Origin of the sequence: Noviherbaspirillum suwonense (genome assembly GCF_900182955.1) — a bacterium.
In the GTDB taxonomy this organism is placed as follows: Bacteria; Pseudomonadota; Gammaproteobacteria; order Burkholderiales; family Burkholderiaceae_D; genus Noviherbaspirillum_A; species Noviherbaspirillum_A suwonense.
Genome location: NZ_FXUL01000001.1, coordinates 1 through 55,189, shown reverse-complemented (window position 1 = coordinate 55,189; position 55,189 = coordinate 1). Strand labels below are relative to the sequence as shown.

Below are 55,189 nucleotides of genomic sequence, written 5' to 3'. Positions count from 1 at the left end.
GCACCAGGGAGGGCAGAATCATGCGCCGTCGCTGGCGGAAATCGAAGACCGCTTCGAGCAGGCTTTCGGCTATCGCTTCTGATAGTCCTTCCGGCAAAACACCGCCATCCGCCCGCGATCGCGGCGGATGGCAAGGTCAGTACCAGGAGCCGAGCATGCGCAATCTTTTCTGCATCAGCCTTGCCCTTGCCGCCGTATCGGGCTGCGCCGGCGGCTCACCTCCGCAAGCCACTTCCAGCACGCAGGGCACGACCGTGGTGCGCACCGCGGTTGTCACCAGAGTGACCCCGCCAGGCAGCGCCGGCATGCCGACGCGCCTGGAACTGCGCTACGACAACGGCGCCAGCGCGGTCGTGGAGACAACGACCAGCGAAGTGTTCAAGGCGGGCGACAAGGTCAGGGTGACGCATGCGCGGGGCACCGAACGTATCGAACGCTTCGATGACCATTAGCATGGACGCGGCCGGCGCTGCCGCGCCATCTTTGGACAGGGGAGCCGCGGAACAGGAAGACTGCGGCGACGGAGGATGGGCGCAGCACGCCGATCCACGATCAGACACCGTCATGCGGCGCGTAAAGTGATGCGCTGCGCTATCCGTGGCGCAAGAACTTGCGCGACGGACGCGCCTGATCGGCGCCAGCGTCGGGCAGGTTCTTAAAACGCCAGCGGAAGCAGGATCGCGCTGGCCAGATAGAGCGCAATGCGCAGCAGCAGGAAGGCCAGGATGGGGCTGAGGTCGATGCCGCCCATCAGCGGGACGACGCGGCGCAGCGGCCGCATCACGGGTTCATTGAGCGCGCGCACCAGCGGCGCCAGCGGCGCATGCGGATTGACCCAGCTGAAGATGACTTCGATGATCAGCAGTCCCATCAGCCCGTACAGCACCCATTGCGCAAGCCTTAGCAGCGACAGCGCGAACAGCGCCTGCGGCGTGAAGCCGCCCGCCAGGAACAGGTCCACTGCAACCGCCACGAGCACTACCAGGAAGGCGCCGACGAAACTGGCCCAGTCATAACCGCCGACTCCCGGCAGCAGGCGCCGCAACGGCTTGACCAGCCAGTCGGTCGCCTGGAACATGAACTGCGCAAAGGCCATCGGGGGCCGCACCCGGACGACCTGCATCCAGAAGCGCAGCAGCAGGATGGCACCAAGGATGCCGGTGACGGTATCGACGATCAGACCCAGAATACTGTACAGCACGGCGTTATTCTCCCTCAAAAAAAACCCGCTGCATGACCCTCGGCCATACAGCGGGCATTGTGCCCGAACTTGCTCGGGCTACCAAGCAGCAGAAGCCTGCGCGCAGGTCGCGCGCGGGCTTCCTCGCCGTCTTAAGGACGGTTGGTGCCGGTTGGGAACGGCCATGCGGCCGCCGGGCTGAGCACGGTCTTGACGGCAGGCGCCGCTGCGGGCGCTGCGGTCTTGGCCGCGGTTTTGGCCGCAGTCTTCGCAGCCGATTTCTTGGCTGCCGCTTTTTTAGGCACTGCGGTTTTAGCCGCTGGCGCCGGGCTGCTTGCCGGAGCGGCCTTCCTGGCTGCGGTCTTCTTGGCCGCTGCCGGTTGCGGTGCCGCCTTCTTCGCTACCGCTTTCTTGGCTACCGCCTTCTTGGCGACGGCCTTCTTGGCTGGCGCCTTTTTGGCGACGGCCTTCTTCGCTACCGCCTTCTTGGCAACGGCCTTTTTGGCTACGGCCTTCTTGGCGACGGCTTTCTTCGCTACCGCCTTTTTGGCGACGGCTTTCTTCGCTGGCGCTTTCTTGGCGACGGCTTTCTTCGCTACCGCCTTCTTGGCGACGGCTTTCTTGGCTGGCGCCTTTTTGGCGACGGCCTTCTTCGCTACCGCCTTCTTGGCGACGGCTTTCTTTGCCACGGTTTTAGTCGCTGCCGCCTTCTTGGCGGTTGCGGCCTTCTTGGCTACCGGCTTGCTGGTAGCCGCCTTTTTTGCCGCGGTTTTCTTGGCCGCGGTTTTTTTTGCTGCTGTTGCCATTTGGTTCTCCTTCACGTGATAGGAAATCAAGCTAAAGATCGAACCCGCCGCGGGCATCGCGCTGCCCCCGGCGGATTATTCATCGGCACAAGCAGACTGCGCTTGCGCTAATGAATTCGGCACCAGCTGAACTGCTGCATCTCCTCGTCCATGCAGCACTTCAGCCATCCTTGGCGGGCCTGGCGCAACTGCGCGCGACGACTGCCAAAAAAAACGCCGGCAACAATGCCGGCGTCGGAAATCAGTTTCAAAAAATACAAACCGTTTTTCGAAGAAAACGCCGCCTTGCCCGACAGGATCGGGCGCAGCGGCGTTTGCAGTTCAGAGCAATCAGGTCTTCTACTGTCCATTCAGTTCGGTTATACCCTTTCTTGGCCCACCGTCTTTCTGGTTCCAGTTCGTATCGACTCGCACCTGGCGCTTAAGGCATCCCGCATGTTCCGCGGGGTGAGCGCTGCGTCGTCGTCTTCGCCTTAATGCACTCTTTACTTAATCCCAGTTGAGCGCGCCACCTGTCTGGTATTCGATGACACGCGTCTCAAAAAAGTTTCGCTCCTTCTTCAGGTCGATCATCTCGCTCATCCAGGGGAATGGGTTTTCCTCTTGTGCGAACATTGCGTCGAGACCGATCTGCTGCGCGCGGCGATTTGCGATGAAGCGAAGGTAGCCTTTGAACATGGGTGCGTTTAACCCTAACACACCACGCGGCATTGTATCCTCTGCGTAGCGATATTCCAACTCCACGGCCTTCAAAAACAACGCTTTGATTTCTTCCTTGAACTCGGGCGTCCACAGGTGCGGATTTTCCATCTTGATCGTGTTGATCAGGTCGATGCCGAAGTTGCAGTGCATGGACTCGTCACGCAGGATGTACTGGTACTGCTCGGCTGCGCCCATCATCTTGTTCTGGCGTCCCAGCGCTAGGATCTGCGTGAAGCCGACATAGAAGAACAGGCCTTCCATCAGGCATGCAAACACGATCAGCGACTTCAGCAGCTGCTGGTCGGTCTCGGTGGTGCCGGTCTTGAACGCAGGGTCGGTCAGCACGTCGATGAAGGGGATCAGAAACTCGTCCTTGTCGCGGATCGACGCGACTTCGTGATACGCGTTGAAGATCTCGCCTTCGTCCAGGCCCAGCGACTCGACGATGTACTGGTAGGCATGCGTGTGGATCGCTTCCTCGAACGCCTGGCGCAGCAGGTACTGGCGGCACTCGGGCGCGGTGATGTGGCGATAGGTGCCGAGCACGATGTTGTTGGCGGCCAGCGAGTCGGCGGTGACGAAGAAGCCGAGGTTGCGCTTGACCAGGCGGCGCTCGTCTTCGGTCAGGCCGTTCGGGTTCTTCCACAGCTCGATGTCGCGCTGCATGTTGATCTCTTGCGGCATCCAGTGGTTGGCGCAGCCGGCAAGGTACTTGTCCCATGCCCACTTGTACTTGAACGGCACGAGCTGGTTGACGTCGGTCTGGCCATTGATGATGCGCTTGTCTGCCGCATTGACGCGGCGCGCGGCGACGGCGGCCGCATCGACAGGAGGAACGGCCGGCGCGGCGAAAGCGGCATCCTGCGGCGAGGCTGGAGCGATCGCAGGCTGCGATTGAGGCGGCAACTCAGGTTGCAACTGAGGTTGCGGCTGGAACTGCGGTTGCGCTGCGCGCGGCGCAGGCGTCGAAGTGACTTCGTCATCCCAAGAAAGCATGGTTGATTCCTTTACGTGTCTTTTGTTTTGCAGCCGCGAAGCGCTACGCTGCGACGGCGCGATGGACCGCTGTGTCGTGTCTGCGGCCGCCTTCGGAGCTTACGTATCCAGTCTCACACACAATGCTGCCGTACAGCGTTTGGACGGCTGGAACATGCTCCAAATCATGCTTCCCATTTTACCCGACAAGGGCAAAAGGCACCACTACTAATAGGGAGCGATTCGTCAATAACACCATATATAGTATGTTCTGCGTAAATGGCATGATCATGATCCATCTCGACGCGATCGCCGTTGCAGCGCTGCTACGGCGACATCCAGGCCCGTCGCCACCACGCGCTTTCCAGCCAGCATTGCCCGCAGCCCCGGCTGATTGACCTGCTTTTGCGGCATTCGAAACCAGTCGCATAAATCCCGTCGATTTGCGGAACCACGGCCGCCTCCCTGCTTCTACAACCCATCAGGCGGCGCTGGCAGCGCCGACGTTTCAACCTTCTTAGACTGGGAATCTCAATGTGCGGCATAGCAGGTGAACTGCGTTTCGACAATCAATTTGCGGACGTCGCAACGGTGGTGCGCATGACCGAATCGCAGGCGCGCCGCGGGCCGGACGGCGAAGGCATTTTCAGCCTCGGCACACGCTGCTTCGGGCATCGCCGCCTGGCCATCATGGACCTGAGCCAGCGCGCGCACCAGCCTTTCATCGACAACCTGCTCGGCATGGGCATCGTCTTCAACGGCGCCATCTACAACCATCACGAGCTGCGCGCCGAACTGAGCGGCATGGGCTACCAGTTCGCGTCGACCGGCGACACCGAGGTCATCGTCAAGGCCTGGCATGCATGGGGACCGGCCTCGCTCGACCGGCTGTACGGCATGTTCGCGTTCGCGCTGTGGGAGCGCGACAGCGGCGTCACCTACCTGGTGCGCGACCGGCTCGGCATCAAGCCGCTGTACTACACGCAAGATGCGGCGCGGCTACGCTTCGCGTCCGCGCTGCCGGCGCTGCTCCAGGGCGACGGCGTCGACACGTCGCTCGACCCGCAGGCGCTGCATCACTACCTGTCCTGGCATGCGGTGGTGCCGGCGCCGCTGACCATCATCCGCGGCATACGCAAGCTCGCGCCGGCCACCTACATGAAGGTGCAGGCGGACGGCCGGTGCGAGACGGTGACCTGGTGGCGCCTGGACTTCCCGGACGCGGCCGCCGACGAGGAACGCAGCTTCGACGATTGGCGCGACCTGACGCTCGAGTCCCTCAGGCGCTCGGTGAAGCGGCGCATGGTGGCCGACGTGCCGGTCGGCGTGCTGCTGTCGGGCGGGCTTGATTCCAGCCTGATCACGGGCCTGCTGGCCGAGGCCGGCGCAAAGGACCTGCGCACCTACTCGATCGGCTTCGAGGCGGTCGACCAGGAGGCCGGCGACGAATACCAGTACTCGGACCTGATCGCCCGCCATTTCGGCACCGTGCACGAGAAGCTGCACATACCGGCCAACCAGCTGCTGGGCGCGCTGCCCGACGCGATCGCGGCAATGGCCGAACCCATGGTCAGCCATGATTGCGTCGCCTTCTACCTGCTGTCGCAGGCCGTCTCCAGGCACAGCCGCGTGGTGCAGAGCGGCCAGGGCGCGGACGAGGTGTTCGGCGGCTATCACTGGTATCCGCCGCTGGCCGATATCGATGACGACGCGGCCGGCGTCGACGCCTACCGCCGCGTGTTCTTCGACCGCAGCCATGCCGACCTGCTGGGCCTGCTGCAGCCGGGCATGGAGATGCCGGACTGGAGCGGCGACTTCCTGCGGGATCACTTCGCGATGCCGGGCGCGAGCCGCGCGATCGACCGCGCATTGCGCCTCGACACCACGGTGATGCTGGTCGACGACCCGGTCAAGCGGGTCGACAACATGACGATGGCCTTCGGGCTGGAAGCACGCGTGCCCTTCCTGGACCACGAGCTGGTCGAGCTGGCAGCGCGCATTCCGGCCCGCCACAAGATCGCCCAGGGCGGCAAGTATGTGCTGAAGGAGGCCGCGCGCAGCGTGGTTCCCGCCGCCGTGATCGACCGGCCCAAGGGTTACTTCCCGGTGCCGGCGCTCAAGTATCTGCGCGGCGACTTTCTCGACTACGTGCGCGGCATGCTGGAATCGCCGCGCGCGGAAGCGCGCGGCCTGTTTCGCCGCGACGCAGTGCAGCGCATGCTGGCCAATCCCGACAGCGCCATCACGCCGCTGCGCGGTTCCACGTTATGGCAGCTTGCGCTGCTGGAGGCATGGCTGCAGACCAACGGGCTGTGACATGCCGCATGTGACCGGCAGCCAGCGGCCCGCGGCGTGGAGCGGGCTGCAGGCCGGCCGGCAACGGCGGGCCGGACTGCATGCAGCCCGGCCCGCATGATTGATGAAAGAGTTCTATGAATACCCTGCAACAAGATACAGGCGTCCCGATGCACGACGCGCGCCCTGCTCTTGCCAACGCCATCCTCGACTGCGGCTGGGGCAGGCTGATGTATGCGCCATCGTTCGAGTCGACCCGCGCGCTGGCCGACGAGCTGATGAAGGAAGAAGCCGGCAAGCGCGATATCGCGCTGTACGTGCAGGCGCCGCAGCTGGTGCTGGCCGAAGCGCAGGCCAGCCTTTTCCTCGACCCGTCGGTGATGTTCCGGCGCAAGCTGGGCGCAGATGCGCCGGCTGCGCCGCCGGCGCCCGGCGTGGTGATACGGCGGCTGACCACCCGCGCCGACATTGCCGCGATGAACCGCCTCTACAGCATGCGCGGCATGGTGCCGCTGGCGCCCGGCACCGTCTGGGAGCAGCGCGACTCCGACGCGCTGGTCTACCTGATCGCGGAAGACGAGCGCACCGGCGAAGTGGTCGGCTCGGTGATGGGCGTGGACCATGCGCTGGCATTCGGCGACGTTGAGGGCGGATGCAGCTTCTGGTGCCTGGTGGTGGATCCGCAGACCGGGCTGGCCGGCGTCGGCACCTCGCTCGTCAACCAGCTGATCGACTTGTTTACGCGGCGCGATCGCCGTTTCCTCGACCTGTCGGTGCTGCATACCAACCAGAATGCGATCGGCCTGTACGAAAAGCTCGGCTTCCAGCAGGTCACCGGCTTTGCGGTCAAGCACAAGAACTCCATCAACGAGCGGCTGTTCATCGACACCGCGGAGGTGCAGGCGCTCAACCCGTATGCCCGCATCATCGTCGACGAGGCGCGGCGGCGCGGCATCGGCGTCGAGATCATCGATGCGCAGGCCGGCATCTTCAAGCTGCGCCAGGTTGGCCACGAGATGCTGTGCCGCGAGTCGCTGACCGAGCTGACCGGCGGCGTCGCAATGACCTGGTGCCAGGACAAGGTGCTGACCCTGCGCCGCCTGTCTTCGGTCGGCTTGCGCGTGCCGCGCCAGCAGACTGCCGGGGACATGGACGCGGACCTGGCTTTCCTGGCCGAATTCGGGTCCATCGTGGTCAAGCCGGCGCTCGGCGAACAGGGCCGCGGGATCAGCGTCGGCGTCGGCACCAGGGACGAACTCGAGCTGGCGCTGGCGCTGGCGCAGAAGGAAGGCGGCCATGTGGTGCTCGAGGAGCTGTGCGACGGCCAGGACCTGCGCATCGTCGTCATCGGCTACAAGGTGGTGGCGGCTGCCATCCGGCGCCCGGCCGAGGTCATTGGCGACGGCCAGTCCACGCTGGCCCAGCTGATAGAGCGGCAGAGCGCGCGCCGCGCCGCCGCCACTGGCGGCGAGAGCCGTATCCCGACCGACTCCGAAACCCTGCGCTGCCTGGCCGGCCAGGGACTGGACATGGACGCGGTGCCGGAAGACGGCCGGCGGGTACAGGTGCGCAAGACCGCCAACCTGCATACCGGCGGCACCATACACGATGTCACCGCCGACCTGCACCCGACGCTGCGGGCCGCCGCGGAAACCGCGGCCCGCGCGTTGCGCATTCCCGTGGTCGGCCTCGATTTCCTGGTGCCGGCGCCCGACCGGGAAGACTACGTCATCATCGAAGCCAACGAACGCCCGGGCCTGGCCAACCACGACCCGCAGCCGACCGCGCAGCGCTTCGTCGACCTTCTCTTTCCCTACTCTGCCTGATCACCCATGCAAAAACTGCCCATCGATGCCGACTACCTGAAGACCACGCTGCTGGAACTGCTGGCCATACCCAGCCCGACCGGCCTGACCGACGAGATCGTGCACTACACCGGCGCCAGGCTCAATGCGCTCGGCGTCTCGTATGAACTGACCAGGCGCGGCACCATACGCGCGGTACTGCGCCGCACCATGCCGGAACGGCGGCGTTACAACCCGGCCTGCGCCATCGTCGCCCATCTCGACACGCTGGGCGCGATGGTGCGCGAGATCAAGCCCAATGGCAGGCTGGGCCTGATGCCGGTGGGCACCTGGTCCAGCCGCTGGGCCGAGGGCGGCCGGGTCACCCTGTTCACCGATGCCGGCCGCGAGCGCGGTTCGGTGCTGCCGCTGATGGCCTCCGGCCATGTCTACAACGAGGCGATCGACACCCAGCCGGTGAACTGGGACCAGCTCGAGGTGCGCATCGACGCCGACATCTCGTCGGCCGGCGACGCTGCTGCGCGCGGCATACAGATCGGCGACTTCATCGCGTTCGACGCTGCGCCGGAGGTGCTGGAAAACGGCTACATCGTCTCGCGCCATCTCGATGACAAGGCCGGCGTGGCGGCCGTGCTGGCGGCGCTCAAGGCCGTGGTGGACTCGGGGGCCGAGGTGCCGATGGACTGCCACCTGGTTTTCACGCTGACCGAGGAAGTGGGTTCGGGCGCGCGGGCCGTGATCGGCAGCGATGTCAGCGAAGTCATCGGCGTCGACATCGGCCCGGTGGCGCCCGGCCAGGGCGCCCATGAACTCGGCGTGACCATCCCGCTGATGGACTCGGCCGGGCCGCATGACTACCACCTGACGCGCCGCCTGCTGCGTCTCTGCGAGGACCATGGCATCCAGGGCCATCGCGACGTGTTCCGCTACTACCATTCCGACGCGAGCGCCGCGGTCAATGCCGGCCATGATGTGCGCACTGCGCTGCTCTGCTTTGGCGCCGACGCGTCCCACGGCTATGAACGCACCCACCTGTCCGGGCTGGTCAACCTGGCCGAACTGCTGACCCTCTATATACAAAGCGGGCCGACGGTGGCCGGCGACCGGGAGCCGTGGCTGGAGTCGGTCGAAGGCTTCTCGCACCAGCTCGATGCGGAACAGCTGGCGCGGACCGACACGCCATTGCCCGATGCAAACGAGCTGGTCAGGCCAGGCGAGAACCCCGCAAATGAAAACGGGACGGCCGAAGCCGCCCCGGATGATGTGCTGCGCTAGGCGCAGGCGTGCCGGCGCTGCCAGGAGGCAGCTGCCGGCGCGCTAGCTGGAAGCCATGCCGGCCGCGCCTTCGTCCGGCGTGCCGCGCACGCTGTCGCGCATGCGCTGGCCGAAGACCTCGATCATTTCGCGGTTGAAGGCCGGGATATCGTCAGGCTTGCGGCTGCTGACCCAGTTGCCATCCACGACCACTTCGCGGTCGACCCAGTTGCCGCCGGCATCGCGGATATCCTGCTCCAGCGTCGGGTAGCTGGTCAGCGTCTTCCCCTGCACCAGCCCCGCCGACACCAGCAGCCAGGCGCCGTGGCAGATCACCGCGAGCGGCTTTCCTTCGGCAACGATGTCCTTGACGATCTTCTGCGCCTCGGGGATTGCGCGGATGCGCGCCGAGTTCACCTCGCCGCCCGGCAGCAGGATCGCATCGAAGTCCTGCGAAGACACTTCATCGAAATACAGGTCGACAGGAAACTGGTCCGCAGGGGCATCGTGATTCATGCCCTGCACCGTGTCCTGGCGCCGGGAAATAATCTTGGTAATGGCGCCCTCGCCCTCCAGCGCTTCCTTGGGTTGCGTCATTTCAACCTGCTCGAAACCGTCGGTGACGAGAATGCCGATATGCAGTCCGTTCAGTGCAGAATCCATCGCGTTCTCCGTTTGTTTGAATAACAATGAGTCGGGCGACCCTGAAAAGTTCGGGGATGCCGTCGAAGGATAGCGAAACTCCTTGTCCGGACCGGCGCTTTGCCGAAACAGGCGCGGTGGCTGTTGACGCAACAGGCAGACGACCGCGAGGGCTGCCATAGCAGCGCCTGGCGACGGCCCCAAAAAACGGCCCGGACGAGCGTCCGGGCCGTTTTCACTGCGGTGTCACGACGGGCAGGCGCAGCTTTGCGCGCCTACCTGCCGACAAGCCTTACTGACAGGCTTCGCATTCCTCGAAGCCGTCATCGCCGGGGCGCAGCATGCACGCCGGACCATCTGCTTCCTGGGTGGCCAGCGCCGCCGCCGCGGCTGCGGCTGCATGCGACATCAGGCCGCCGCTTGCGCCGCCATCGCTGTTGACCGCATTCAATGCGCCGGTGCGCGTGGTCGACTTCTCGGTATGCGTTGCTCCGATCGTGCGCAGGTAGTAGGTGGTCTTCAAGCCGCGCAGCCAGGCCAGCTTGTAGGTCTCGTCCAGCTTCTTGCCCGATGCGCCCGCCATGTAGATATTGAGCGACTGCGCCTGGTCGATCCATTTCTGCCGGCGCGACGCCGCTTCCACCAGCCATTTCGGCTCGACTTCGAAGGCCGTCGCATACAGGTCGCGCAGGTCTTGCGGGATGCGGTCGATGCGCGACAGGCTGCCGTCGAAATACTTGAGGTCGGACACCATCACTTCGTCCCACAGTCCGCGAGCCTTCAGGTCGCGCACCAGGTACTCGTTGATCTCGGTAAACTCGCCCGACAGGTTTGATTTAACATACAGGTTCTGGTAGGTCGGCTCGATGCAGGCCGACACGCCGATGATGTTGGAAATCGTCGCGGTCGGCGCGATTGCCACGCAATTGGAATTGCGCATGCCGAACTGGCTGATACGGTTGCGCAGCCCGCTCCAGTCCATGCTCACCGAGCTGTCGACTTCCAGATAGCCGCCGCGCTCTTCCGCCAGCAGTTTCACCGAGTCCTGCGGCAGGATGCCACGGTCCCACAATGAACCCTGGTAGCTGCTGTAGCGGCCGCGTTCCTCGGCCAGTTCGGTCGATGCGTAGTAGGCGTAGTAGCACACCGCTTCCATCGAACGGTCGGCGAAATCGACGGCGGCGTCGGTCGCGTACGGCACACGCATCATGTGCAGGCAGTCCTGGAAGCCCATGATGCCCAGACCAACCGGACGGTGGCGCAGGTTGGAGTCGCGCGCCTTGTCGACCGCGTAGTAATTGATGTCGATCACGTTATCCAGCATGCGCATCGCGGTGCGGATGGTCTGCTGCAGCTTCACATGGTCGAGCTGGCCATTCTTCAGGTGGGCCGGCAGGTTGACCGAACCCAGGTTGCAGACGGCGATCTCGGACTCGTTGGTGTTGAGCGTGATCTCGGTGCAGAGGTTGGAGCTGTGCACGACGCCGACGTGCTGCTGCGGCGAGCGGATGTTGCATGGATCCTTGAACGTGATCCAAGGATGGCCGGTTTCAAACAGCATGGACAGCATCTTGCGCCACAGGTCCATTGCCTGGACCTTCTTGAACAGCTTCAGCTCGCCGCTGGCGGCGCGGGCTTCGTAGCCCAGGTAAGCCTGCTCGAACGCGCGGCCGACCTTGTCATGCAGGTCGGGCACGTCGCTCGGCGAGAACAGCGTCCATTCGCCTTTTTCCATCACGCGCTTCATGAACATGTCGGGAATCCAGTTGGCCGTGTTCATGTCGTGGGTGCGGCGGCGGTCGTCGCCGGTGTTCTTGCGCAGGTCGAGGAATTCCTCGATGTCCATGTGCCAGGTTTCCAGGTAGGCGCAGACCGCGCCCTTGCGCTTGCCGCCCTGGTTGACCGCGACCGCGGTGTCGTTGACCACTTTCAGGAACGGCACCACGCCCTGGCTCTTGCCGTTGGTGCCCTTGATGTGGGCGCCGAGCGCGCGCACCGGCGTCCAGTCGTTGCCCAGGCCGCCGGCGAACTTGGCCAGCAGCGCATTGTCCTTGATCGCGTCGTAGATGCCTTCGAGGTCGTCCGACACCGTGGTCAGATAGCAGGAGGACAGCTGCGAGCGCAGCGTGCCGGAATTGAACAGCGTCGGCGTGGAGCTCATGAAGTCGAAGCTCGACAGCAGGTTGTAGAACTCGATCGCGCGCTCTTCGCGCCGGGCTTCATTGAGCGACAGGCCCATCGCCACGCGCATGTAGAACGCCTGCGGCATTTCGATGCGGGTTTCGCGGATATGCAGGAAATAACGGTCGTACAGGGTTTGCAGGCCGATATAGCCGAACTGCAGGTCGCGTTCCGGCTTCAGCGCGGCGGCCAGGCGGGCCAGGTCGAACTCGGCCAGCTTGGTGTCAAGCAGCTCGGCTTCGATGCCCTTCTGGATGTAGCGCGGAAAGTATTGCAGGTAATGGGCGGCGGCATCGGCCTGCGCCACTTCCTGGCCGAACACTTCGCGGCGTATCGAGTGCATCAGCAGGCGCGCGGTGACCAGGCTGTAGGCGGGGTCGGTTTCCATCAGCGCGCGGGCGGCCAGGATGGCGGACTTGTGCAGTTCCTCGACCGGCACGCCGTCGTACAGGTTCTTGACGGTCTCGGCCAGGATGGCTTCCGCATCCACGTGCTTTTCCAGGCCGATGCAGGCCGCGGTGATCAGGGTGCGCACCTGCTCCATGTCGAGGACGCGGCGCTGGCCGTTTTCCATCACATGCAGCTGCGGCGCGCTTGACGCCGGCGCACGTGCGGCCTGCTGCTGCGCACGCTCTTCCATGCGCTTGGCGCGGTACAGCACGTAGGCGCGGGCGACATCGTGTTCGCCGGAGCGCATCAGCGCCAGCTCCACCTGGTCCTGCACGTCCTCGATATGGAAGGTGCCGCCGGCCGGCTGGCGGCGCATCAGGGCGCCGACCACGCTGTCGGTCAGCTGCTCGACCAGCTCGCGCACGCGCGCCGAGGCTGCGCCCTGGCCGCCATTGACCGCGAGGAAAGCCTTGGTCATCGCAATGGAAATCTTGGACGGCTCGAATCCCACGACCGAACCGTTGCGTCGCAGGATGCGGTAATCAGACGAAGAATTGCTGGCCGGCATGTTACCGGAGATGGTAGACAGCGCGGGATTGACGGCGTGTTCTGCGCCTGATTTGACAGAAATTTCCTGGGATGAGTGCACTTGGCCTCCTGATTCGGTGTGATTGACTGGTGTCCGGCGGGACTTTCGACGGTGGCTGGCCTTGACTGGCGTGCCACGTCGGCATCTTGCTTTTCGTACACCCTGAAAGTCTTGTCCTGTCGTCGGCCTGACATGTTCCAGCGCATCCCGGCAACGTTGCCATGGAGCGCCATACCGACGAATAGATACTACATCTAGTGATTGGTATCGTAGTAGGCACTAATTCTAGTGCCTGGCACAGTGACATGCAATAGCGTTTTCCCAACGTTTCGCGTGAAAAACCGATTGACTTTCACGCCAGATTTGGGAAGGAAAGCGCCCTGCCCTGGTCCTCTGCGGTGCAGCATTTGCGGTAGCCGAACCAGTCAAAAAAAGGCCCGGGGTCGGTCTTCCGGCCCGGGGCGATATGTTCATGCCCAGTCACCGCAACCAGCGGGTAGCGGCGCAGCAATGCCTGCGTCAGCGCCGCCAGGCAGCGGTACTGCGCCGGCTCGAAAGGCACGAAGTCGCTGCCTTCCAGTTCCACGCCGATCGAAAAATCATTGCAGCGCTCGCGGCCCTCGAACAGCGACACGCCGGCATGCCAGGCACGGGCGTCGGCCGACACGAACTGCACCAGTTCGCCGGTCCGCAGGATCAGGAAATGGGCTGAAACCCGCAGCGGCCGCAACTGTTCGAAATACGGATGCAGTTCATGCTGCAGCGTATTGGTGAAGAGCCCGGCAATATGGGGACCGCCGAACTGGCCTGGCGGCAGGCTGATGTTATGGATGACCAGCAGGTCGATCGCCGTGCCCGGTGGGCGGGGATCGAAATTGGGCGATGGCAGCCGGCGGGCGCCATCGCACCAGCCCTCCGCGTCGATCGCGTAATCGGGCAAGGCGCCCACGCCGTCCGGTTCAGTCGGCGTCATGGATCTGCAGCCTTTGCATCCGGTAGCGCAGCTGCCGCAGGGTCAGGCCCAGCAGGTCGGCCGCCTGGGTGCGGTTGTAACGGGTCCGGGCCAGCGCTTCCTCGATGAGCTTGCGCTCGACCTTGTCGAGCTGTTGCGGCAGCGAACCCGGGGTTCCCGCGCCGGCCGGCTGCGCGTCGGCGATGGCGGGCGCCGGTTCCGACGCCGTCAGGAACGGCTCGCCGCGGGGCGTGGGCGGCGAATGGGATGGCGATGGCGATGAAACCGGCGCTCCCGCCATGGCGGCCGGCCTCAGCGCCAGGTCCTGCGCATCGATCGTGTCGCCGCTGGCAAAGGCCAATGCGCGTTCCAGGATATTTTCGAGTTCGCGCACATTGCCCGGGAAGCTGTGCTCGCACAGCGTCTGCAGCGCTTGCGGCGACAGCCGCATCCGCGACGCGCCCGACAGCCGCTGCAGCACCGCGCTGGCGAGCAGGCCGATGTCGTCCTTGCGCTCGCGCAGCGGCGGCAGGCCGAGTTCGATCACATTGAGCCGATAGTAGAGGTCCTGGCGGAATTTTCCGGCCTCGACGCAGGCGGCCAGGTTCTGGTGCGTCGCGCTGATCAGCCGCACGTCCACCGGTTCCTCGACGGTCGAACCGACCTTGCGCACGCGCCGCTCCTGGATCGCGCGCAGCAGCTTGACCTGCATCGGCAGCGGCAGGTCGGCCACTTCGTCGAGCATCAGCGTGCCGCCGCTGGCCGCCTGGAAAAAGCCGTCGCGATCGTCTGCCGCGCCGGTGAATGCGCCCTTCCGGTAGCCAAAGAATTCGGCTTCCATCAGCGCCTCGGGGATGGCGCCGCAGTTGACCGCGATAAAGGGCTTGTCGGCCCTTGCGCTCTGCGCATGGATGTCGCGCGCGGCCAGTTCCTTGCCGGTGCCGGATTCGCCGGTGATGGCTACCGGCGCCATGCTGCGCGCCAGCCGCACGATCTGCGCGCGCACGTGGCGCAGCGCGTCCGATTCGCCCAGCAGCCGCAGCGCCGGCCCGGCCGTGGGCGCCGGCGCCGCCGCGCTGGCCGCCGGCGTCAGCTTGAGCGCCGACTGCACCATCAGGCGCAACTGGTCGAGCGCGACCGGCTTGGACAGGTAGTCGAAGGCGCCCGCCTTCAGCGCGGCGACTGCATTGTCGGCGCTGCCGAACGCGGTGATGACCGCGATCGGCGTGTTGCGATAGGCGGCGGCGACTTCGCGCACCAGTTCTATGCCGAGGCCGTCGGGCAGGCGCATGTCGGTCAGCACCATCGCGTAGGCGTTTTTGGCCAGCAGCGCGCGCGCCTCGCCCAGGTTGGCGGCGCAGTCGCTGTCCAGGCCCATCTTGATAAAGGTGATGTCCAGCAGTTCGCGCAGGTCTGCTTCATCGTCGACGATCAATATCCGGGGTGCGGGCATGGGCGGTCAGGTTTCCGGGGTGGCAAGGGTGATCACAAAGCGGCCGCTCGCTTCAGCGGGTGTCTGGTTCCAGGCGTCGCTGCGGTATTCGTAATCGAGCATCGCGCCATTGTTCATGCACAGCTCCCGCGCCAGATACAGCCCCAGCCCGGTGCCCTTGCTCGACGTGGTGTAGAACGGCTCGAACAGGTGCGCCCTGACCTCGGGCGTGATCGCCGCGCCGTCGTCCTGCACATGGAGTTCGCGCCGGTGCGCGGCGTCGGTCACCACGAAAAGCCGGATCGATGCATCGCGGCCGCTTGCGTAGCGCATCGCATTCGACAGCAGGTTCACAATGACTTCCCGCAAGTGCAGCGGATCGAACAGCACCTGCCCGGCATCGAGCGTGCCGAGATGGATCAGGCCCGGGCGCAGCGCATGCATGTCGCGGAATTCCTCGACGATCTCGGGCAGCACGGCGTCCAGCCCGAGCGGCGCACTGCCCGGTTGCGCCTTGCGGGACAGCCGCAATATGTCTTCGATCATCCGGTTCAGCCGGCCGACATTCTCATTGATGATGTGCACCAGCCGCAGCTGCACCGGGTCGGTCGCATCCTCGCCGAGCAGGGAACCGGCATGGCCGATGGCCGACAGCGGATTGCGCACCTCATGGGCAATGCTGGCGGTCAGCCGGCCCATCGACGCCAGTTTCAATTCCTGCGCCCTGTCCTCGATCTCGCTGACATTCTGCAGGAAGACGACCACCCGTTCATTGGCGTCGCCGGCGGTGCCTATGCTGGCGAAACGCAGCCGCAGGTGGACCGTGGCGCCCTCGGCCGGTTTCAGCACGACGAAGGCCGGCGCGGCGCCGGCGGCATTGCGCCGCCATGAAAAATAGGCTTCCGCGATCGGCGCGAGCCACGCGACATTATCGAGACGGTCGCGGTGCGCGCCTTCCGCGCCGGCCAGCCCGAGCATGCGCTCGGCCGCCGGATTGACCGTGAAGATGGTGGTGTCGCGCCCGGCCACCAGCACGCCGTCGCCCATGTCGGCAATCACCAGCTGGTTGATCGCCTGCTGCACCTGCAGGCCGGCGCGGTGCTCGGTGGCCAGCTGCTCCTGCCGTATCAGCCGCGCGGCGAGCCGGTTGAGCACATAGACCGCCGCGAAGAAGGCGGCGCCATACAGCCCGGCCTGCGAAATGGTCGAATCCGATGGGAAATTGAGCAGCTGGTAAGCGCTTTCGAGCAGCATCGCCAGCGCCACCAGCGCGGTGAAAAACAGCGCCAGCATCATCGGCGCCAGCACCGCGCTGCCCGCCAGCGGGAACAGGTAAAGGATGGCCAGCCCGCTCCTGGCGCCGCCGGCGGCGACGTAGAGTATCGTGATCAGCATGAGATCGGCGACGATGCCGGCCGAAAGCTGCAGCAGCAGCTGGCGCTTGTGCCACGCGCTGGTGATGGCGAAGCCGAGCGCCAGCATCAGGTAGGCGGCGCAGGTCTCGCGGTACAGGAAGCCTTCATACAGCCAGAAGCCCTGGCGCGCGTTAATGCTGAGGTAAGCCAGCAGCACGACCGCGATGGCGATCCGGGTGATATTGAAGGTCTGCAATGTGCGCCACAGGGTTTCCCGGCTGCGCACCTGCGGCATGGCTGCGGCGAGACTCATCGTTCAGTGCGATGCATGCAGCCGCCGGTGCTGGTCGCAGCAGAACACTGCGCCGTCGGCGGCGGTCTGCGCCTCGGACGCGGGGAAGTAGGTATGGCATTCGGCGCATTCCAGCATCGCCTCGGTTGCGCCGACGGCCGGCCGCGGTTTCGCGCCGGACGAGCGCAGCGACTTCGGCCGCAGCACCCAGAGGACGACCAGCGCGACGATGACGCCCCAGATAAAGAATTTCATGCCAGCCCCCGGTGCAGCACCACTTCCAGCACGAAGCGGCTGCCGACATAGGCCAGCAGCAGCGTCGCGAAACCGCTCAGCGTGAAGCTGAGCGCGGTCCTGCCGCGCCAGCCGCGCCACCGGCGTCCGGCGAGCAGCAGGCCGAACAGCACCCACGAAAGCATGGTGAAGATGGTCTTGTGATCCCATTTCATCGCGCGGCCGAACAATTCCTCGGAAAAGACGATGCCGGACAATACGGTCAGGGTCAGCAGCGCGAAGCCGAATGCAATCATGCGAAACAGCAGCCTTTCCATCGTCAGCAGGGCCGGCAGGCGCTCGATCATTGCCGCGAACCAGCCCAGCCGGCCGCCCGGCGGCGTGTGGAGGCTGGCTTCCTGCACGGCCATCAGCACCGCGTGGAAGGCGGCGATGGTCAGCGAACTGTAGGCCATGATGGCTACCGCGATGTGCCAGCCGTAGAGGCCCGGCTTGCCCTGCAGCGCAACCAGGCTGCCGGGAAACAGCGCCGGCAGGATGACCGCGACAGCCGCGCAGGGCAGCACCAGCACGCGCAGGCTGTCTAGCGAAAAATTGCGGTTTTCCAGCCAGTAGGCGGCGACCGATATCCAGAGCGTGGCCGACAGCACCACCGCGAATCCCAGCCGCAGCGAGCCCGGCAGCACCATGTCGGCCCACAGCACGCCGCCATGCAACAGCCATCCCAGCAGCGTGCCGGCAGAAATCGCGGTGCGATAGCCGGCCGGCAGGAAGGCGCAGATCGCGTAGATCAGCGCGGCCAGGTAGAAAAGAGAGTTTTGCATCGCGCAAGTTTACACCATGTCACCGGCACCGCCGACCGCGCCGAAGTGTCAATCCGGACGCCTGCATCGGGTAAAATGACGGTCTCCCGCCGCTTGCCGGCCCGCCCTTCCCCATTCGATACAGAACCGATTCCATGCTTGACAACCTGACTCAACGTCTTGCCAAAGTGGTCAAGACCATGCGCGGCGAAGCCCGCCTGACGGAAGCCAACACGGCCGACATGCTCCGCGAAGTGCGCCTCGCGCTGCTGGAGGCCGACGTCGCCCTCCCCGCCGTGCGCGAATTCATTGCCCGCGTCAAGGAAAAGGCGATGGGCGAGGAAGTCATCGGTTCCCTCACGCCGGGCCAGGCGCTGGTCGGCGTGGTGCAGAACCAGCTTGCCGTGCTGATGGGCGCCGACCTCGGCGTCGAAGCCAGCCAGCTCAATTTCGCGACGCAGCCGCCTGCCATCATCCTGATGGCAGGCCTGCAGGGCGCCGGCAAGACCACTACGGTCGGCAAGCTGGCCAAGTACCTGCGCGAGCAAAAGAAGAAGAAAGTGCTGACGGTGTCGACCGACGTCTACCGGCCGGCCGCGATCGGCCAGCTGCAGACGGTCACGGCGCAGGTCGGCGCGGACTTCTTCGCGTCCCAGCCGACCGACAAGCCGGTCGACATCGCCCGCGCCGCGCTCGACTATGCACGGCGCCATTTCCATGATGTGCTGATCATCGACACCGCCGGCCGGCTCGGCATCGACGAGGCGATGATGCAGGAGATCAGCGCGCTGCATGCGGCGGTGAAGCCGATCGAGACGCTGTTCGTGGTCGACGCGATGCTGGGCCAGGATGCGATCAACACCGCCCGCGCATTCAACGAGGCGCTGCCGCTTACCGGCATCATCCTGACCAAGCTCGACGGCGACGCCCGCGGCGGCGCGGCGCTGTCGGTGCGGCATATCACCGGCAAGCCGATCAAGTTCGCCGGCGTCGGCGAGAAGCTCGACGGCCTGGAAGCCTTCGATGCGCAGCGCATGGCCAACCGCATCCTCGGCATGGGCGACATCCTGGCGCTGGTGGAAGAGGCGCGCAAGGGCGTCGACGTCGAGGCGGCGCAGGATCTCGCGCAGAAGATCAAGGGCGGCGGCAAGTTCGACCTCAACGACTTCAAGGCGCAGCTCGGCCAGATGAAGAAGATGGGCGGCCTGTCCAACCTGATGGACAAGCTGCCGGCCCAGTTCCAGCAGGCCGCCAGCGGCGCCAACATGGACCAGGCCGAAACCCAGGTCCGGCGGATGGAAGGCATCATCAATTCAATGACGGCGCAGGAACGCGCCAAGCCTGAACTGATCAAGGCGTCGCGCAAGCGGCGCATCGCCGCCGGCGCCGGCGTGCCGGTCCAGGACGTCAACCGGATGCTTGCCCAGTTCGATCAGATGCAGTCGATGATGAAAAAACTGAAGGGCGGCGGCATGATGAAAATGATGCGCAGCATGAAAGGCATGATGCCCGGCATGCGCTGAAAGGGCTGGCCGCGACCCCTGTTTTCCCTATGAAGACAGGGTGTTTGCGACAACGCGCTTTTCCTCCAAAATACTTGCAAAAAAGACTTGCATACCTTGCAAAACGCAACCACTATTAGCGATGCGTGACATGGCGCAATTTTCCAATGCGATAGTGAGGAGGTTCGAAGATGGCAACAGCCAAGAAATCAGCAGCCACTAAAACGGCCGCCAAGAAGCCAGCTGCAAAAAGCGCAGCTGCAAGCAAGAGCCCGGCAGCGAAATCAGCACCTGCAAAAAAAGCGTCCAGCGCTCCCGTAGCAAAGAAAGCCGCTGGCAAGACCGCCGTCAAGGCAGCAAAGTCGGCAACGCCGCGTGCTCCGAATGCGGCATTCATGAAGCCCCTGACGCCGTCCGACACCCTCGCTGCAGTGGTAGGCGCCGCGCCCCTGCCGCGCACCGAAGTCACCAAGAAAGTCTGGGACTACATCAAGAAGAACAAGCTGCAGGATGAAGCCAACAAGCGCAACATCAATGCCGACGACAAACTGAAAGCGGTCTTTGGCGGCAAGAAGCAAGTATCGATGTTCGAGATGACGAAACTCATTTCCGGCCACCTGAAGTAAGCGTCCAGGAGCCAAACAAAAACGCCCGCGCAAGCGGGCGTTTTTGTTTGGACGAAGCGCCGGCCTTCACCGGCTGAATTCCCACCGCCTCCACGCGTCCAGCACCGCATTCGGATACTCGGGCCGGCCGCGGCTGCCGTTGTAGCGGCCCAGCGCCAGGAACAGGTCTCCGCGTTCCATGTCGATGTAAAGCCGGAGTATCGAGCAGCCATAGCGCAGATTGGTCTGCATCTGGAACAGCTTGTTCGGATCGCCGTCGCCTATCACCCGGGTCCAGAACGGCATCACCTGCATGTAGCCGCGGGCGCCTACCGGCGAGACCGCGTACTTGCGAAACGCCGACTCGACCTGCACCAGGCCCAGCACCAGGTCGGGCGCGAGCCCCGCGCGCTTGGCTTCATACCAGAGGGTTTCGAGGAGTTCGATGCGAACCTGCCGGTCCGGCAGCCGCTTGGACAGCCGCGACGACATCTCGCCCAGCCAGTGCAGATACTTGATGCGCTGGTCGATGTCGTCGATCCGCACCTTGGGCGGCGCCGAATCGGTGACCGCGCGCGACAGCGCGAGCCGCACCGAATCGGCCAGGGCCTCTTCCTTCTGGTTGCCGGCATGCGCAGCGGGTATCAGGCCGACGCCGGCGGCCATGCCGGCTGCCGCCAGCAAACGCCGGCCCAGCATCCGGCGACCGTGCGCAAAGCCGCTCACGCCTGCAGTTTGCCCCGGATGAATTCCGCCATGTCCGCCAGCGCGACCGGCGTGGCTGCGGCATCCCGGCGGCCCTGGTATTCCAGGCTGCCGTCCTTCAGTCCGCGCTCGCCGATGACGACCCGGTGCGGCACGCCGATCAGCTCCCAGTCGGCGAACATCACGCCGGGACGCTCGCCGCGATCGTCGACGATCACGTCCACGCCCGCTGCCTGCAGCGCCGCATACAAGCGGTCGGTCTCCTCCTTCACCATCGCGCTGCGGTCATAGCCCATCGGGCACAGCACCACTTCGAATGGCGCGATCGACGCCGGCCAGACGATGCCCTTGTCGTCGAAGTTCTGCTCGATCGCCGCGCCCAGGATGCGGGTGATGCCGATGCCGTAGCAGCCCATCTGCATCAGCGCCGGCTTGCCGTTCACATCGAGGAACGTCGCCTTCATGTCCGCCGAATAGCGGGTGCCGAGCTGGAACACGTGGCCGACCTCGATGCCGCGCTGTATCGCCAGCACGCCCTTGCCGTCCGGCGACGCATCGCCTTCGACGACGTTGCGCAGGTCGCAGACAACAGGCTCGGGTATGTCCCGCCCCCAGTTGGCGCCGGTGTAATGGAAGCCGGCCTCGTTGGCGCCGCAGACGAAGTCGTTCATGTTGGCGACCGTGCGGTCGGCCACGATCTTCACCGGCCTGGCGGTGCCGATCGGCCCGAGATAGCCCGGCGTCGTGCCGAACGCCTCGACGATCTCGGTTTCGGACGCGAAGCGGAACTGGCCCAGCCCGGGCACCTTGGATGCCTTGACTTCGTTGAGCTCATGGTCGCCGCGCAGCAGCAGCAGCCATAGCTGTTTCTCGCCCCCCTCCTCGGCGGCATCGGCCATCAGCACCACGGACTTCACCGTCTGCGACAGCGGCAGCCCGAGCAGTTCGGCCACGTCCTCGCACCGGGTCTTGCCCGGCGTCGGCGTCTTGGTCAGCGGCTGCGACGGCGGCTGCCGTTGCGCCAGCAGTCCCGGCGCTTCAGCCGCTTCCATGTTGGCGGCAAAGTCCGAGCCGGAGCAATACACCAGCGCATCTTCGCCGGTGTCGGCAATCACGTGGAACTCGTGCGAGCCGGAGCCGCCGATCGCGCCGTTGTCGGCCGCCACCGCCCGGAACTGCAGGCCGAAGCGATTGAAGATGGCGACATAGGCGTCGTACATCAGCTGGTAGGAGCGCTGCATGCCCTCGACGTCGCGGTCGAACGAGTACGCGTCCTTCATCGTGAATTCACGGCCGCGCATCAGGCCGAAACGCGGCCGGCGCTCGTCGCGGAACTTGGTCTGGATATGGTAGAAGTTGACCGGCAACTGGCGGTAGGACTTGATCTCGGTGCGGACCACGTCGGTGATCACTTCCTCGGACGTCGGCTGGATCGCGTAGTCGCGTCCATGGCGGTCCTTGACCCGCATCAGTTCCGGCCCCATCTTGTCCCAGCGCCCGGTCTCCTGCCATAACTCCGCCGGCTGCACGACCGGCATCAGCATTTCGATCGCGCCGGCGCGGTTCATTTCCTCCCGAACGATCGCCTCGACCTTGCGTATCACCCGCAGACCCATGGGCATGTAACTGTAGATGCCCGAGCCTAGGCGCTTGATCATGCCGGCGCGCATCATGAGCTTGTGGCTCACGATCTCCGCATCCGACGGGGCTTCCTTCAGGGTTGAAACAAAAAAACGTGAGGCGCGCATAACGGTGAATTCTTTTTAAAAAGAGAGGGTTATAATCATCTCAATTTTAAAGTATTAGCTGGCTGCATGCGCCGACTCTTTGCGCAATTGCCCCGTTGCCGTGCGCACCTCGCCCGGCACAAACGGCAATGCAGACAATTCGCATCAGGACGGATGCTTGCAGCCGCAGAAAAACCGAGGTGCAACATGCTGGACCGTGAAGGCTTTCGCCCGAACGTCGGCATCATTCTTCTCAACACGCAAAACGAAGTGTGGTGGGGAAAGCGGGTGCGCGAACATTCGTGGCAGTTTCCGCAAGGCGGGATAAAATTTGGAGAAACACCCGAGCAGGCAATGTACCGTGAGCTCGAAGAAGAAGTCGGATTGCAGTCAAGGCACGTGAAGATCATCGGCCGCACGCGCGACTGGCTGCGCTATGAGGTTCCGGACCATTTCATCAAGCGTGAAATCCGCGGCCATTACCGCGGGCAGAAGCAGATCTGGTTCCTGCTGCGCATGACCGGCCGCGATTGCGACGTCAACCTGCGCCTGACCGAGCATCCTGAATTCGATGCATGGCGCTGGCACAGCTATTGGGTGCCGCTGGACGTCGTCATCGAGTTCAAGCGCGACGTCTACCAGCGGGCATTGCAGGAACTGTCGCGCTTCCTTCATCGCCCCGGCCAGGGCGCGCATCGGCAGCCGGCGCGCTACCTGCGTCAACAGCATGACGCGGCGATGCAGCCACGCGACTCGCATGAACTGGCCGAGTTGCGGGAGACGCGCGAACAGACGACGCTGATCATCACCGGAACCAACAACAAGTGAGTTTTCCATGTCCCTGAATTATCGTGGCGCGGCTTTTCTGACCGCCGCCGTGCTGGCGGCTTTTTTTTGCGCGCCGCCAGCGCTTGCGCAATCCCAGTTCGAAGAGGACTTTGACGACACTGGCAAGACCTGGCAGGAAATTGCCGTGCAACTGCCGGCCACGCCCGGCGCCGACAACCTGATTCCATTCTATGTAAGCCCTACCGCCACGCAAAACTTCGCGATCGACGAAAAGTCCCTGAGCATCGGAAAGGACGGCGTGATCCGCTACACCATGGTCGCCACCAGTCCGGCCGGCGCGAAAAACATCAGTTACGAAGGCATACGCTGCGAGACTTTCGAAAGGAAGTCCTATGCATTCGCCCGCGCCGACGGCACCTGGGCGCGGTCGCGCCGCGACCAGTGGGAACCGATCGTGCGCAATGCGGCAAACCGCCAGCACGGCGTGCTGGCGCTCGATTTCTTTTGCGAAAGTAAAAGCGTTTCCGGCACCCGGGAAACGATACTGCAGCGCCTGCGTGGCAACCAGCCGATCAATACCCGCTCGGACCGTTGAGCGCGGCTTAGAGCAGCACCATGTTGTCGCGATGGATCAGCTCGGGTTCCTCGACGAACCCCAGTATGGATTCGATTTCCGACGATGGCCGGCGCACGATGCGCCGCGCTTCCGAGCTTGAATAATTCGTAATGCCGCGTGCGACCGCCCGGCCTTCGCCGTCGAGGCAGGTGATCACGTCGCCGCGGCCGAATTCGCCGCTGACCTCCACCACGCCGATCGGCAGCAGCGACTTGCCGTGGGAAGTCAGCTTGGCGACCGCCCCGGCATCCAGGATCACGCTGCCGGCAGTCTGCAGGTGATCGGCCATCCACTGCTTGCGGGCGGTGAGCTGGGCCGTCTGCGCGGTCAGCTGCGTGCCGATCGCCTCCCCGGCCGCCAGTCGCGACAGCACGCGATCTTCACGTCCCCATGCAATGACGGTATGCGCGCCGGACGTGGCCGCGCGCTTCGCCGCCAGGATCTTGGTCAGCATGCCGCCGCGGCCGATGCCGGAACCTGCGCCGCCGGCCATCGCCTCCAGCGCCGGGTCGCCGGCCTTGGCTTCGTCGACGAAGCACGCCTGCGGGTCGCGGCGCGGGTCGGCGGTATAAAGGCCGCGCTGGTCGGTCAGGATGATCAGCGCGTCGCCCTCGATCAGGTTGGCGACCAGCGCGCCCAGCGTGTCATTGTCGCCAAACTTGATTTCATCGGTGACCACCGTGTCGTTCTCGTTGATGATCGGGACGACGCCGAACTTCAGCAGCGTAAACAGGGTCGAGCGCGCGTTCAGGTAGCGTTCGCGGTCGGCCAGGTCCGCATGCGTCAGCAGCACCTGGGCCGTGCCGAGCTGGTGCGCCCGGAAGCTGGTCTCGTAGATCTGCGCCAGCCCCATCTGGCCGACGGCTGCGCAGGCCTGCAGTTCATGGATGCCGGTCGGCCGCTTCTCGAAGCCGAGGCGCTGCATCCCTTCCGCGATTGCGCCGGAACTCACCAGCACCACTTCCTTGCCCAGCGTGCGCAGGTGCGCGATCTGCTCGGCCCACCGGGCAATGGCGACATGGTCCAGGCCCTTGCCTTCGTTGGTGACGAGGGAGGAACCGACCTTGACGATCAGGCGTTTTGCTTGCTGGATGACGGAATTCATGGACGTGTGGGAAGTGGCTGCGTTGGAATTATAAAGGGCGCCCTGGGCGCCCTGTGTCGGATGTCGATGCAGCCTAGTCGATGATCTTGAAACGGGGATCGTCAGGGTCGATCGAATTGATGCCGCGCGCCGCCTCTTCCATCTGCGGCGCCGCCTCGACGCGCTGCTCCATCTGCTTCTGCTCGGCCAGGTAGTTGTAGATATCCTGCACCAGTTCCTCGCAGCCTTCGCGCGTCAGCGCCGAGATTTCATACGCCGGGCCTTTCCAGCCGAACTTCTTGACGAAGTCCTTGACGCGTTTCTTGCGCTCGCCTTCCGGCACCATGTCCAGCTTGTTCAGCACCAGCCAGCGCGGCTTGTCGTACAGCGACTCGTCGTACTTCTGCAGCTCCTTGACGATGGCCTTGGCTTCCTTGACCGGGTCGACATTGTCGAACGGCGCCAGGTCCACGATGTGCAGCAGCAGCCGGGTGCGCTGCAGATGCCGCAGGAACTGTATGCCCAGTCCCGCGCCTTCCGCCGCGCCTTCGATCAGCCCCGGAATATCGGCGATCACGAAGCTCTTCTCGTGGCTGACGCGAACCATGCCCAGGTTGGGATGCAGCGTGGTGAACGGGTAATCGGCAATCTTCGGGCGCGCATTCGACACCGCGCTGATGAAGGTCGACTTGCCCGCGTTCGGCATGCCCAGCAGGCCAACGTCGGCCAGCACCTTCAGCTCCAGGCGCAGTTCGCGCCGCTCGCCTTCCTTGCCCTCGGTCTTTTGCCGCGGCGCGCGGTTGGTCGAGGTCTTGAAATGGATGTTGCCCCAGCCGCCCTCGCCGCCCTTGGCCAGCAGCACCTGCTGGCCATGCTCGGTCAGGTCGGCGACGATCTCGCCGTCGTTCTGGTCGATGATCAGGGTGCCGACCGGCATGCGCAGCATGATGTCGTCCGCGCCCTTGCCGTAGCAGTCGGAGCCGCGGCCATTCTCGCCGTTCCGCGCCTTGTGCAGCTTGGAAAAGCGGTAGTCCACCAGCGTGTTGATGTTGCGGTCCGCCACGGCCCAGATGCTGCCGCCCTTGCCGCCGTCGCCGCCGTCAGGCCCGCCGAAAGGACGGAATTTTTCGCGGCAAAAAGAGGCCACGCCATTGCCGCCATCGCCCGCGATGACCTCGATTTTTGCTTCGTCTATGAACTTCATGTTTTGTGCCGCCCAAAAACTAAAAAGGCCCTACCGGAGGCAGAGCCTTTTTGATGAAGGCTTGCGCCTCATTGTTGCGTGATCTTTCGATTACGCAGGTACTACGATGACCGTATGACGCTGCAGCGCGCCTTTGGTTGCAAACTTCACGTGACCGTCGACCAGGGCGAACAGGGTGTGATCCTTGCCCATGCCGACGTTTTCGCCCGCATGCACCTTGGTGCCGCGTTGACGGATGATGATGCCGCCGGCGTTGATCGCCTGGCCACCGTAGACCTTGACGCCCAGTCGCTTTGACTCGGAATCGCGACCGTTACGCGTAGTGCCGCCGCCTTTTTTGTGTGCCATTTCAAACTCCTTGGTATCTGGTTAGCCCGCTCAACGATTAACCGTTGATCGAGACGATTTGCAATTCGGTGTAATTTTGACGATGGCCCTGGTGCTTCTGGTAGTGCTTGCGGCGCCGCATCTTGAAAATCTTCACCTTATCGTGGCGACCATGCGCCAAAACCGTAGCCAGGACCGTAGCACCTTCGACCAGCGGCGCACCAAACTTGATGGTGTCGCCTGCCCCAACTGCGAGGACTTGATCTAACGTGACTTCGGATCCAATGTCTGCCGGTATCTGTTCTACTTTGAATTTTTCGCCAGCGACAACTTTATATTGCTTGCCACCGGTTTTTATGACCGCGTACATGTGAAACCTCATCGATTGATTAAAGGACTTTTCCCCTGGCAGACGCCTTTTTCAGCGTTTTGGAACACCTGCGGAATCGGGAAAACCGCAAATTATACATGGGCTTAGCTGTTGGGTCAAAATTGTGCAGGGTATGGCTACTCTGTCCACATTAGGCTGGCCCTGCCATGGCGGGTATGGCCGCGCATCGTATAATTCGCTCACCCGAAGATTTCTAGCAGGTTTAACTTGTCAGCCACGCCAACCACCGTTCCGTTCCGCTCGCTGATCGATGCCATCGCCGCCGATACCCAGGAAGTCAATCTGGTGATCCGCCGCGAATTGCATTCAGACGTTCCTCTGGTCAACCAGATTGCGGACTACATCATCAGCGCCGGCGGCAAGCGTATACGGCCGACGCTGGTGCTGCTGTTTGCGAACGCCTGGGGTTACCGCGGCGCGGATCATCACGCGCTGGCTGCGATCGTGGAGTTCATCCACACCGCGACGCTGCTGCATGACGATGTCGTGGACGAGTCGTCGCTGCGGCGCGGGCGCAAGACGGCCAATGCGCTGTTCGGCAATGCGGCGTCGGTGCTGGTGGGCGATTTCCTTTATTCCCGCGCATTCCAGATGATGGTCACGATCGGGAACATGCGCGTGATGCAGATCCTGGCGGATGCGACCAACGTCATTGCCGAAGGCGAAGTGCTGCAGCTGCTCAACATGCACGATCCGGATGTCTCGGAAGAACGTTACCTGCAGGTGATCCGCTCGAAGACGGCCAAGCTGTTCGAGGCAGCGGCCCAGCTTGGCGCGGTCATTGCCGGCGCCGACGACGAGCAGATCGAAGCCGCCGCCGAATACGGGCGTTCGCTGGGAACGGCATTCCAGCTGATCGACGACCTGCTCGACTATTCGGGCAACGCGGTGGATATCGGCAAGAATGTCGGCGACGACCTGCGCGAAGGCAAGCCCACGCTGCCGCTGATCTATGTAATGCAGCATGGCACGCCGGAACAAAGAGAGCTGGTGCGCAACTGCATAGAGACCGGCGACGAGCTGCATTTCGACGCGGTTTTGAAAGCGGTGACCGACTCCGGCGCATTGCAATACACCCGGCAGCAGGCGGTGGCCGCCGCGGCAAAAGCCAGGGCGACAATTGTCGGGTTGCCGGCTGGCGATTTCAAAAATTCTTTGGTAAACTTATGCGCCTTTGCAGTCGACCGCAATCACTAGCAGCGGTTGGCATCGCAAGCATCATCATATTGGTCATCGGGGTGTAGCTTAGCCTGGTAGAGCGCTACGTTCGGGACGTAGAGGCCGGAGGTTCGAATCCTCTCACCCCGACCAACCATTTCAATTTCCGGGCTATCGCCCTGTTTCGTTTTCCTTATTTCTCCCCTTTAAGTATTTCAGGCGTCCTTGGCATCGCACGTCCGCCTGTCCGATGGACGCTTGCATGGCTTTTCTAAGGTCATGCATGAAGAATCCCCCAGCCTTTCCAGACGCAGATCTGTCGAATTTCTTTACAGAAAGCGATGGGGAGCAATCGGCACTTTTGCTAAGTAATTGATTAAATGAACATGTTTCTCTATGGCATAGTTCCTGCTAAGCAATGATAGCAAGAAACTTATTGATGTCATCCCAGGGAGCCCAATCATGAAAAATACAATTCGCAAAACTTTGTTGGCATGTGCAGTAATCGCCACGCTGGGCTTCAGCGCCAGTGCTTCGGCAGATCAGCTTTTCCCGGATTTCACGGTCGACGCAAATATCGGCGGTAAGAACGTCGTCTTCACTGCAGATAAAATTACCGGCAATTACGTTGAAATAATCAACTTCAGCAATGCCGGTACTTTTCACGTCGATCTTTATTGGAAAGCAGCAGCATTCGTCAGCAATGACGGTGTGAAGTCATACGATGCTGGCTACACTGGCCTCACTGTAAATTATGGCCTGTATGCGATATACAGCGCAGATGGCATCTATTCAGTAAATGGTAATAAAACGACATTTACCTTTAATCCTAGTACTACCGGATTGCTGTCCGTATTTTTGGATCCAAACCTCAACACATCGTACGATGCAAATGACCAAGGCACGTTCACCGCTACTGGAACTGCAGGGGACATCCAGCTTGCTACAGGCAAGCCGGTTGCAGGTGCTGGCGAACTCGACAAAGGCTTGTCAACATGCAAATCAGGTGGTGGCTCGGGCATCAATTGCGGTAGCTTCGGCTCCACAACGACTTTCGAGTTGACCGCTGCAGGAGAAAAATTCTTCACTTCGCCAACACCGTTCTATCCGCTTTCTTTCCAATCGGGCCAATTGAACAATTTCAATGCAGGCGGACGCCAAGTAATCAATGGCTCTCTCGACGTGGTGTTCGATGTTCCGGAACCTGCAAGCGTGGTGCTGCTGGGCCTTGGGCTGGTGGCCTTGGGTCTGAATCGTCGCCGCAGCAAAACGATCTAAGATTTCGGCCTCGGGTCCAGGCATTAGTGAACTGAGGCCGATTAAAACCCTTAAAAATCCATAGTCCCCAGACTATGGATTTTTTTCATTTCTCCCTCCGGCAGCGATCTACCGCCTGCCTGCTGTACGGGGCAAAAACCATAAGCCCGTCTTCACCGCGTACACCACCAGCAGCGTCCCATTCAAATCCCCGACGAACATCACCACGAAGCCGTCCAGCAAAGGCTGCGGATCGCCATGCAGCGCAAACCACAAGTGGTGCAGCAGCGGGCTGGCGAACGAGCAGCCGACGATGCAGATCAGCAGGCGCCTGGGCGTCAGGTTCGCCAGCGATGCATGCAGGCCGAAAGCGTACTGGGCAAGCTTGTAGACGCCATATGGCGCAATCGTCGCGACGATGCCGCCGACAAAAGCGCGCATGAAATCATTGGGGAAGAAGTAGAAGAACGAGACCAGCCAGGACACGATCAGCAATCCTATCGCGCCGGCGCCGCCGAATAGCAGCGTCGACAGCAGCCTTATTCCAGCCGGCAGGTAGATCCAGTTGATGCCCGGGACGAATTCGGCATGCTTGAACAGCCACTCATTTATTGCGAGCATCAGGAGAAACAACGCGATGGTGGCCAGAACCATCGCAAACTGCAGGCGGAGTCGGGAAATGGGCAAGGCGTGTTCTGGATAAGATAGAATAAGTTGATGGAAACAGCAATAAACGCAGACTCAGTACGATCGACTTGCTTTTACGCTCTGGCATGATACCTTCACCATCGCCATGTACATGAAAACACCCACCCGCCCTGCCGACATCTACCTGCGGTTCCTGCAGCTCGCGGATGCAATACGCGGCTTGCCGGCCCTGCCAGCGCTGGATCCGCTCGAGGAACGCATCCTTGCGCTCGTGGCGCGGATGGGCCAGGAACATGAACGCCTGTCGGTACGCGACATGATGGCGAAAGAGGAATTCGGCTCGCCGGCTACCGTCCATAACCGGCTGAAATCGATGCGCAAAAAGGGATGGATCATGCTGAGCGACACCGAGGACAGCCGGCGCAAGCAGATCGAACTGACACAGGCGGCGCTGCAGCATTTCGACAAGCTATCGAAATGCCTGGTGGAAGCAGCAAAAGGCGGCTGACACGTATAACCCCCTCAGGCTGCCACGCCCGTTCCTAAGCAGCTTGCCAGGCAATGACGCGTGGCAAGCGAAGGCTGTCCTCCCGGGCGATCGCCTTTTAACAAATACCACCTACCTTCACCCCTTAATTTTTCGGTCTTCGCGCCGAAAACGACTAAGGGCAAGCGTTCAGCGATTCTGAATTAATGACAATTTCTCATCGCTAATGTATCTCAAGTTGCGAAATAGCGATAGTTGGACGCCTTCCTGCACCGCCACGCCTGCTGGATTAATGATTTACAGCAACAAATAAATTTCTTCTGGTAAAGTATGGTGCGGTTGGCGACTATTGCTGTTTGGCCGTGTACAGGCAAATACAGATCCGGCACATTTCCTTTACAGATCAATCACCTGCAGGCATCATCTGAGCGATTTTTGTCCGGCTGAAACACTATTCGATCTCATCCTATGGCGGCAATTTCCCCAAATACCGTTTCAAGCATGCCCCTGTCAGGCTTGGCCCGGTCCCTGTTGCAGGCCGGGCGCATCACGGCTGCGCAGGCGGAAAGCTGCAGCAAGAAAGCGGTCGGCGAAAAGATAGCGCTGATCGACGCGTTGTTGCGCGACAAGGCGATCGATTCGCGCGCGCTGGCCATATTCTGCTCGGACACCTTCGGCTACCCGCTGCTGGACTTTTCGGCATTCAAGCTGGCAAATCTGCCGGAAAAGGCAATCGACGCCAAGCTGATGCAGAGCCAGCGGGTGCTGGCGCTTGCCAAGCGCGGCAACCGGCTGATGGTGGCCTTGTCCGACCCGACCAATACGCAGGCGCTGGAGCAGATCAAGTTCCAGACCGAAATGATGGTCGAACCGGTCATCGTCGATCACCAGCAACTGGTTTCCATCATCGAGAAGCTCGGCCAGAGCGACGAGCAGAACCTGAACGAGTTGATCGGCGACGAGCTGGACAATATCGATTTCGTCGACGAGGAAGCGGCCGGGGCAGCTGCCGAGGGCCTGTCGACCGACATCGACGACGCGCCGGTCGTGCGCTTCCTGCAAAAAATCCTGATCGACGCGATCAATATGGGCGCGTCCGACCTGCATTTCGAACCGTTCGAAAAGTATTACCAGATCCGCTTCCGCGTCGACGGCGTGCTGCGGGAGGTGGCGCAGCCGCCGCTGGCGATCAAGGAAAAGCTTGCGTCGCGCATCAAGGTCATTTCCAAGCTCGACATTTCGGAAAAGCGCGTGCCGCAGGACGGCCGCATGAAGCTGGTGCTGTCGAAGGCGCGGTCGATCGACTTCCGCGTCAGCACGCTGCCGACGCTGTTCGGCGAAAAGATCGTCATGCGTATTCTCGACGCGACGCAGGCGCAGATGGGCATCGAGTCGCTGGGTTACGAGCCCTACCAGAAAGAGCTGCTGATGGATGCGATCCAGCGCCCTTACGGCATGGTGCTGGTGACCGGCCCGACCGGCTCGGGCAAGACCGTGTCGCTGTACACCTGCCTGAACATCCTGAACCAGCCCGGCATCAATATTTCCACCGCCGAGGACCCGGCCGAGATCAACCTGCCCGGCGTCAACCAGGTCAATGTAAACGACCGCGCCGGGCTGACCTTTCCGGTCGCGCTCAAGGCTTTCCTGCGCCAGGACCCGGACATCATCATGGTCGGCGAGATCCGCGACCTGGAAACCGCCGACATCGCGATCAAGGCGGCGCAGACCGGCCACATGGTGTTCTCGACGCTGCATACGAATGACGCGCCTTCCACACTGACGCGCCTGATGAACATGGGCGTGGCGCCGTTCAACATCGCATCGTCGGTCATCATGATCACCGCGCAGCGCCTGGCGCGGCGGCTCTGCACCTGCAAGCAGGCGACGTCGATACCGGACGAGGCGCTGCTGGAAGCCGGCTTCACCGACGACGAGATCGACGGCAGCTGGACGTCGTACAAGGCGGTCGGCTGCGAACGCTGCAGCGGCAGCGGCTACAAGGGACGGGTCGGCATCTACCAGATCATGCCGATCTCGGAAGCGATCGAAAGAATCATCCTGTCACACGGCACCGCGCTGGAAATCGAGGCGCAGGCCAGGCTGGACGGCGTGAAGACGCTGCGCGAGGCCGGCCTGTCCAAAGTGAAGGCTGGGCTCACCAGCCTGGAAGAAGTACTCGGCTGCACCAACGTATAAAGGAATCACCATGGCTATTGCCGCCAGCGCCAGTCATATAAAGGAATCGCTCTACACCTGGGAAGGCCGCGACCGCAGCGGCAAGCAGGTGCGCGGGGAACTGCGGGCCAGCGGCGAAAACGTCGTCAGCGCCACGCTGCGCCGCCAGGGCATCCTGGTCACCAAGGTCAAGAAACGGTCGCTGCGCAGCGGCAAGAAGGTGACCGACAAGGACATTACGCTGTTTACCCGGCAGCTGGCGACGATGATGAAAGCCGGCGTGCCGCTGCTGCAGTCCTTCGATATCGTCGCCAAGGGACACTCGAACCCGTCGGTGTCCAAGCTGATCCAGGAAATCCGCGGCGATGTCGAGACCGGCACCAGCCTGAACCAGGCCTTCCGCAAATTCCCGCTGTATTTCGACCCGCTGTTCTGCAACCTGGTCGGCGCCGGCGAACAGGCCGGCATCCTGGAAGACCTGCTGACCCGGCTCGCGATCTACAAGGAAAAGACACTGGCGATCAAGGCCCAGATCAAGTCGGCGCTGTTCTACCCGGTGTCCATCCTGGGCGTGGCGTTCATCGTCACGGCGGTCATCATGATCTGGGTGGTGCCGGCCTTCAAGAGCGTATTCAGCAGTTTCGGGGCCGACCTGCCCGCCCCGACCCTGTTCGTGATGTCGCTCTCGGACTTTTTCGTGGCCAACTGGTATTTCATCTTCGGCGGCCTGTTCGGCGGCTTCTACCTGTTTTTCCAGGCATGGCGGCGCTCGGTGCCGATGCAGCGCAAGATGGACGCCATCCTGCTCAAGGTGCCCATCTTCGGCGAAGTGGTGAAGAAAGCCACGATCGCCCGCTGGACCCGGACCCTGGCAACCATGTTCGCCGCTGGCGTACCGCTGGTGGAGTCGCTGGACTCGGTCGGCGGCGCTTCCGGCAATGCGGTCTACCAGGATGCGACGCGCAAGATACAGACCGAGGTCAGCACCGGCACCAGCCTGACCATCGCGATGCAGAATGCCGATGTGTTCCCGAACATGGTGACCCAGATGGTCGCGATCGGCGAGGAGTCCGGCGCGCTGGACCAGATGCTGGGCAAGGTCGCCGACTTCTATGAAGATGAAGTCGATGAGGCGGTGAAGTCGCTGTCGAGCCTGATGGAGCCGCTGATCATGGTCATCCTCGGCGTGCTGATCGGCGGCCTGGTGGTGGCGATGTACCTTCCGATCTTCAAGCTGGGGTCGGTGGTGTAAGGCAGCGATGGCTGGCGGCTGAAAGCCGCAGCCAGCGGCGAAGCGGCGCAGTTGACGCTGCGCCGCCGAATGGGAGTGCCCGGATATGTTCGTCATCCGGGCATTTTTGATTTTTGGTAACAAATATATTTAGCGGCGACGCTGTAGCAGCCCGTCCCGGTGCGCCGGGTCCCGGTACGGCGAGGCTGCTTCGAACGCCCTGGATGCTTTGCCACTACGTAAAATGACAATGTTTAGTCCAAAGTTATTGGACGAAATCGAGCTTTCCACCCGAGAACAGGCCATGCGAACCATGATGGCGTTGACAAGAAACTACAGAAGATGATGGCCCGAGAAGAAGCATTGCGGATTTCGATACACGCAATGTTTCCACAAGGAAAATACGTTATGATGCTTTAACTGAAAGTCGCCGGGCGGCGCATCAGTGTTTTGTTTCCCCGACATAGCATTTAACGTATCTACAACTAAAAATGAACAACACTCGTTCACGCCTGCACGCCAATTACAGGCAGGCAGACCGGCTCATGCTGGGCGTCCTCGTCGCACTTTCCATCATGTCGTTTGCCCTCTCCGGCCTGCACGACACGTTGAAATGGGCAATCGCGATCGGCCTGCCGACCGTGCTGGTGCCGGCCGGCTTTGTGCTGATGCTTCCCGGCGCGCGCCTGACGCGCTGCATCGTCTCGGCGGCGCTGATGATTTTCGCGGCGCTGCATATCCACCAGGCCGGCGGCATGACGGAAGTCCATTTCGGCATTTTCGCGCTGCTGGCCTTCCTGCTTTTCTATCGCGACTGGGCCACTATCCTGACTGCGGCGGCGGTGATCGCCGTCCACCACCTGAGCTTCAACTATCTGCAGGAATGGGGTTATGGCGTCGTCTGCTTTACCCGCACCGGCCTGGGCATGGTTCTCGTGCATGCCAGCTATGTGGTCGCGGAGGCCGCGCTGCTCGGCTATCTGTCGGTCGTCATGCATCGGCAGGCGCTGCAGGAAGCCGAGCTGACCACCCGGGTTGGCGCGCTGGGCAGTGCGGGGCCGGACGTGATCGACCTGGCGCAGCAGGAGCGCGGCTACATGACCGATGCCGGGCGCAACCTCGACAAGATGATGCAGACGCTGCATGCGGCCATCGTCAGCGTCAGGCACGGCACCGAGACCATGCAGGTCGCCGCGCGGGAAATCGCCGCCGGCAATGCCGACCTGTCGCAACGCACCGAGATGCAGGCGGCCAACCTGGAAAAGACCGCGTCGGCCATGGGACAATACACGCGCTCGGTCGAGGAGAACCATCAGAATGCGCAGCAGGCCAACGACCTTGCCGCGCAGGCGGAAAAGGTGGCGCGGGAAGGCGGTGCGGTGGTGAACGACGTGGTGGACGTGATGAGCAGCATCCATCACAAGTCGCGCCAGATCGTGGAAATCATCGGCGTCATCGACGGCATCGCGTTCCAGACCAACCTGCTGGCGCTGAATGCGGCGGTGGAAGCCGCGCGCGCCGGGGAATCCGGCCGCGGCTTCGCTGTCGTGGCGAGCGAAGTGCGGGCGCTGGCGCAGCGTTCCGCAACCGCCGCCCGCGAAATTTCCGGCCTGATCAACGATACCGTCGCGACCATCGCCAACGGCAGCAGGCTGGCCGGCCAGGCCGGGGGGACGATGACGGATATCGTCGAGTCCACCAACAAGGTTGGTGAAATCATGACGCACATCGTCTCGGCCAGCGAGCGGCAGCGGCAGAGCATCGGCGAAGTCCATCGCGCAATGGAGGCGATCGACCAGTCGACGCAGCAGAATTCCGCGCTGGTCGAGCAGGCCGCGGCCGCTACCGCAAGCATGCATGCGCAGGCATCGCAACTGCTGGGCGCGGTCGGCGTGTTCCGGCTCGATGCACGCGTGACGCTGCTGCCTGCCGCATGATAAAACCGTCGCCGGGCCGGGCAACGGCCTGTCATGCAAGACCGGCAAGACACACTGGACACACAAGACTTTCAACTGCAAATCGATGCAAAAACAGATCAGCACTACGCAACTCCGTGTCGGCATGTACCTGGAGAAACTGCCAGGGTCATGGCTGAGCAATCCTTTCTGGAAGACGTCGCGACTCCTGGAGAGCGCCGAGGAAATCGAGCTGGTGCGCAAGAGCGGCGTCAGGCATGCAGTGATCGACACCGCCAAGGGGCTGGATGTCGCGCCGGAAGCCAGCGCTGCGCCGCCCGTGACGGCAGCCGTGCAGCCGCCCGCGGCGCCGACGCCCCGGCCACCCGCGCCCCGGCCGCCGCCGGTCAAGGTATCGGCGGAGCAGGAGATGAAGGTGGCCGCGCAGGTCATCGCACGCTCGAAGGCCGCCGTCACCGCCATGTTCACCGACGTGCGGATGGGCAAGGCGGTCGACCTTTCCGCCACCGACATGGTGATCGACGACATCTCGGAGTCGATCGCCCGGAACGCGACCGCGCTGGTCAGCCTGGCGCGCCTGAAGAACCAGGACGACTATACCTATATGCACAGCATCGCGGTCTGTGCGCTGATGATTGCGCTGGCCCGGCAGATAAACCTCGACCCGGAAGCCGTGAGGGAAGCGGGCGCGGCCGGGCTGCTGCATGACATCGGCAAGATGGCGGTGCCGCAGGCCATACTCAACAAGCCGGGCAAGCTGTCGGACGATGAATTCACCGCCGTGCGGCAGCATCCTCAGGCCGGCTACGACATGCTGGTGCAGGCCGGCCAGATCGGCGAGATCGCAATGGATGTCTGCCTGCACCATCACGAGAAGATGGATGGAAGCGGCTATCCGCACGGCCTGAAAGGCGAGCAGATCAGCCTCTATGCGCGGATGGGCGCCATCTGCGACGTCTACGATGCGATCACGTCCGACCGGGCCTACAAGCAGGGCTGGCCCGCTGCCGAGTCGATCAAGAAAATGGCGTCGTGGTGCGACACCCACTTCGATGCGCAGCTGTACCGGGCCTTCGTGAAATCGGTAGGCATCTACCCGATGGGCACGCTGGTGCGGCTGACCTCGGGACGCCTGGGCGTGGTCATCGAGCAAAGCGAGACATCGCTGCTGACGCCGCGCGTCCGGGTCTTTTTCTCCACCAAGTCGAACACCCATCTGACGCCTGTCGTCATCGACCTGGGCCTGCCCGGCGAGCGCGAGCAGATCGCGAAAAGCGAAGATCCGGCGCAGTGGAACTTCATCGACCTCAAGCGTTATTGGGCCGCCTAGCGACAGCCGGGCCTGCGCATTGCGCCCAGGCCCGGCCCGGTGTCCTTTTATACTGTGCCTGAAAGCGACGAATGCCGCTGCGGCCATTCGTTCCCTTCCAACCGTCATTGAAGGAGCACGGCCCATGGAACGCTGGATTGTCTACGCATTCATCTCGATGGCGTTTGCCGGCTTCACCTCCGTCATCGCCAAGCTCGGCCTGTCCGGCATTTCAGGCGACCTGGGCCTGGCGGTGCGGACCTGTTTCGTCTTCGTGTTCGTGCTGATGTTCGCCGCCGCGGTGGTGCCGGCCTCGGAGCTGGCGTCGCTCGACGCGCGCAACATCCTGTGGCTGGCCGCGTCGGCGGTCACCACCGCAGGCTCGTGGATCTTCTATTACAAGGCGATCAAGCTCGGCGACGTTTCCACCGTGGCGCTGATCGACAAGGGCAGCGTCGTCATCGCGGTGCTGCTGTCATTCTGGGTGCTGCATGAAACGGTGACCACGGCCAAGCTGGTCGGCGCAGGGCTGATCGTCGCCGGCCTGCTGGTGATGGCGCGCGGATGAGCGTCCTTGTGTCCGTTACGGCCTGGGCGCGCCGCATCAAGCGCGACGTGGTCATGCTCTGGTTTGCGCGCCGCCACCCCGATACGCCGCTGCTGGCCAAGGCGCTGTGCATCTTTGCCGCCGCCTATGCATTGAGCCCGATCGACCTGATTCCGGATTTCATCCCGGTGCTCGGTTATCTCGACGAGGCGCTGCTGCTGCCGGCGCTGATCTGGCTCGCGGTGCGGCTGCTTCCCGGCCATGTGATCGATGAATGCCGGATGCAGGCGCAGGCCTGGATGGAGAAGGAAAAAAGCCGGCCGGCAAGTTACGCCGGCGCGGCGGTGATCGTGGCGATCTGGCTGGGCATGCTGTACTGGGCCGCATCCAGCTACCTTGGCTGGGGGAGCTAGGCCGCCGGGCGGACCTGCCCGGCACGCATGGAGACCGCCTCCGTGATTGCCCGCCTAGCGCGGCGCCATCTCGATGCGGAACAGCGTCGTCTTCAGGCTGGCCGGGTTTTCCGGCTTGAACCAGTTCATGTCCATGATGCGCGAACTCGTCACGTACACCGCGCCATCCGGTCCCTGCGCGAAGGTGTCCGGCCAGCGCAGCTTTTCATCCTGAAGCAGCACCGACACCTTGTCGCCATCCCTGACCTTGACCGCGTTCTCCTCGACCGCGCTGATGTACATCCGGCCCTGCTTGTCGAACAGCAGGCCATCCGCAGGCCCGTTCTCGCCGACCTTTTCCACCTTGCCCTCGACCGACTTCGCCGGCAGCGCCGCATCGGCCAGCGTGCTGGTGGCGATCCGGTACAGCGTGCGGCCCTTGATCGCTTGCCAGTACAGGTATTTGCCGTCCGGCGACAGCGCAATGCCGTCCGCCGCGAACTCGACGCCGCGGCCGTCGGGCCGGCGCAGTTCCTTGCCGTCGGTCTTGATGACGACGCCCTTCTCCGGCTGCGTGCTGGGATGGCCGTCGAGCAGGCGCCGCGCCTTGCCGCTGGCCAGGTCCACCACCAGCAGCGCGCCCTTGGCGCCGGAGTCGGTGATGTAGGCGAGGCGGCCATCGGCGCTGAAGCGCACGTCGTTCAGGTAGCTTCCCTGCGGCGCTGCCTTCTCGTCGAAAGCGATGGTCTGCTTCACCTGGTTCGAGGCCAGGTCGATCTTCACCAGCTTGGGGCCGCCCGGCACCAGCGTGCCCTGCGCGGGCGCCGCCGGGTCCAGCACCCACAGGTTGCCGCGGTCGTCGGCCACCACGCTCTGGACGCAGACGAAATGCTGGCCGGGATTCATCTCGTCGCGCTTCGCATTGCGCCACGCATTCCAGTTCTGGTCGGGATAGGGACGGATGCTGCCGTCGCTGGCGACCTCGGCGACCGAGACCGGCGCATCCTCGGTCCAGCGCGGGAAGTTGACGAAGATGCGGCCATCCTTGGCCACGGTGACGCCGGTCACCTGGTGCTCGAATGCGGCCACCTGCTGCAGCCGCGCCTGGGCAGGCGGCTGGCCCGACGGGGGCTGCGCGGAAACCACGCTGCACATGCAGGCGCCGGCAAGCGCGGCGAACGTCGATTTGAGTATGCTCATTTGACCCTTCTCTTCCAGTGTAGCCGGGCGGGTCGCCCGTGCATTTCCTGGATTAGAGCCATCCGGTCGACAGAGTTCTTGCATGAGCAGGTCACGGCGCGGCTTTATCAGGGTTGTTTGTCCGAAGATAAGCCGGTCGACATGGCGCAACCGGTGCAACAGGTGCGACAGGCGCAACGCCTGTCGCCGGCCTGCGGCGTGTTTCCTCCGGCGGCCAGGGCCGACACCGGCCCCGGCAAGCCGCCCTACTTCACCCTGCCCTCCTTCCATGCCTGCACCAGCTTGTCGTAGGCAATGGTCTCGCCCTTGGGCTTTTCATTGGCGAGTTTCTTCCACGGCGCGCCGGTGTCCGACAGCCACTTGGCATTGTCGCTCTTCGCATTGAGCTTGGGTGCGCATGCCTTCATGCCGGCCCGCTGCAGCCTGCTCATCACCTGGTCCATTTCCTCGGCCAGGCTGTCCATCGCCGCCTGCGGCGTCTTCTCGCCGGTGACGGCCACCGCCACGTTCTTCCACCACAACTGCGCCAGCTTCGGATAGTCCGGAACGTTGTTGCCGGTAGGCGTCCATGCGACCCGCGCCGGGCTGCGGTAGAACTCGATCAGCCCGCCGTACTTGTCGGCATTCTTCGTGAAGTACTCATGCCGGATGTCGGAGTCGCGCACGAATGTGACGCCGGTAATGGACTTCTTGAGCGACGCCGTCTTCGAATTGATGAACTGCGCATACAGCCAGGCCGCGGCCTTGCGGTTGTCCGGCGTGGACTTGAAAAAGGTCCACGAGCCGACGTCCTGGTAGCCGTTCTGCATGCCGTCCTTCCAGTACGGGCCGTGCGGCCCCGGCGCCATCCGCCACTTCGGCGTGCCGTCGGCGTTGACCACCGGCAGGCCGGTCTTGGTCATGCCGGCGGTGAAGGCGGTGTACCAGAAGATCTGCTGTGCGATCTGGCCCTGGGCCGGCACCGGGCCGGCTTCGGAAAAGGTCATGCCCTGCGCCTCGGGCGGGGCATATTTCTTCATCCAGTCGACGTACTTGGTCAGCGCATAGACAGCCGCCGGCGAATTGGTCGCGCCGCCGCGGGACACCGAGGCGCCAACCGGCGTGCACTTGTCGTCGGCAACGCGGATGCCCCACTCGTCCACCGGCAGGCCGTTCGGTATGCCCTTGTCGGCGGAGCCGGCCATCGACAGCCAGGCGTCGGTGAAGCGCCAGCCCAGCGACGGGTCCTTCTTGCCGTAATCCATGTGGCCATAGATGCGCTTGCCGTCGATTTCCTTGACGTCATTGGTAAAGAATTCGGCGATGTCCTCGTAGGCCGACCAGTTCTGCGGCACGCCGAGCTCATAGCCGTACTTGGCCTTGAACTTGTCCTGCAGGTCCTTGCGCGCAAACAGGTCGGCGCGGAACCAGTAGAGGTTGGCAAACTGCTGGTCCGGCAGCTGGTACAGCTTGCCGTCCGGCGCTGTCGTGAAGCTGGTGCCGATGAAGTCCTTCAGGTCCAGCCCCGGGTTGGTGTAGTCCTTGCCCTTGCCCGACATGTAGTCCGACAGCGGCTCGATGACGCCGTAGCGGTAATGGGTGCCGATCAGGTCGGAGTCGGAGATCCAGCCGTCGTAGATGCTCTTGCCCGACTGCATCGAGGTCTGCAGCTTCTCGACCACGTCGCCTTCCTGTATCAGGTCGTGCTTGACCTTGATGCCTGTGATCTCCTCGAATGCGCGCGCCATGGTCTTCGATTCGTACACATGGGTGTCGATGGTTTCGGACACGACATTGATATCGTTCACGCCCGCGGCCTTGAGCTTGGCGGCGGCCTCAATGAACCATTTCATTTCATCGAGCTGCTGCTGGCGGTTGAGCGTGGAAGGCTGGAACTCCTGGTCGACCCATTTTTCGGCGGCCTTCATGTCGGCCCACGCTGCCACCGGGACCATCGTCGCGGCAATGGCCAATGCCATCAGTTTGCGTCTCATATCTCCACCTTTTTTGTATGCCTTCCCGGGTTCGGACGACAGCCGCACGGGAAGGTGTGCGCGGCTGCGGATACGCTGTCTAACCCCAGCGCATCACGATGAGCAGAACCACGAAGCTGACAGCGGCCCCCTGCCACTGCGGCAGGTTGGTCAGGCCGGTCCAGGCCAGGTTGATATAGGCGGCGGCCAGCAGGCTGATGAACAGGCGGTCGCCGCGGGTGGTGGCGATCGGCAGGAAGCCGCGCCGCATGATGGAAGGCGAGCGCAGCTCCCACACCGTCATGCCGATCAGCATCAGCACGATGGCGGTGAAGAAGATGGCCACCGGCATGGTCCATGCCATCCAGGAAAACAGGTTGTCCATGTCATACCCTCCCCATCGCGAAGCCCTTGGCGATGTAATGCCGGACGAACCAGATCACCAGCGCGCCCGGCACGATGGTCAGCACGCCGGCCGCCGCCAGCACGCCCCAGTCCATGCCGGCCGCCGACACCGTGCGCGTCATGGTGGCAGCGATCGGCTTGGCGTTGACCGAGGTGAGCGTGCGCGCCAGAAGCAGCTCGACCCAGCTGAACATGAAGCAGAAGAACAGCGTCACGCCGACGCCGGACTTGATCATCGGCAGGAAGATGCGGATAAAAAAGCGCGGGAAGCTGTAGCCGTCGATGTAGGCGGTCTCGTCGATCTCCTTGGGCACGCCGGACATGAAGCCTTCCAGTATCCAGACCGCCAGCGGCACGTTGAAGACCATGTGCGCCAGCGCCACCGCCAGGTGCGTGTCCATCAGCCCGACCGTCGAATAGAGCTGGAAGAACGGCAGCAGGAACACCGCCGGCGGCGTCATGCGGTTGGTCAGCAGCCAGAAGAACAGGTGCTTGTCGCCGACGAAGGTGTAGCGGGAGAACGCGTAGGCGGCCGGCAGCGCGATGCCCACCGACAGCACCATGTTGATGCCGACGTAGATGATGGAATTGATGTAGCCGCTGTACCAGGACGGGTCGGTAAAGATGGTCCTGAAATTGTCCAGCGTCAGGTCGTGCGGCCACATCGACAGCGTGCTCACAATCTCCTCGTTGGTCTTCAGGGACATGTTGATCATCCAGTAGATCGGCAGCAGCGACAGCAGCAGGTAGAGCGCCAGCAAGGGCGCGGTGATGCGCTTGTTCATCATTTGCTGTCTCCGGTGCCGACCCGTTGCATCCAGTTGTAGAGCAGGAAGCAGAACAGCAGGATGATCAGGAAATAGATCAGCGAAAAGGCCGCCGCCGGGCCGAGGTCGAACTGGCCGACCGCCTTCTGCGTCAGGTATTGCGACAGGAAGGTGGTCGCATTGCCGGGGCCGCCGCCGGTCAGCACGAAGGGCTCGGTATAGATCATGAAACTGTCCATGAAGCGCAGCAGCACCGCGATCATCAGCACGTTGCGCAGCTTGGGCAGCTGGATGAAGCGGAACACCGCCCAGCGCGACGCGCCGTCGATGCGGGCGGCCTGGTAGTAGGCGTCCGGTATCGCGCGCAGTCCGGCGTAGCACAGCAGCACCACCAGCGGCGTCCAGTGCCAGATGTCCATCACCAGCACCGTGGCCCAGGCGTCGAACGGGTCGCCGGTGTAGTTGTAGCCGATGCCCAGCGCATTGATCGAATAGCCCAGCAGGCCGATGTCGCCGCGTCCGAATATCTGCCAGATGGTGCCGACCACGTTCCAGGGGATCAGCAGCGGCAGCGCGATCAGCACCAGCGCCAGCGACGCGCGCCAGCCGTCGGCCGGCATGCACAGCGCGATCAGGATGCCCAGCGGGATCTGGATCGCCAGCACCGACAGCGAGAACAGCAGCTGCCGGTACAGCGCGCCGTGCAGCTCGGTATCCCGCATCACGGTCTGGAACCACTCGGTGCCGACGAACACCTTCTGCGTCGGGCTCAGGATGTCCTGCACCGAGTAATTGACGATGGTCATCAGCGGCAGGATGGCGGAGAACGCCACGGCGACGATGACCGGCAGGATCAGGAACCACGCTCGGTTGTTCTGGGTTTTCATTTCATGCCATCCGCCTGTCGTTGACGTAGTACAGCGTATGCGCCGCCGGGAAGCGCAGCCAGGCGCGCTCGCCGGCCGCGGCGCTCATCCGCCGCAGCTTGGCGGCCACCGGGCGCGCGCCGACCATGAACTCGGCCAGGTAATGGGTGCCGAGGTTGCGCACCGAGATCACGCTGGCCTCGATCGCGCCGGCCTCTCCGGCGCCTGCCACCTCGACATACTCCGGCCGTATGCCCAGCGTGGCCTGGTCCTGCCCGCGCAATGCCTCGGCCGCGTGCGCCGTCAGCGCGACGCTGCCGCCGGCGATCTGCGCCGCGCCGTCCTTCACCGTGCAGGGAATCAGGTTCATGCCGGGATTGCCGATGAAGTAGCCGACGAAGGTATGCGCCGGCTCCTCGAACAGGTCCTGCGCGCTGCCCGCCTGCACCACCTCGCCCTGCGTCATCACCACCACCTTGTCGGCAAAGGTAAGCGCTTCGACCTGGTCATGGGTGACGTAGATCAGGGACAGTTTGAGTTCATGGTGGATTTCCTTGAGCTTGCGGCGCAGCAGCCACTTCAGGTGCGGGTCGATCACGGTCAGCGGCTCGTCGAACAGCACGGCGGCCACGTCCGGGCGCACCAGGCCGCGGCCGAGCGAGATCTTTTGCTTCGCGTCCACGGCCAGCCCGCTGGCGCGGTGCCGCAGGTCGGCCGACAGCTCCAGCATGGCGGCGATCTGCTCGACCCGCATCCGTATGTCGGCCGGCTTCCAGCCGCGGTTGCGCAGCGGGAATGCGAGGTTGTCGTAGACGGTCATGGTGTCGTAGATCACCGGGAACTGGAACACCTGCGCGATGTTGCGCCGCTCCGGCGGCAGGTCGGTGACATCGACGCCATCGAACAGCACCCGGCCGTGGCTGGGTCGCACCAGCCCGGAAATGATATTGAGCAGCGTGGTCTTGCCGCAGCCGGACGGGCCCAGCAGCGCATAGGCGCCGCCGTCGTCCCACTGCATGGTCATCGGGCGCAGCGCGTAGTCCGCCGGCGACGACGGGTTGGGCCGGTATGCATGCGCGAGGTCCGCCAGTTCGATGCGCGCCATGGTCAGCTCCGCGCCGGCGCATGCAGCAGCCGGCCGTCCGTGGCGAACAGCAGCAGCGCATCCGGCTGGCAGTACAGCACGCAGGGCGCGCCCAGTTCCTGCACGTGCACGCCGGGCAGCTGGGCGACGATGGACAGCGGGCCGCGATGCACGTGGATATAGGTTTCCGAGCCGCTGATCTCGGCCAGGTCGACCACCGCCGCGACCGGCACGTCGCCCGGCTCGGGCTGCAGGCGCAGGCTGTGGGCGCGCAGGCCCAGCACCAGCTCGCGCTCGCCGCCGACGGCCCGCAGCTGGGCCGGCCCGAGCGGCAGCGCCAGGCCATCGTCCACCCGGGCCTGGCCGGCCGCCTCCACCGTCGCCGGCATCAGGTTGACCGGCGGGTCGCTGAAGGTGCGGGCCACCTGCACCGACGCCGGCGCGTTGAAGACGTCGAGCGTCGGCCCGTGCTGCAGCAGCCGGCCCTCGTGCAGCACGCTGAGCTGGCCGCCCAGCTGCAGCGCTTCCAGCGGCTCCGTGGTCGCGTACACCACGGTAGTCCTGCCTTCCGAGAACAGGTCGGTCAGCTCGCGCCGCAGTTCCTCGCGCAGCTTGTAATCGAGGTTGACCAGCGGCTCGTCCAGCAGCAGCAGGCCGGCGTCCTTGATCAGCGCTCGCGCCAGCGCGGTGCGCTGCTGCTGGCCGCCGGACAGCTCGGACGGCGTGCGCTGCAGGTAGGGCGTGATATGCAGCCGCTCCGCCATGTCGCCGACCCGCCGCCTGATTTCATCGTCCGGCACGCCCTTGATGCGCAGCGGCGACGCGATGTTTTCATAGACGGTGAACGACGGGTAATTGATGAACTGCTGATAGACCATGGCCAGGTCGCGCTGCCGCACCGGCACGCCGGTCATGTCGCGGCCATCGACGACGACCCGGCCCGCGCTTGGATGGTCCAGCCCGGCCATCAGGCGCATCAGCGTGGTCTTGCCGGCGCGCGTGGTGCCCAGCAGCACGTTGATGGCGCCGGGCGCAAGCTGCATCGTGAGCGGATGGATGTGGTCTTCCGCGCCATGCTTCCTGCTCACGTTTTCCAGTGACAGCTGCAAGGTGTCTCCTTGTCGTTCTCGTTGCGTCCAGTGTCAGCAGTTGCTGTGGATCTTGTAACAGGCCGCGCCGGGGCATGCCGGCGACTTGTACGCGCTTCGAAAAAACAATTAGCCGAAAGACAATCTGGTGCCTAGATTACGCCCGCTTTGAAAATAAACGCAAGCTGATTGTTCAAGTTTTTCGTTCGTTTATGTTGTTTTTGGATTATATTGAAATGGCACAAAAAGGCTGAAGGAGAACGGCATGACGCTTAATCCACGCCAGAGAAAGCTGCTCGATGTGGTCCGTCATCAGCGCACCGTCTCCGTGGAAGAGCTGGCGCAGCAGCTCGATGTGACGCCGCAGACCGTGCGCCGCGACATCAAGCTGATGGAGGATGCGCAGCTGCTGGCGCGCTACCACGGCGGCGTCGGCCTGCCCTCCTCGGTCAGGAACATCGACTACAACCAGCGCCAGGCCCTCAATAGCGACGCCAAGCGCCGCATCGCCGCGGCAGTCGCCGGCCAGGTGCCCAACGGCTGCTCGCTCCTGGTCAACATCGGCACCACCACAGAGGAAGTCGCGCGGGCGCTGGTGCATCACCAGGACCTGCACGTGGTGACCAACAACCTGAACGTCGCCGCCATCCTGGCCGACAACCCGGGCTGCGAAGTGATCATCGCCGGCGGCGTGGTGCGCGCCCGCGACCGCGGCATCGTCGGCGAGGCCACCATCGACTTCATCCGACAGTTCAAGGTCGACATCGGCATCATCGGCATCTCGGGACTGGAGGAAGACGGCACGCTGCGCGACTTCGACCCGCGCGAGGTCAAGGTCGCCCAGGCCATCATCGAGCAGTCGCGCGAGGTGTGGCTGGTCGCCGATCATGACAAGTTCGGCCGGCAGGCGCTGGTCAGGCTCGCGCATGCGTCGCAGATCGACAGGCTGTTTACCGACGCGAAGCCGCCGGAAGGACTGGCGAAGGCGTTGAAGGACGCGAAGGTGCAGGTGGTGGTGGCGGCCTGACCGCGCGATGACGCGGCAGGTGGCGGAAAGCAGCGGCGATAGCGTGCTTTCAGGCGGCGCTCGCTTGTGCGTGACAAGCTGAGCTCCTGAGCCCGGGAAAGCGGTCTTGCCCGACAACGCGGCGCAAGTATCGTATCGTATCGATACCGTCGTCCGGAAGTCAGGCGCCGCAGGGCAGCATTCAGCAGGCAGGCAAGCACGCAAGCAGGGAAGTGCCAGACAGGCCATTCTTGAAGCGTCAGGATTGCGCCCGTTGCTGTGACGATAGAAAAGTATACGAACCAAATATACTTTTGTATGCCGGGCGCAATCTTATTTGCCGACTTCCCCAAAGAACCGCAGCATCTCGCGCGACGCATCCGGCCCCTTGGGATCGGTGTACGAACCGCGCTTGCTGCCGCCCGACCATGCATGGCCGCTGCCGTGGACGGTCCAGTGTTCGGCCGTCAGCTTGCCGCCGGCATTGCGGTGGATTGCGCGGGTATAGCTGCGGCCATTGGGCGTGCTGCCTTTTTCGGTGGTCGCCGCGCCGGGTTGCGGCCCGGCATGATGCGCCAGCACCTGATGCCCGTTCTGCGGATGCACGGTCCTGTCGCGGTCGCCGTGGAACACGATGACCGGGATCGCGGCGCCCGACCTGGCTTTCAGCGCACCGTTCGCGGCGCCGTCCTGCATCGCGGCAAATGCGGACGGCACGTCATGCGCGGCGCCGGTCGGCAGGCCGGAGTGGACGCCGGCCGCCTTGTACAGGTCCGGGTATTCGCTGGCCAGGATCGCGGCCATCGCGCCGCCGGCGGACAGGCCGGCGACATAGACGCGCTCCGGGTCCACCTTGTAGTCGCGCATCACCTGCTGCGTGATGGCGGCGATGATCGACGGCTCGCCGCGGTCGCGGCGCTGGTCGTTGGCCTGGAACCAGTTCCAGCAGTTCGAGCCGTTCGCGTTCTTTGCCTGTGCCGGGTAGACGACCAGGCAACCCTGCTCCTCGGCCAGCGCATTCATGCCGGTGCCGGCGGCGAAATCGTCCGGATTCTGCTTGCAGCCATGCAGCATCACGACCAGCGGCGCCGGTTCGCCGGCATAGGTGCTGGGGATATAGAGCTTGTAGGCGCGGGTGCCGGCCGGCGCGGTGCAGGACAGGCTGAGGAACTTGCCCTTGAGCGGCGCGGCGTCGCTCGCAGCCACCTCCTCGACGTCGTCGACCACTGGCTGGCCCATGCCGGCGCGCAGCCGCTGCGCGAGGCCGGCGATGCCGGCGCGGCGCGGTGCGGCCTGCGGCTTGACGGTCTCGGCAAATGCCGGGTTGATATCGACCACATTGTCCGCCGGGGCCGGCTGGGCGAACGGCGATGCCGCGCCGCCTGGCGCCGCGCCGTGCAGCGCGCGCTGGACCGCCGCGGTTGCGGCCATCGGACCTTCGGTCTGCAGCAGCCGGGCGGCGTCGCGCATCTGCGCGATGAAGTTTTCATTGATGTTCATGCGTGTGTTTCCTTGTCGGTTAGCGTATCCGTCCGGCCAGGGCGGCCTTGACGGCGGGGCTGGCGTGCAGCGCCCCCAGTACTGAGATTTCGCTGATGGTGGCCTGCGCCAGTTCGGGCGTGACGTCGGGCGCAATGGTCGCCAGGCCCAGCACCTGTATCCGCAGCGTCTGCCCGGCCGCCTGCACGGCTTCCAGGTCGGCGCGGGTGTAATGCTGCAGGCCCAGGACCAGGCTCTTGCGGGCAACGGTCTGGCGGATCACGTCGCCGTGGGTCGACAGGTGGTTGCGGATCGCCGTGCGGATCAAATCGGTCCGGTTCGAATAGAAACCTTCCTGCACCAGCAAGTCGATCTGCCCCAGGTCGATCAGCCCAAGGTTAATCGTGACCTTCTCCGTATCGCCTGCCCTGACTTTCAACTCATCAGCCATTCTGTCTCCATATGCCATCTAATTGGAATCCATATACCATCCACATGGAGTATATAGACTGAGACCCGAATGTCAAACCGTATTCCCCATGCCTTACGCTAACGCAAGCCCACCGTCACCTCGGCGCCTCCGAGACGGGTCATTTCCAGCCAGCGAAACACCGAATCCGCGGTCGTCGTTTCGATGCGCCCGGCATAGCGCTTGGCTGGCGGATGATCGTCGAATGCGATATTGGCCGCCGTGACGCGCCCGCCCAGCCGCTCCAGCGCGCCCAGGTGCAGCACGGCGGGCGCATACGCCTGGGCCAGCAGCCAGGCCTGGGCCTGCTGCCGCGATGCGCCCGCCGGCAGCATGGCCGCCGCCAGGGTTTCCATGACCCACTGGTTCGACTGCTGGTAGCGCTCGCTCCATGCATAGCTGACCATGCTGTAGGGCCGGCGGTGCATGGCCAGCGCACGCTGCCGGTCCGTCATCACCGGCAACAGCGCGGCCTGTATTGCGCTGGACGGCGCCACGAAAGCGGCTTCATAGCGGAACGGATCGCCGAGGAAGAACTGGCCCAGGCCCTGGCGGTAGATCGCGGCATGGTCGCTGCCGCAGTCGTTGAGCTTGTGCAGCACCCGCCATGCGGTGCCGCCCTGGCCGTCGGCTTCGCGGTAGGCAAATGCCAGGTGGGAATAATGGATGCCGTACTTGCGCAGGTCCTGGCCGACGCGCGCCAGCAGCACCAGGTCCTGGCCGCTGGCATCGAGCGCCTGGCGGGTCTGTTCGGCCAGCGCCATGCCACGGCTGAGCGCGTCCACCGTCAGCGGCTTTTGCTCGCAGCTGCGGCCGGCGTGGGCCGCCTGGGCGACAAGGCCGGCGACGGCCAGCGCCAGCATTGAAAGTATCCTGATCAGCTTCATCGCGGTCTCCTAAATAGTTCAGTAGCTCAATAGGACACGCGTTCGTCATGCAGCAGCGCACGGCCGAGCGCGTTCGGAATGAAGGCAATCGCGTCGCTCGCCACCGAGAGCACCACGCCGGCGCCGATGACGCTGCAGCCGACCACGGCGCCGACGCCGATGGCCAGTCCCGCCAGCCCGCGGCCAGCCAGCTCGACGCTGGCACGGGCGCCGTCCGATGCGCGCTCCAGCACCAGCACGACACCGTTGGCGCTGGCTTCGACCGCCTTGACGGTCAGCACCGCGCCGGTCACGGACAGCGCCAGCGGCACGGCGGCGACCGAGCCGGCGACGGCGCTGCCGGCGACGACGGACGCGACCGGCAGCGCCGACAGGCTGCTGAGGGCGGACGCCTCGCCATGGGCGCGGACAGGCGCCACGGCGACCGCCAGCGTCAGCGCAACAAGCAATCCGGCAAAAAACGTTTTCATCATGGCTTCCTCACGGTGCGGGATGGTTTCAGGCGCGGTCGTCATGGCCGGCCAGCAGGTCGGCTTCATGCCGGTCGCGCAGCATCTTGGCGAGCGTGAATGCGCTGGTCACCAGGTAGAGCCAGGCCACGCCGAGGAAGGCCTTGTAGGTCTCGTTGATTTCCATGCGCAGCAGGCCCCAGGCCGTCAGCGCCATCGCCAGAAGGAAGCCGGACCAGACCACGTACTTGAACATCGGCGTGTCCACCCTGCCTTCCATCTTCGCCTTCTGGTTATCGCGAATCATCTTGGAGAGCACAAACACGTTGGACAGGCAGAACAGGTAACCCATGACCATGAACACCCGGTCGAGGTCGGCGCCGGGCAGATAGGCCAGGCCGACCGCGCACAGGAAAACAGCGATGCCGAACGACAGCCACACCTGCAGCTGCCATGCGCCGGTATCGCGGATCATTGCTGGTTTCATTTCTTGCTCCTTCGAGTGGTTGGGGTGGACGCAGTGTCGTTTCAAACCGGCATGAAGTCTCGAAATGGAATGCCAGTTGCTCTATAAGGCACATCGGGTATCATATTTCGATACTTGTTTCCGAGAGACACTACTTATGAGCTCGACCGCCGCCCTGATTGCCGCGCTGAAGCAGGAAATGAAGTCGGCCGGCGTCACCTACGCCGGGCTGGCGCAGCGGCTGGGCATGGCCGAGTCCAGCGTCAAGCGCATGCTGGCGAAGGGGGAAATGCCGCTGTCGCGGCTGGATGCGATCTGCGCGGCGCTGAAGATCGACTTCGCCGACCTGGCGCGCACGGTGGCGGACGCGCGGCCCCTGCTGGTCGAAATGACGCTGGAGCAGGAGAAGGCGGTGGTGGCGGACAACAAGCTGTTGCTGACCGCCATTTGCGTGCTCAGCCAGTGGACGCTGGAACAGATCGTCCGCTATTACCGGATGACGGAGGCCGAGACGATCGCGCGGCTGGTGAAGCTCGACCACCTGGGCATCATCGAGCTGCGGCCGTTAAACCGCTACCGGCTGAAGCTGGCGAAGACCTTCCGCTGGCGGCCGCACGGGCCGGTGATGCGCTTCTTTCGCGAGCATGCGCTGCTCGACTATTTCTCGGGCGGCTTCGACCATGACGACGAGTCGCTGCTGATGGTGCACGGCTCCATCAGCAAGAGCCTGGCGCCGTCCTTCGTCGAGCGACTGCAGCGGGTCGCACAGGACTTCGCGCAGGCGCACCATGCTGACCAGAAGCTGGCGCCGCAGCACCGAGAGGGCTACACGCTGCTGCTGGCGATGCGTTCATGGGACTTCGAGGGGTTCGAGGCCTTGCGCCGCTGAACCCCTCCGCCCGCTTCAGGGCTGGCTGGCCTCGTTGAGCTGGCGCAGCTGTTCCGCGCCGAGCTTCAGGCTGACCGAGCGCACCAGGCTGTCGACCTGTTCGACGCTGGTGGCGCTGGCGATCGGCGCGGTCACGCCGGGCTGGGCGATGGCCCAGGCCAGCGCGATCTCGGCCGGCTTCGCGCCGGTCTCGGCCGCGACCGCGTCCAGCGCCGACAGCACCCGCATGCCGCGCGGATTCAGGTATTTCTCGACGCGGCTGCCGCGCGCGCTTTTTGCGAGGTCCTCGGCCGACCGGTATTTGCCGGACAGGAAGCCGGACGCCAGGCTGTAGTAGGTGATCACGCCAAGGTCCTCGGCGATGCACAGGTCGCGCAGCCGGGTCTCGAAGCCCTCGCGGTCCAGCAGGTTGTATTCCGGCTGCAGCACCGTGTAGCGCGGCAGCCCCCTGGCGCCGGCGTCGAGCGCGACGCGCAGCTGGGTCTGGTCATAGTTCGAGCAGCCGATCGCGCGCACCTTGCCCTGCTTGAGCAGCGTGTCGTAGGCGCCCAGGGTTTCCTCGATCGGCGTCTGCGGGTCCGGGTAATGGCTCAGGTACAGGTCGATGCGGTCGGTCTGCAGCCGCCGCAGCGAATCTTCCGCCGCCGCGATGATGCGTTTGGCCGACAGGCCCTTCTTGTCCGGCCCCAGGTCGACGCCGACCTTGGTGATGATGGTGACCTTGTCGCGGCGCGACGGGTCCGCCGCCAGCCATTTGCCGATGATGGTCTCGGACTCGCCGCCCTTGTGCCCCGGCACCCAGCGCGAATAGGCGTCGGCGGTGTCGATGGCGTCGAGGCCAGCGTCGGTGAAGCGGTCGAGCATCGCAAACGAGGTGGCCTCATCGGCAGTCCAGCCGAACACATTGCCGCCGAAGACCAGCGGGGCGATTTCCAGGCCGGAACGGCCGAGCTTGCGTTTTTCCATGATGTCTTCCTTTCGTGGCTTGCTTGTCGGTCGTGCATTATGTCGGACTTGCGAAAATCCCGTCGGCCGCGGCCCAGTGTGTTTGGCAGGCGACGGTGGCGGGGCTGACGCGCATCGACGGATGGATATCGGTGCCGAATTCCCTGCCGCTGCCAGTACAATTCGTTGATTTTAAGCAGCACCTTGCAGCACCTTGCGGCACCTTCGCGACAGCAGCCTGCCCACGACCACCAACCTTTTCAAAATTTCATGAACGACGCAGCCACCTCCAGTTCGGCCCTTTACGGCATGCTTTTCCTCGCTGCACCCGGCACGCTGCTGCCGGCCATCGTCGCCGGCATCCTCGGCCTGCTGATCGGCAGTTTCCTGAACGTGGTGATCCACCGCGTGCCGAAGATGATGCAGCGCGAATCGGACAATTATGTCGCGCAGGAAAGCGGCCTGCCGCCGCCGCACACCGGCCGTTACGACCTCGTGCTGCCGCGCTCGGCCTGCCCGCATTGCGGCCACCAGATCACCGCGCTGGAAAACATCCCGGTGCTGAGCTACCTGGCGCTGCGCGGCAAATGCAGCCAGTGCAAGGCGCCGATCTCGCCGCGCTATCCAATGGTCGAAGCGCTGACCGGCCTGCTGTCGGCGTTCCTGATCTGGCACTTCGGCAGCGGCCTGGCCGGCCTGGCTTCGCTGGCATTCGTCTGGCTGCTGATCGCCATGACCTTCATCGATGCGGACACCAAGCTGCTGCCCGACGACCTGACGCTGCCGCTGCTGTGGCTGGGCCTACTGGTGAACCTGAACGGCACGTTCGTGCCGCTGCAGGAAGCCGTCATCGGCGCCGCCGCGGGCTACCTGGTGCTGTGGGCGGTGTACTGGCTGTTCAAACTCGTGACCGGCAAGGAAGGCATGGGCTATGGCGACTTCAAACTGCTGGCCGCGCTGGGCGCATGGATGGGCTGGACCATGCTGCCGCTGATCATTCTGCTGTCCTCGGTCGTCGGCGCCGTGGTCGGCATCGGCCTGATCGTCTTCACCAGGCGCGGCCGCGACAACCCGATCCCGTTTGGCCCCTACCTCGCCGTGGCCGGCCTGATCGCGCTGATCTGGGGCAAAATGCTGGTCCAGACCTATCTCGGCTTTCCGCTGTAGGCAGGGTAAGCCGCAAGGAGACCATCATCGACAACCCGTTTTCCATCGGACTGACCGGCGGCATAGGCAGCGGCAAGAGCCTGGTCGCCGACATGTTCGCCGCGCTCGGCGCCGCGCTGATCGACACCGACCTGATCGCCCACCAGCTGACCGTGCCGGGCGGCGCGGCGATGCCGCTCATTGCCGCGCAGTTCGGCGCCGGCTTCATCGACGCCCATGGCGCAATGGACCGCGCGAAGATGCGCGCCGCGGTGTTTTCAGACCCGGCTGCCAAGCGCCGGCTCGAAGCCATCCTGCATCCCTTGATCCGCATCGAAACCGAGCGCGCCGCCGCCAATGCAAAAGGCGCTTACCGGATCTTTGTGGTGCCCTTGCTGGTCGAATCCGGCAAATGGAAGGAGCGGGTATCCCGGGTGCTCGTCGTCGAATGTCCGGAAGCGCTGCAGGTGTCGCGGGTCATCGCGCGCAACGGCCTGGACGAGGCGCAGGTGCGTGCGATCATGGCCGCCCAGGCCAGCCGCCAGGCGCGGCTGGCGGCAGCGGACGACGTGATCGTCAACGACGCCGGCATTGCGCAACTGACGCCGCAGGTCGAACGGCTGCATGCGCTCTACTGCGCGATGGCAAGGGGAATACCGCAGGCAAACTGAATAAACTTTTGCCAAGTTTGTAATATCATGCTGGTTCTTCCAAATTTCTCCGGCATGAAGCGGAACCCACTGTAAAGGGACGGCACCTTGATCGTTTACGAATACCCTTTCAACGAGCGTATTCGCACGTTGCTGCGGCTGGAAGACCTGTACGAGAAATTTATGTTCTTCGTGCAGCAAGGCCATCCGCTGCAGCATCACGTCGCGCTGTCGACGATCTTCGAAATGCTGGAAGTCGCCGGCCGCGCCGACCTCAAGTCCGACCTGCTGCAGGAACTGGAGCGGCAGAAACAGGTGCTGCAGGCATTCAGGGCCAACCCCAATGTGCAGGCCGAAGCGCTCGACGCGGTGCTCGACGAAGTCGACAGCATCAGCGCCGCGCTGATCGCCTCCGGCGGCAAGACCGGCCAGAACATCCGCGACAATGAATGGCTGATGAGCATACGCGGCCGCACCATCATCCCCGGCGGCGCCTGCGAGTTCGACCTGCCGTCCTACTACGCGTGGCAGCACCGCCCGGCGCAGCAGCGCGTCGAAGACATCTCCGGCTGGTTCGCCCCGCTCGCCCCACTCTTCAGCGCCCTGACCTTCGTGCTGCGCCTGCTGCGCGAAACCGGCCGCCCCACCAAGATCATCGCCCAGGCCGGCAGCTTCCAGCAGATGTTGCAGGGAAAGGTGTACCAGATGCTGCGCCTCACCCTGGACGAACGCCTGGGCGCCATCCCCGAGATATCCGCCAACAAATACATGTTGTGGGTCCGTTTCACCGTCCAGGACGGCGACATGAAGCCCAGGCCGTACGACCACGATGTGCCGTTCGACCTGGCGCTCTGTAATTTCTGATCAGGAAGCATATGGTTGCAATCGTCAACTGCCCGACATGCGGCAAAAAAGTGGAATGGACCGAAGCAAGCAAGTACCGTCCATTCTGTTCCAACCGTTGCAAGCAGATCGACCTCGGCGCATGGGCCGAGGAAAAGTACGTGATCCCCTCAAGCGGCCCCGAGCAAAACCCGGAAGACGAGGACCGCGAACATTAATGGGGAATACGCGGAGCGCGATGTAAAGTAGCCAGCATTTTCGCGCAGCGACCAGCGCCGTTGCCCGCGCAGCGACCGTTGCAGTTGCAGTTAGCTCCGCGCAGCGACAGTTGCCGTTGCTTGTGAAGCGGCCGTTGCTTGTGAAGCGGCCGTTGCTTGTGAAGTGGCCGTTGCCTGTGAAGTGGCCGTTGCCTGTGAAGTGGCCGTTGCCTGTGAAGTGGCCGTTGCCTGTGAAGTGGCCGTTGCCGTTGCAGTGAATCCCCGTTAGATGGCGACGCGTCGCCAGTGCCTGAAACGGATAAAGAAGCGTCCGCTGTCTGAGCGAAGCGAGTTTCGGACGCTTCCCGTTTCAGGTGCTGGCGGCGCGTGCAGTTCGCGCAGCGGACCGCCATCGTAGGGGTCGCCTTTTTTGCCCCACTT

Annotated in this window: 56 protein-coding genes and 1 tRNA gene (1 of these 57 cut by a window edge); 26 read left to right on the top strand and 31 right to left on the bottom strand. The window is 63.6% G+C overall.

Translation table 11 applies throughout. From position 1 onward, the window contains the following. Both QOL82_RS00285 and QOL82_RS00280 read left to right on the top strand, forming a co-directional pair. A protein-coding gene (locus tag QOL82_RS00285; RefSeq protein ID WP_283440221.1) for a carbohydrate kinase family protein crosses the window boundary here: on the top strand, window positions 1-82 show its final stretch. 851 nt of this gene lie to the left of the window's left edge; only the last 82 of its 933 coding nucleotides appear in the window; its start codon lies beyond the left edge, outside the window; its stop codon occupies window positions 80-82. A gap of 73 nt (window positions 83-155) precedes the next feature. Continuing rightward, the gene (locus QOL82_RS00280; protein WP_283440220.1) at window positions 156-452 is read left to right on the top strand and encodes a hypothetical protein; all 297 of its coding nucleotides are present in this window, start codon (window positions 156-158) and stop codon (window positions 450-452) included. Window positions 453-655: 203 nt separating this feature from the next. On the opposite strand, the gene QOL82_RS00275 is transcribed toward QOL82_RS00280, so the two are convergent. From QOL82_RS00275 to QOL82_RS00260, 4 genes are all read right to left on the bottom strand, one after another. Then, window positions 656-1,201 carry a YggT family protein gene (locus QOL82_RS00275; RefSeq protein ID WP_283440219.1) on the bottom strand — a complete coding sequence of 182 codons (546 nt, stop codon included), beginning with the start codon at window positions 1,199-1,201 and terminating at the stop codon, window positions 656-658. A 131-nt stretch (window positions 1,202-1,332) separates the two neighbouring features. Continuing rightward, window positions 1,333-2,016 carry a histone H1-like DNA-binding protein gene (locus QOL82_RS00270; RefSeq protein ID WP_283440218.1) on the bottom strand — a complete coding sequence of 228 codons (684 nt, stop codon included), beginning with the start codon at window positions 2,014-2,016 and terminating at the stop codon, window positions 1,333-1,335. A gap of 77 nt (window positions 2,017-2,093) precedes the next feature. Then, window positions 2,094-2,336 carry a hypothetical protein gene (locus QOL82_RS00265; protein WP_283440217.1) on the bottom strand — a complete coding sequence of 81 codons (243 nt, stop codon included), beginning with the start codon at window positions 2,334-2,336 and terminating at the stop codon, window positions 2,094-2,096. A 139-nt stretch (window positions 2,337-2,475) separates the two neighbouring features. Then, window positions 2,476-3,684, bottom strand: coding sequence for a ribonucleotide-diphosphate reductase subunit beta (locus QOL82_RS00260; RefSeq protein WP_283440216.1), 1,209 nt, complete (start codon window positions 3,682-3,684; stop codon window positions 2,476-2,478). A gap of 513 nt (window positions 3,685-4,197) precedes the next feature. On the opposite strand from QOL82_RS00260, the gene QOL82_RS00255 reads away from it, so the two are divergent. The 3 genes from QOL82_RS00255 to QOL82_RS00245 all read left to right on the top strand — a co-directional run bounded on the left by QOL82_RS00255 (window position 4,198) and on the right by QOL82_RS00245 (window position 9,038). Beyond that, window positions 4,198-5,979 (top strand): N-acetylglutaminylglutamine amidotransferase, encoded by a 1,782-nt coding sequence (locus QOL82_RS00255; RefSeq protein WP_283440215.1) that lies wholly within the window; start codon window positions 4,198-4,200, stop codon window positions 5,977-5,979. 116 nt (window positions 5,980-6,095) lie between these two features. After that, window positions 6,096-7,784, top strand: coding sequence for an N-acetylglutaminylglutamine synthetase (gene ngg / locus QOL82_RS00250; protein WP_283440214.1), 1,689 nt, complete (start codon window positions 6,096-6,098; stop codon window positions 7,782-7,784). 6 nt (window positions 7,785-7,790) lie between these two features. Continuing rightward, entirely contained in the window at window positions 7,791-9,038 is a 1,248-nt protein-coding gene (locus QOL82_RS00245; RefSeq protein WP_283440213.1) for an osmoprotectant NAGGN system M42 family peptidase, read from the top strand. Between the two features lie 42 nt (window positions 9,039-9,080). On the opposite strand, the gene QOL82_RS00240 is transcribed toward QOL82_RS00245, so the two are convergent. The 7 genes from QOL82_RS00240 to QOL82_RS00210 all read right to left on the bottom strand — a co-directional run bounded on the left by QOL82_RS00240 (window position 9,081) and on the right by QOL82_RS00210 (window position 17,908). Beyond that, window positions 9,081-9,680: a type 1 glutamine amidotransferase domain-containing protein gene (locus QOL82_RS00240; protein WP_283440212.1), complete on the bottom strand. Its 600-nt coding sequence runs from the start codon at window positions 9,678-9,680 to the stop codon at window positions 9,081-9,083. 271 nt (window positions 9,681-9,951) lie between these two features. Next, the gene (locus QOL82_RS00235) at window positions 9,952-12,798 is read right to left on the bottom strand and encodes a ribonucleoside-diphosphate reductase subunit alpha (protein ID WP_430438428.1); all 2,847 of its coding nucleotides are present in this window, start codon (window positions 12,796-12,798) and stop codon (window positions 9,952-9,954) included. 373 nt (window positions 12,799-13,171) lie between these two features. Further along, on the bottom strand, window positions 13,172-13,792 hold the full coding sequence (ampD, locus tag QOL82_RS00230; protein WP_283440210.1) for a 1,6-anhydro-N-acetylmuramyl-L-alanine amidase AmpD: 621 nt from the start codon (window positions 13,790-13,792) through the stop codon (window positions 13,172-13,174). Next, the gene (locus tag QOL82_RS00225) at window positions 13,779-15,224 is read right to left on the bottom strand and encodes a sigma-54-dependent transcriptional regulator (RefSeq protein WP_283440209.1); all 1,446 of its coding nucleotides are present in this window, start codon (window positions 15,222-15,224) and stop codon (window positions 13,779-13,781) included. Before QOL82_RS00225 ends, ampD begins: the two co-directional genes overlap by 14 nt. A 6-nt stretch (window positions 15,225-15,230) precedes the next feature. Beyond that, window positions 15,231-16,871, bottom strand: a complete 1,641-nt coding sequence (locus tag QOL82_RS00220; protein ID WP_283440208.1) for a two-component system sensor histidine kinase NtrB — start codon at window positions 16,869-16,871, stop codon at window positions 15,231-15,233. 3 nt (window positions 16,872-16,874) lie between these two features. Then, on the bottom strand, window positions 16,875-17,105 hold the full coding sequence (locus tag QOL82_RS00215) for a PP0621 family protein (protein ID WP_283440207.1): 231 nt from the start codon (window positions 17,103-17,105) through the stop codon (window positions 16,875-16,877). Further along, entirely contained in the window at window positions 17,102-17,908 is an 807-nt protein-coding gene (locus QOL82_RS00210; protein WP_283440206.1) for a cytochrome C assembly family protein, read from the bottom strand. Before QOL82_RS00210 ends, QOL82_RS00215 begins: the two co-directional genes overlap by 4 nt. 134 nt (window positions 17,909-18,042) lie before the next feature. On the opposite strand from QOL82_RS00210, the gene ffh reads away from it, so the two are divergent. After that, window positions 18,043-19,410, top strand: a complete 1,368-nt coding sequence (ffh, locus tag QOL82_RS00205) for a signal recognition particle protein (RefSeq protein WP_283440205.1) — start codon at window positions 18,043-18,045, stop codon at window positions 19,408-19,410. Between the two features lie 170 nt (window positions 19,411-19,580). Next, a complete protein-coding gene (locus tag QOL82_RS00200) occupies window positions 19,581-20,015 on the top strand; it encodes an SWIB/MDM2 domain-containing protein (protein ID WP_283440204.1) in 435 nt (144 codons plus the stop codon). 66 nt (window positions 20,016-20,081) lie between these two features. Here QOL82_RS00200 and QOL82_RS00195 read toward each other — a convergent pair whose 3' ends face one another. After that, window positions 20,082-20,693, bottom strand: a complete 612-nt coding sequence (locus tag QOL82_RS00195; protein ID WP_430438427.1) for a lytic transglycosylase domain-containing protein — start codon at window positions 20,691-20,693, stop codon at window positions 20,082-20,084. A 23-nt stretch (window positions 20,694-20,716) separates the two neighbouring features. Next, window positions 20,717-22,447, bottom strand: a complete 1,731-nt coding sequence (locus tag QOL82_RS00190) for a proline--tRNA ligase (RefSeq protein WP_283440203.1) — start codon at window positions 22,445-22,447, stop codon at window positions 20,717-20,719. 186 nt (window positions 22,448-22,633) lie between these two features. Here QOL82_RS00190 and QOL82_RS00185 point away from each other — a divergent pair, with 186 nt between their 5' ends. Both QOL82_RS00185 and QOL82_RS00180 read left to right on the top strand, forming a co-directional pair. Next, a complete protein-coding gene (locus tag QOL82_RS00185; protein WP_283440202.1) occupies window positions 22,634-23,254 on the top strand; it encodes an RNA pyrophosphohydrolase in 621 nt (206 codons plus the stop codon). Window positions 23,255-23,261: 7 nt separating this feature from the next. Then, on the top strand, window positions 23,262-23,810 hold the full coding sequence (locus QOL82_RS00180; RefSeq protein ID WP_283440201.1) for a CNP1-like family protein: 549 nt from the start codon (window positions 23,262-23,264) through the stop codon (window positions 23,808-23,810). A gap of 7 nt (window positions 23,811-23,817) precedes the next feature. Here the strand turns inward: QOL82_RS00180 and proB are convergent, their stop codons facing one another. The 4 genes from proB to rplU form a co-directional block, all read right to left on the bottom strand. After that, window positions 23,818-24,936: a glutamate 5-kinase gene (proB, locus tag QOL82_RS00175; RefSeq protein ID WP_283440200.1), complete on the bottom strand. Its 1,119-nt coding sequence runs from the start codon at window positions 24,934-24,936 to the stop codon at window positions 23,818-23,820. Window positions 24,937-25,009: 73 nt separating this feature from the next. Continuing rightward, on the bottom strand, window positions 25,010-26,119 hold the full coding sequence (gene cgtA, locus QOL82_RS00170; protein ID WP_283440199.1) for an Obg family GTPase CgtA: 1,110 nt from the start codon (window positions 26,117-26,119) through the stop codon (window positions 25,010-25,012). A 90-nt stretch (window positions 26,120-26,209) separates the two neighbouring features. Further along, a complete protein-coding gene (rpmA, locus tag QOL82_RS00165; RefSeq protein WP_283440198.1) occupies window positions 26,210-26,467 on the bottom strand; it encodes a 50S ribosomal protein L27 in 258 nt (85 codons plus the stop codon). A 37-nt stretch (window positions 26,468-26,504) separates the two neighbouring features. Next, complete coding sequence (gene rplU / locus QOL82_RS00160; protein ID WP_283440197.1) at window positions 26,505-26,816, bottom strand: 50S ribosomal protein L21; 312 nt, start codon at window positions 26,814-26,816, stop codon at window positions 26,505-26,507. A gap of 267 nt (window positions 26,817-27,083) precedes the next feature. Between rplU and ispB the strand changes: the two genes are divergently transcribed. The 3 genes from ispB to pepA all read left to right on the top strand — a co-directional run bounded on the left by ispB (window position 27,084) and on the right by pepA (window position 29,273). Further along, the gene (gene ispB / locus QOL82_RS00155; RefSeq protein WP_283440786.1) at window positions 27,084-28,034 is read left to right on the top strand and encodes an octaprenyl diphosphate synthase; all 951 of its coding nucleotides are present in this window, start codon (window positions 27,084-27,086) and stop codon (window positions 28,032-28,034) included. Window positions 28,035-28,071: 37 nt separating this feature from the next. Next, window positions 28,072-28,148 (top strand) — tRNA-Pro (locus QOL82_RS00150). A gap of 309 nt (window positions 28,149-28,457) precedes the next feature. Further along, window positions 28,458-29,273, top strand: coding sequence for a flocculation-associated PEP-CTERM protein PepA (gene pepA, locus QOL82_RS00145; RefSeq protein WP_283440196.1), 816 nt, complete (start codon window positions 28,458-28,460; stop codon window positions 29,271-29,273). A gap of 108 nt (window positions 29,274-29,381) precedes the next feature. On the opposite strand, the gene QOL82_RS00140 is transcribed toward pepA, so the two are convergent. Then, window positions 29,382-29,906 (bottom strand): hypothetical protein, encoded by a 525-nt coding sequence (locus QOL82_RS00140; RefSeq protein ID WP_430438416.1) that lies wholly within the window; start codon window positions 29,904-29,906, stop codon window positions 29,382-29,384. Window positions 29,907-30,051: 145 nt separating this feature from the next. On the opposite strand from QOL82_RS00140, the gene QOL82_RS00135 reads away from it, so the two are divergent. The 7 genes from QOL82_RS00135 (at window position 30,052) to QOL82_RS00105 (ending at window position 37,981) form a co-directional block, all read left to right on the top strand. Further along, the gene (locus tag QOL82_RS00135; protein WP_283440195.1) at window positions 30,052-30,408 is read left to right on the top strand and encodes a LexA family protein; all 357 of its coding nucleotides are present in this window, start codon (window positions 30,052-30,054) and stop codon (window positions 30,406-30,408) included. Window positions 30,409-30,855: 447 nt separating this feature from the next. Continuing rightward, window positions 30,856-32,586 (top strand): type IV-A pilus assembly ATPase PilB, encoded by a 1,731-nt coding sequence (gene pilB, locus QOL82_RS00130; RefSeq protein WP_283440194.1) that lies wholly within the window; start codon window positions 30,856-30,858, stop codon window positions 32,584-32,586. Window positions 32,587-32,596: 10 nt separating this feature from the next. Continuing rightward, window positions 32,597-33,817, top strand: coding sequence for a type II secretion system F family protein (locus QOL82_RS00125; RefSeq protein WP_283440193.1), 1,221 nt, complete (start codon window positions 32,597-32,599; stop codon window positions 33,815-33,817). A gap of 524 nt (window positions 33,818-34,341) precedes the next feature. After that, a complete protein-coding gene (locus QOL82_RS00120) occupies window positions 34,342-35,733 on the top strand; it encodes a methyl-accepting chemotaxis protein (protein WP_283440192.1) in 1,392 nt (463 codons plus the stop codon). A gap of 85 nt (window positions 35,734-35,818) precedes the next feature. Next, window positions 35,819-37,042: an HD-GYP domain-containing protein gene (locus QOL82_RS00115; RefSeq protein WP_283440191.1), complete on the top strand. Its 1,224-nt coding sequence runs from the start codon at window positions 35,819-35,821 to the stop codon at window positions 37,040-37,042. 124 nt (window positions 37,043-37,166) lie between these two features. After that, window positions 37,167-37,589 (top strand): EamA family transporter, encoded by a 423-nt coding sequence (locus QOL82_RS00110; protein ID WP_283440190.1) that lies wholly within the window; start codon window positions 37,167-37,169, stop codon window positions 37,587-37,589. Next, window positions 37,586-37,981 (top strand): YkvA family protein, encoded by a 396-nt coding sequence (locus QOL82_RS00105; RefSeq protein ID WP_283440189.1) that lies wholly within the window; start codon window positions 37,586-37,588, stop codon window positions 37,979-37,981. Before QOL82_RS00110 ends, QOL82_RS00105 begins: the two co-directional genes overlap by 4 nt. A 54-nt stretch (window positions 37,982-38,035) precedes the next feature. Here the strand turns inward: QOL82_RS00105 and QOL82_RS00100 are convergent, their stop codons facing one another. Then, window positions 38,036-39,160, bottom strand: coding sequence for an SMP-30/gluconolactonase/LRE family protein (locus tag QOL82_RS00100; RefSeq protein WP_430438415.1), 1,125 nt, complete (start codon window positions 39,158-39,160; stop codon window positions 38,036-38,038). A 117-nt stretch (window positions 39,161-39,277) separates the two neighbouring features. Here QOL82_RS00100 and QOL82_RS00095 point away from each other — a divergent pair, with 117 nt between their 5' ends. After that, window positions 39,278-39,451, top strand: coding sequence for a hypothetical protein (locus QOL82_RS00095; RefSeq protein ID WP_283440188.1), 174 nt, complete (start codon window positions 39,278-39,280; stop codon window positions 39,449-39,451). Here QOL82_RS00095 and QOL82_RS00090 read toward each other — a convergent pair. From QOL82_RS00090 to QOL82_RS00065, 6 genes are all read right to left on the bottom strand, one after another. After that, on the bottom strand, window positions 39,406-41,133 hold the full coding sequence (locus QOL82_RS00090; RefSeq protein WP_283440187.1) for an ABC transporter substrate-binding protein: 1,728 nt from the start codon (window positions 41,131-41,133) through the stop codon (window positions 39,406-39,408). The genes QOL82_RS00095 and QOL82_RS00090 overlap by 46 nt on opposite strands. A 79-nt stretch (window positions 41,134-41,212) precedes the next feature. Beyond that, window positions 41,213-41,497 (bottom strand): DUF2160 domain-containing protein, encoded by a 285-nt coding sequence (locus tag QOL82_RS00085; RefSeq protein ID WP_283440186.1) that lies wholly within the window; start codon window positions 41,495-41,497, stop codon window positions 41,213-41,215. A 1-nt stretch (window position 41,498) separates the two neighbouring features. Then, window positions 41,499-42,305, bottom strand: coding sequence for a carbohydrate ABC transporter permease (locus QOL82_RS00080; protein WP_430438414.1), 807 nt, complete (start codon window positions 42,303-42,305; stop codon window positions 41,499-41,501). Beyond that, on the bottom strand, window positions 42,302-43,171 hold the full coding sequence (locus QOL82_RS00075; protein ID WP_283440185.1) for a carbohydrate ABC transporter permease: 870 nt from the start codon (window positions 43,169-43,171) through the stop codon (window positions 42,302-42,304). The genes QOL82_RS00080 and QOL82_RS00075 overlap by 4 nt, the downstream gene beginning before the upstream one ends. A gap of 1 nt (window position 43,172) precedes the next feature. Further along, a complete protein-coding gene (locus QOL82_RS00070; RefSeq protein ID WP_283440184.1) occupies window positions 43,173-44,255 on the bottom strand; it encodes an ABC transporter ATP-binding protein in 1,083 nt (360 codons plus the stop codon). 2 nt (window positions 44,256-44,257) lie between these two features. Beyond that, window positions 44,258-45,343: an ABC transporter ATP-binding protein gene (locus tag QOL82_RS00065; RefSeq protein ID WP_283440183.1), complete on the bottom strand. Its 1,086-nt coding sequence runs from the start codon at window positions 45,341-45,343 to the stop codon at window positions 44,258-44,260. Between the two features lie 244 nt (window positions 45,344-45,587). On the opposite strand from QOL82_RS00065, the gene QOL82_RS00060 reads away from it, so the two are divergent. Beyond that, a complete protein-coding gene (locus tag QOL82_RS00060; RefSeq protein WP_283440182.1) occupies window positions 45,588-46,349 on the top strand; it encodes a DeoR/GlpR family DNA-binding transcription regulator in 762 nt (253 codons plus the stop codon). Window positions 46,350-46,661: 312 nt separating this feature from the next. On the opposite strand, the gene QOL82_RS00055 is transcribed toward QOL82_RS00060, so the two are convergent. From QOL82_RS00055 to QOL82_RS00035, 5 genes are all read right to left on the bottom strand, one after another. Next, on the bottom strand, window positions 46,662-47,828 hold the full coding sequence (locus QOL82_RS00055) for an extracellular catalytic domain type 1 short-chain-length polyhydroxyalkanoate depolymerase (protein WP_283440181.1): 1,167 nt from the start codon (window positions 47,826-47,828) through the stop codon (window positions 46,662-46,664). A gap of 19 nt (window positions 47,829-47,847) precedes the next feature. Continuing rightward, window positions 47,848-48,258: a CopG family transcriptional regulator gene (locus QOL82_RS00050; protein WP_283440180.1), complete on the bottom strand. Its 411-nt coding sequence runs from the start codon at window positions 48,256-48,258 to the stop codon at window positions 47,848-47,850. A gap of 98 nt (window positions 48,259-48,356) precedes the next feature. Next, window positions 48,357-49,163, bottom strand: a complete 807-nt coding sequence (locus tag QOL82_RS00045) for a DUF2145 domain-containing protein (RefSeq protein WP_283440179.1) — start codon at window positions 49,161-49,163, stop codon at window positions 48,357-48,359. Window positions 49,164-49,189: 26 nt separating this feature from the next. Beyond that, the gene (locus QOL82_RS00040) at window positions 49,190-49,633 is read right to left on the bottom strand and encodes a hypothetical protein (protein ID WP_283440178.1); all 444 of its coding nucleotides are present in this window, start codon (window positions 49,631-49,633) and stop codon (window positions 49,190-49,192) included. Window positions 49,634-49,661: 28 nt separating this feature from the next. Continuing rightward, a complete protein-coding gene (locus QOL82_RS00035; RefSeq protein ID WP_283440177.1) occupies window positions 49,662-50,099 on the bottom strand; it encodes a YiaA/YiaB family inner membrane protein in 438 nt (145 codons plus the stop codon). 136 nt (window positions 50,100-50,235) lie between these two features. On the opposite strand from QOL82_RS00035, the gene QOL82_RS00030 reads away from it, so the two are divergent. Then, complete coding sequence (locus tag QOL82_RS00030; RefSeq protein WP_283440176.1) at window positions 50,236-50,967, top strand: helix-turn-helix domain-containing protein; 732 nt, start codon at window positions 50,236-50,238, stop codon at window positions 50,965-50,967. Window positions 50,968-50,982: 15 nt separating this feature from the next. Here QOL82_RS00030 and QOL82_RS00025 read toward each other — a convergent pair whose 3' ends face one another. Further along, window positions 50,983-51,933, bottom strand: a complete 951-nt coding sequence (locus QOL82_RS00025; RefSeq protein WP_283440175.1) for an aldo/keto reductase — start codon at window positions 51,931-51,933, stop codon at window positions 50,983-50,985. A 249-nt stretch (window positions 51,934-52,182) separates the two neighbouring features. Between QOL82_RS00025 and QOL82_RS00020 the strand changes: the two genes are divergently transcribed. The 4 genes from QOL82_RS00020 (at window position 52,183) to yacG (ending at window position 54,769) form a co-directional block, all read left to right on the top strand. Next, window positions 52,183-53,079: a prepilin peptidase gene (locus QOL82_RS00020; RefSeq protein ID WP_430438413.1), complete on the top strand. Its 897-nt coding sequence runs from the start codon at window positions 52,183-52,185 to the stop codon at window positions 53,077-53,079. 23 nt (window positions 53,080-53,102) lie between these two features. Continuing rightward, window positions 53,103-53,729: a dephospho-CoA kinase gene (gene coaE / locus QOL82_RS00015; protein ID WP_283440781.1), complete on the top strand. Its 627-nt coding sequence runs from the start codon at window positions 53,103-53,105 to the stop codon at window positions 53,727-53,729. 87 nt (window positions 53,730-53,816) lie between these two features. After that, window positions 53,817-54,572 (top strand): cell division protein ZapD, encoded by a 756-nt coding sequence (gene zapD / locus QOL82_RS00010; protein ID WP_283440174.1) that lies wholly within the window; start codon window positions 53,817-53,819, stop codon window positions 54,570-54,572. A gap of 11 nt (window positions 54,573-54,583) precedes the next feature. After that, complete coding sequence (yacG, locus tag QOL82_RS00005; RefSeq protein ID WP_283440173.1) at window positions 54,584-54,769, top strand: DNA gyrase inhibitor YacG; 186 nt, start codon at window positions 54,584-54,586, stop codon at window positions 54,767-54,769. The last annotated feature ends 420 nt before the right edge of the window (window positions 54,770-55,189 follow it).

Excerpts from the sequence above, each read along its gene's own strand:
- QOL82_RS00280 (WP_283440220.1), top strand. The coding sequence starts at position 156 with ATGCGCAATCTTTTCTGCATCAGCCTTGCCCTTGCCGCCGTATCGGGC.
- QOL82_RS00265 (WP_283440217.1), bottom strand. The coding sequence starts at position 2,336 with ATGGACAGTAGAAGACCTGATTGCTCTGAACTGCAAACGCCGCTGCGC.
- QOL82_RS00260 (WP_283440216.1), bottom strand. The coding sequence starts at position 3,684 with ATGCTTTCTTGGGATGACGAAGTCACTTCGACGCCTGCGCCGCGCGCA.
- QOL82_RS00255 (WP_283440215.1), top strand. The coding sequence starts at position 4,198 with ATGTGCGGCATAGCAGGTGAACTGCGTTTCGACAATCAATTTGCGGAC.
- ngg (WP_283440214.1), top strand. The coding sequence starts at position 6,096 with ATGAATACCCTGCAACAAGATACAGGCGTCCCGATGCACGACGCGCGC.
- QOL82_RS00245 (WP_283440213.1), top strand. The coding sequence starts at position 7,791 with ATGCAAAAACTGCCCATCGATGCCGACTACCTGAAGACCACGCTGCTG.
- QOL82_RS00240 (WP_283440212.1), bottom strand. The coding sequence starts at position 9,680 with ATGGATTCTGCACTGAACGGACTGCATATCGGCATTCTCGTCACCGAC.
- QOL82_RS00235 (WP_430438428.1), bottom strand. The coding sequence starts at position 12,798 with ATGCCGGCCAGCAATTCTTCGTCTGATTACCGCATCCTGCGACGCAAC.
- ampD (WP_283440210.1), bottom strand. The coding sequence starts at position 13,792 with ATGACGCCGACTGAACCGGACGGCGTGGGCGCCTTGCCCGATTACGCG.
- QOL82_RS00225 (WP_283440209.1), bottom strand. The coding sequence starts at position 15,224 with ATGCCCGCACCCCGGATATTGATCGTCGACGATGAAGCAGACCTGCGC.
- QOL82_RS00220 (WP_283440208.1), bottom strand. The coding sequence starts at position 16,871 with ATGAGTCTCGCCGCAGCCATGCCGCAGGTGCGCAGCCGGGAAACCCTG.
- QOL82_RS00215 (WP_283440207.1), bottom strand. The coding sequence starts at position 17,105 with ATGAAATTCTTTATCTGGGGCGTCATCGTCGCGCTGGTCGTCCTCTGG.
- QOL82_RS00210 (WP_283440206.1), bottom strand. The coding sequence starts at position 17,908 with ATGCAAAACTCTCTTTTCTACCTGGCCGCGCTGATCTACGCGATCTGC.
- ffh (WP_283440205.1), top strand. The coding sequence starts at position 18,043 with ATGCTTGACAACCTGACTCAACGTCTTGCCAAAGTGGTCAAGACCATG.
- QOL82_RS00200 (WP_283440204.1), top strand. The coding sequence starts at position 19,581 with ATGGCAACAGCCAAGAAATCAGCAGCCACTAAAACGGCCGCCAAGAAG.
- QOL82_RS00195 (WP_430438427.1), bottom strand. The coding sequence starts at position 20,693 with ATGCTGGGCCGGCGTTTGCTGGCGGCAGCCGGCATGGCCGCCGGCGTC.
- QOL82_RS00190 (WP_283440203.1), bottom strand. The coding sequence starts at position 22,447 with ATGCGCGCCTCACGTTTTTTTGTTTCAACCCTGAAGGAAGCCCCGTCG.
- QOL82_RS00185 (WP_283440202.1), top strand. The coding sequence starts at position 22,634 with ATGCTGGACCGTGAAGGCTTTCGCCCGAACGTCGGCATCATTCTTCTC.
- QOL82_RS00180 (WP_283440201.1), top strand. The coding sequence starts at position 23,262 with ATGTCCCTGAATTATCGTGGCGCGGCTTTTCTGACCGCCGCCGTGCTG.
- proB (WP_283440200.1), bottom strand. The coding sequence starts at position 24,936 with ATGAATTCCGTCATCCAGCAAGCAAAACGCCTGATCGTCAAGGTCGGT.
- cgtA (WP_283440199.1), bottom strand. The coding sequence starts at position 26,119 with ATGAAGTTCATAGACGAAGCAAAAATCGAGGTCATCGCGGGCGATGGC.
- rpmA (WP_283440198.1), bottom strand. The coding sequence starts at position 26,467 with ATGGCACACAAAAAAGGCGGCGGCACTACGCGTAACGGTCGCGATTCC.
- rplU (WP_283440197.1), bottom strand. The coding sequence starts at position 26,816 with ATGTACGCGGTCATAAAAACCGGTGGCAAGCAATATAAAGTTGTCGCT.
- pepA (WP_283440196.1), top strand. The coding sequence starts at position 28,458 with ATGAAAAATACAATTCGCAAAACTTTGTTGGCATGTGCAGTAATCGCC.
- QOL82_RS00140 (WP_430438416.1), bottom strand. The coding sequence starts at position 29,906 with ATGGTTCTGGCCACCATCGCGTTGTTTCTCCTGATGCTCGCAATAAAT.
- QOL82_RS00135 (WP_283440195.1), top strand. The coding sequence starts at position 30,052 with ATGAAAACACCCACCCGCCCTGCCGACATCTACCTGCGGTTCCTGCAG.
- pilB (WP_283440194.1), top strand. The coding sequence starts at position 30,856 with ATGGCGGCAATTTCCCCAAATACCGTTTCAAGCATGCCCCTGTCAGGC.
- QOL82_RS00125 (WP_283440193.1), top strand. The coding sequence starts at position 32,597 with ATGGCTATTGCCGCCAGCGCCAGTCATATAAAGGAATCGCTCTACACC.
- QOL82_RS00120 (WP_283440192.1), top strand. The coding sequence starts at position 34,342 with ATGCTGGGCGTCCTCGTCGCACTTTCCATCATGTCGTTTGCCCTCTCC.
- QOL82_RS00115 (WP_283440191.1), top strand. The coding sequence starts at position 35,819 with ATGCAAAAACAGATCAGCACTACGCAACTCCGTGTCGGCATGTACCTG.
- QOL82_RS00110 (WP_283440190.1), top strand. The coding sequence starts at position 37,167 with ATGGAACGCTGGATTGTCTACGCATTCATCTCGATGGCGTTTGCCGGC.
- QOL82_RS00105 (WP_283440189.1), top strand. The coding sequence starts at position 37,586 with ATGAGCGTCCTTGTGTCCGTTACGGCCTGGGCGCGCCGCATCAAGCGC.
- QOL82_RS00100 (WP_430438415.1), bottom strand. The coding sequence starts at position 39,160 with ATGAGCATACTCAAATCGACGTTCGCCGCGCTTGCCGGCGCCTGCATG.
- QOL82_RS00090 (WP_283440187.1), bottom strand. The coding sequence starts at position 41,133 with ATGAGACGCAAACTGATGGCATTGGCCATTGCCGCGACGATGGTCCCG.
- QOL82_RS00085 (WP_283440186.1), bottom strand. The coding sequence starts at position 41,497 with ATGGACAACCTGTTTTCCTGGATGGCATGGACCATGCCGGTGGCCATC.
- QOL82_RS00080 (WP_430438414.1), bottom strand. The coding sequence starts at position 42,305 with ATGATGAACAAGCGCATCACCGCGCCCTTGCTGGCGCTCTACCTGCTG.
- QOL82_RS00075 (WP_283440185.1), bottom strand. The coding sequence starts at position 43,171 with ATGAAAACCCAGAACAACCGAGCGTGGTTCCTGATCCTGCCGGTCATC.
- QOL82_RS00070 (WP_283440184.1), bottom strand. The coding sequence starts at position 44,255 with ATGGCGCGCATCGAACTGGCGGACCTCGCGCATGCATACCGGCCCAAC.
- QOL82_RS00060 (WP_283440182.1), top strand. The coding sequence starts at position 45,588 with ATGACGCTTAATCCACGCCAGAGAAAGCTGCTCGATGTGGTCCGTCAT.
- QOL82_RS00055 (WP_283440181.1), bottom strand. The coding sequence starts at position 47,828 with ATGAACATCAATGAAAACTTCATCGCGCAGATGCGCGACGCCGCCCGG.
- QOL82_RS00050 (WP_283440180.1), bottom strand. The coding sequence starts at position 48,258 with ATGGCTGATGAGTTGAAAGTCAGGGCAGGCGATACGGAGAAGGTCACG.
- QOL82_RS00045 (WP_283440179.1), bottom strand. The coding sequence starts at position 49,163 with ATGAAGCTGATCAGGATACTTTCAATGCTGGCGCTGGCCGTCGCCGGC.
- QOL82_RS00040 (WP_283440178.1), bottom strand. The coding sequence starts at position 49,633 with ATGAAAACGTTTTTTGCCGGATTGCTTGTTGCGCTGACGCTGGCGGTC.
- QOL82_RS00035 (WP_283440177.1), bottom strand. The coding sequence starts at position 50,099 with ATGAAACCAGCAATGATCCGCGATACCGGCGCATGGCAGCTGCAGGTG.
- QOL82_RS00030 (WP_283440176.1), top strand. The coding sequence starts at position 50,236 with ATGAGCTCGACCGCCGCCCTGATTGCCGCGCTGAAGCAGGAAATGAAG.
- QOL82_RS00025 (WP_283440175.1), bottom strand. The coding sequence starts at position 51,933 with ATGGAAAAACGCAAGCTCGGCCGTTCCGGCCTGGAAATCGCCCCGCTG.
- QOL82_RS00020 (WP_430438413.1), top strand. The coding sequence starts at position 52,183 with ATGAACGACGCAGCCACCTCCAGTTCGGCCCTTTACGGCATGCTTTTC.
- yacG (WP_283440173.1), top strand. The coding sequence starts at position 54,584 with ATGGTTGCAATCGTCAACTGCCCGACATGCGGCAAAAAAGTGGAATGG.